The sequence below is a fragment of the Neochlamydia sp. AcF84 genome, from assembly GCF_011087585.1.
In the GTDB taxonomy this organism is placed as follows: Bacteria; Chlamydiota; Chlamydiia; order Chlamydiales; family Parachlamydiaceae; genus Neochlamydia.
Window position 1 is genome coordinate 57,672 of record NZ_VJOT01000044.1, and the last position, 57,671, is coordinate 115,342.

Annotated in this window: 49 protein-coding genes, 2 tRNA genes and 1 pseudogene; 24 read left to right on the forward strand and 28 right to left on the reverse strand. The window is 38.0% G+C overall.

The window, feature by feature from the left end; translation table 11 throughout:
* The first annotated feature begins 36 nt into the window (after positions 1–36).
* Together NEOC84_RS04770 and gcvH are read left to right on the forward strand one after the other, a co-directional pair.
* Positions 37–666, forward strand: a complete 630-nt coding sequence (locus NEOC84_RS04770) for a sugar-binding protein (protein WP_166155971.1) — start codon at positions 37–39, stop codon at positions 664–666.
* Positions 667–932: 266 nt separating this feature from the next.
* Positions 933–1,316, forward strand: a complete 384-nt coding sequence (gene gcvH / locus NEOC84_RS04775) for a glycine cleavage system protein GcvH (protein ID WP_347566649.1) — start codon at positions 933–935, stop codon at positions 1,314–1,316.
* A gap of 115 nt (positions 1,317–1,431) precedes the next feature.
* On the opposite strand, the gene NEOC84_RS04780 is transcribed toward gcvH, so the two are convergent.
* The 5 genes and pseudogenes from NEOC84_RS04780 to NEOC84_RS04805 all read right to left on the reverse strand — a co-directional run bounded on the left by NEOC84_RS04780 (position 1,432) and on the right by NEOC84_RS04805 (position 5,196).
* Entirely contained in the window at positions 1,432–1,755 is a 324-nt protein-coding gene (locus NEOC84_RS04780) for a hypothetical protein (RefSeq protein ID WP_166155976.1), read from the reverse strand.
* A 68-nt stretch (positions 1,756–1,823) separates the two neighbouring features.
* Complete coding sequence (locus NEOC84_RS04785; protein WP_166155978.1) at positions 1,824–3,446, reverse strand: hypothetical protein; 1,623 nt, start codon at positions 3,444–3,446, stop codon at positions 1,824–1,826.
* Positions 3,447–3,714: 268 nt separating this feature from the next.
* Complete coding sequence (locus tag NEOC84_RS10150) at positions 3,715–4,068, reverse strand: transposase (protein WP_347566646.1); 354 nt, start codon at positions 4,066–4,068, stop codon at positions 3,715–3,717.
* Positions 3,983–4,204, reverse strand: a pseudogene (locus NEOC84_RS10155) (DUF6444 domain-containing protein); the annotation flags it as partial. The gene NEOC84_RS10150 and the pseudogene NEOC84_RS10155, both read right to left, overlap by 86 nt.
* Before the next feature lie 464 nt (positions 4,205–4,668).
* Complete coding sequence (locus NEOC84_RS04805; RefSeq protein ID WP_166155984.1) at positions 4,669–5,196, reverse strand: hypothetical protein; 528 nt, start codon at positions 5,194–5,196, stop codon at positions 4,669–4,671.
* A gap of 189 nt (positions 5,197–5,385) precedes the next feature.
* Here NEOC84_RS04805 and NEOC84_RS04810 point away from each other — a divergent pair, with 189 nt between their 5' ends.
* Positions 5,386–5,682, forward strand: a complete 297-nt coding sequence (locus NEOC84_RS04810) for a transposase (RefSeq protein WP_347566650.1) — start codon at positions 5,386–5,388, stop codon at positions 5,680–5,682.
* Positions 5,683–5,891: 209 nt separating this feature from the next.
* The gene (locus tag NEOC84_RS10080) at positions 5,892–6,026 is read left to right on the forward strand and encodes a hypothetical protein (RefSeq protein ID WP_278248309.1); all 135 of its coding nucleotides are present in this window, start codon (positions 5,892–5,894) and stop codon (positions 6,024–6,026) included.
* A gap of 215 nt (positions 6,027–6,241) precedes the next feature.
* On the opposite strand, the gene nqrE is transcribed toward NEOC84_RS10080, so the two are convergent.
* The 4 genes from nqrE to NEOC84_RS04835 all read right to left on the reverse strand — a co-directional run bounded on the left by nqrE (position 6,242) and on the right by NEOC84_RS04835 (position 10,210).
* Complete coding sequence (gene nqrE, locus NEOC84_RS04820; RefSeq protein WP_242678199.1) at positions 6,242–6,979, reverse strand: NADH:ubiquinone reductase (Na(+)-transporting) subunit E; 738 nt, start codon at positions 6,977–6,979, stop codon at positions 6,242–6,244.
* Positions 6,980–6,986: 7 nt separating this feature from the next.
* Complete coding sequence (gene nqrD / locus NEOC84_RS04825) at positions 6,987–7,625, reverse strand: NADH:ubiquinone reductase (Na(+)-transporting) subunit D (protein WP_166155986.1); 639 nt, start codon at positions 7,623–7,625, stop codon at positions 6,987–6,989.
* A gap of 136 nt (positions 7,626–7,761) precedes the next feature.
* A complete protein-coding gene (nqrC, locus tag NEOC84_RS04830) occupies positions 7,762–8,694 on the reverse strand; it encodes an NADH:ubiquinone reductase (Na(+)-transporting) subunit C (protein WP_347566647.1) in 933 nt (310 codons plus the stop codon).
* A complete protein-coding gene (locus NEOC84_RS04835; RefSeq protein WP_166155988.1) occupies positions 8,675–10,210 on the reverse strand; it encodes a Na(+)-transporting NADH-quinone reductase subunit B in 1,536 nt (511 codons plus the stop codon). The genes nqrC and NEOC84_RS04835 overlap by 20 nt, the downstream gene beginning before the upstream one ends.
* 749 nt (positions 10,211–10,959) lie before the next feature.
* Here NEOC84_RS04835 and NEOC84_RS04840 point away from each other — a divergent pair.
* The gene (locus NEOC84_RS04840) at positions 10,960–11,910 is read left to right on the forward strand and encodes a hypothetical protein (RefSeq protein ID WP_207391802.1); all 951 of its coding nucleotides are present in this window, start codon (positions 10,960–10,962) and stop codon (positions 11,908–11,910) included.
* The gene (locus tag NEOC84_RS04845; protein WP_166155990.1) at positions 11,910–12,623 is read left to right on the forward strand and encodes a ComF family protein; all 714 of its coding nucleotides are present in this window, start codon (positions 11,910–11,912) and stop codon (positions 12,621–12,623) included. Before NEOC84_RS04840 ends, NEOC84_RS04845 begins: the two co-directional genes overlap by 1 nt.
* Before the next feature lie 1,129 nt (positions 12,624–13,752).
* Here the strand turns inward: NEOC84_RS04845 and NEOC84_RS04855 are convergent.
* Complete coding sequence (locus tag NEOC84_RS04855; protein ID WP_166155992.1) at positions 13,753–15,606, reverse strand: leucine-rich repeat domain-containing protein; 1,854 nt, start codon at positions 15,604–15,606, stop codon at positions 13,753–13,755.
* Between the two features lie 704 nt (positions 15,607–16,310).
* Entirely contained in the window at positions 16,311–17,519 is a 1,209-nt protein-coding gene (locus NEOC84_RS04860) for a leucine-rich repeat domain-containing protein (protein WP_166155994.1), read from the reverse strand.
* A 337-nt stretch (positions 17,520–17,856) separates the two neighbouring features.
* Here NEOC84_RS04860 and NEOC84_RS04865 point away from each other — a divergent pair, with 337 nt between their 5' ends.
* On the forward strand, positions 17,857–20,934 hold the full coding sequence (locus NEOC84_RS04865; RefSeq protein ID WP_166155996.1) for a hypothetical protein: 3,078 nt from the start codon (positions 17,857–17,859) through the stop codon (positions 20,932–20,934).
* Between the two features lie 486 nt (positions 20,935–21,420).
* Here the strand turns inward: NEOC84_RS04865 and dnaA are convergent, their stop codons facing one another.
* Positions 21,421–22,767, reverse strand: coding sequence for a chromosomal replication initiator protein DnaA (dnaA, locus tag NEOC84_RS04870; RefSeq protein WP_166155998.1), 1,347 nt, complete (start codon positions 22,765–22,767; stop codon positions 21,421–21,423).
* Between the two features lie 972 nt (positions 22,768–23,739).
* Here dnaA and pseC point away from each other — a divergent pair.
* Positions 23,740–24,918 (forward strand): UDP-4-amino-4,6-dideoxy-N-acetyl-beta-L-altrosamine transaminase, encoded by a 1,179-nt coding sequence (gene pseC / locus NEOC84_RS04875; RefSeq protein ID WP_166156000.1) that lies wholly within the window; start codon positions 23,740–23,742, stop codon positions 24,916–24,918.
* 16 nt (positions 24,919–24,934) lie between these two features.
* On the opposite strand, the gene NEOC84_RS04880 is transcribed toward pseC, so the two are convergent.
* Both NEOC84_RS04880 and NEOC84_RS04885 read right to left on the reverse strand, forming a co-directional pair.
* Positions 24,935–25,330 (reverse strand): tetratricopeptide repeat protein, encoded by a 396-nt coding sequence (locus tag NEOC84_RS04880; protein WP_039383251.1) that lies wholly within the window; start codon positions 25,328–25,330, stop codon positions 24,935–24,937.
* Between the two features lie 2 nt (positions 25,331–25,332).
* Complete coding sequence (locus tag NEOC84_RS04885) at positions 25,333–25,779, reverse strand: DUF5399 domain-containing protein (RefSeq protein WP_166156002.1); 447 nt, start codon at positions 25,777–25,779, stop codon at positions 25,333–25,335.
* A 274-nt stretch (positions 25,780–26,053) separates the two neighbouring features.
* On the opposite strand from NEOC84_RS04885, the gene rsmH reads away from it, so the two are divergent.
* The 7 genes from rsmH (at position 26,054) to gnd (ending at position 33,418) form a co-directional block, all read left to right on the forward strand.
* Complete coding sequence (gene rsmH, locus NEOC84_RS04890) at positions 26,054–26,986, forward strand: 16S rRNA (cytosine(1402)-N(4))-methyltransferase RsmH (RefSeq protein ID WP_166156004.1); 933 nt, start codon at positions 26,054–26,056, stop codon at positions 26,984–26,986.
* Positions 26,983–27,333: a hypothetical protein gene (locus NEOC84_RS04895; RefSeq protein ID WP_166156006.1), complete on the forward strand. Its 351-nt coding sequence runs from the start codon at positions 26,983–26,985 to the stop codon at positions 27,331–27,333. The genes rsmH and NEOC84_RS04895 overlap by 4 nt, the downstream gene beginning before the upstream one ends.
* Entirely contained in the window at positions 27,333–29,375 is a 2,043-nt protein-coding gene (locus NEOC84_RS04900; protein WP_166156008.1) for a penicillin-binding protein 2, read from the forward strand. Before NEOC84_RS04895 ends, NEOC84_RS04900 begins: the two co-directional genes overlap by 1 nt.
* Positions 29,376–29,413: 38 nt before the next feature.
* Positions 29,414–30,922, forward strand: a complete 1,509-nt coding sequence (locus NEOC84_RS04905; protein WP_166156010.1) for a UDP-N-acetylmuramoyl-L-alanyl-D-glutamate--2,6-diaminopimelate ligase — start codon at positions 29,414–29,416, stop codon at positions 30,920–30,922.
* 32 nt (positions 30,923–30,954) lie between these two features.
* Positions 30,955–31,686 carry an N-acetylmuramoyl-L-alanine amidase gene (locus tag NEOC84_RS04910; RefSeq protein ID WP_242678200.1) on the forward strand — a complete coding sequence of 244 codons (732 nt, stop codon included), beginning with the start codon at positions 30,955–30,957 and terminating at the stop codon, positions 31,684–31,686.
* A gap of 119 nt (positions 31,687–31,805) precedes the next feature.
* Positions 31,806–31,879: transfer RNA gene (locus tag NEOC84_RS04915), tRNA-Arg, on the forward strand.
* Between the two features lie 87 nt (positions 31,880–31,966).
* Positions 31,967–33,418: a decarboxylating NADP(+)-dependent phosphogluconate dehydrogenase gene (gene gnd, locus NEOC84_RS04920; protein ID WP_166156014.1), complete on the forward strand. Its 1,452-nt coding sequence runs from the start codon at positions 31,967–31,969 to the stop codon at positions 33,416–33,418.
* Positions 33,419–33,976: 558 nt separating this feature from the next.
* Here the strand turns inward: gnd and NEOC84_RS04925 are convergent.
* The 10 genes from NEOC84_RS04925 to NEOC84_RS04970 form a co-directional block, all read right to left on the reverse strand.
* Positions 33,977–34,891: a hypothetical protein gene (locus NEOC84_RS04925; protein WP_166156016.1), complete on the reverse strand. Its 915-nt coding sequence runs from the start codon at positions 34,889–34,891 to the stop codon at positions 33,977–33,979.
* A 119-nt stretch (positions 34,892–35,010) separates the two neighbouring features.
* Positions 35,011–35,652 carry a lysophospholipid acyltransferase family protein gene (locus NEOC84_RS04930; protein ID WP_166156018.1) on the reverse strand — a complete coding sequence of 214 codons (642 nt, stop codon included), beginning with the start codon at positions 35,650–35,652 and terminating at the stop codon, positions 35,011–35,013.
* 677 nt (positions 35,653–36,329) lie between these two features.
* Positions 36,330–37,007, reverse strand: coding sequence for a (d)CMP kinase (gene cmk, locus NEOC84_RS04935; protein ID WP_166156020.1), 678 nt, complete (start codon positions 37,005–37,007; stop codon positions 36,330–36,332).
* A gap of 24 nt (positions 37,008–37,031) precedes the next feature.
* Complete coding sequence (locus NEOC84_RS04940) at positions 37,032–37,886, reverse strand: phosphatidate cytidylyltransferase (RefSeq protein ID WP_166156022.1); 855 nt, start codon at positions 37,884–37,886, stop codon at positions 37,032–37,034.
* A complete protein-coding gene (gene uppS / locus NEOC84_RS04945; protein WP_166156024.1) occupies positions 37,883–38,641 on the reverse strand; it encodes a polyprenyl diphosphate synthase in 759 nt (252 codons plus the stop codon). Before uppS ends, NEOC84_RS04940 begins: the two co-directional genes overlap by 4 nt.
* 9 nt (positions 38,642–38,650) lie before the next feature.
* Positions 38,651–39,970 carry an adenylosuccinate synthase gene (locus NEOC84_RS04950; protein WP_166156027.1) on the reverse strand — a complete coding sequence of 440 codons (1,320 nt, stop codon included), beginning with the start codon at positions 39,968–39,970 and terminating at the stop codon, positions 38,651–38,653.
* A 23-nt stretch (positions 39,971–39,993) separates the two neighbouring features.
* The gene (gene lepA, locus NEOC84_RS04955; protein WP_166156030.1) at positions 39,994–41,802 is read right to left on the reverse strand and encodes a translation elongation factor 4; all 1,809 of its coding nucleotides are present in this window, start codon (positions 41,800–41,802) and stop codon (positions 39,994–39,996) included.
* Positions 41,803–41,995: 193 nt separating this feature from the next.
* The gene (locus tag NEOC84_RS04960; protein ID WP_166156033.1) at positions 41,996–42,631 is read right to left on the reverse strand and encodes a thiamine diphosphokinase; all 636 of its coding nucleotides are present in this window, start codon (positions 42,629–42,631) and stop codon (positions 41,996–41,998) included.
* Positions 42,632–42,665: 34 nt separating this feature from the next.
* Positions 42,666–42,749: transfer RNA gene (locus tag NEOC84_RS04965), tRNA-Leu, on the reverse strand.
* 69 nt (positions 42,750–42,818) lie between these two features.
* Positions 42,819–43,415 (reverse strand): hypothetical protein, encoded by a 597-nt coding sequence (locus tag NEOC84_RS04970; RefSeq protein WP_166156036.1) that lies wholly within the window; start codon positions 43,413–43,415, stop codon positions 42,819–42,821.
* A gap of 168 nt (positions 43,416–43,583) precedes the next feature.
* Here NEOC84_RS04970 and NEOC84_RS04975 point away from each other — a divergent pair, with 168 nt between their 5' ends.
* Positions 43,584–44,735: a sulfite reductase gene (locus tag NEOC84_RS04975; RefSeq protein WP_166156039.1), complete on the forward strand. Its 1,152-nt coding sequence runs from the start codon at positions 43,584–43,586 to the stop codon at positions 44,733–44,735.
* Positions 44,736–44,825: 90 nt separating this feature from the next.
* On the opposite strand, the gene ispF is transcribed toward NEOC84_RS04975, so the two are convergent.
* Complete coding sequence (ispF, locus tag NEOC84_RS04980; RefSeq protein WP_166156042.1) at positions 44,826–45,323, reverse strand: 2-C-methyl-D-erythritol 2,4-cyclodiphosphate synthase; 498 nt, start codon at positions 45,321–45,323, stop codon at positions 44,826–44,828.
* 337 nt (positions 45,324–45,660) lie between these two features.
* Here ispF and NEOC84_RS04985 point away from each other — a divergent pair, with 337 nt between their 5' ends.
* From NEOC84_RS04985 to NEOC84_RS10160, 6 genes are all read left to right on the forward strand, one after another.
* The gene (locus tag NEOC84_RS04985; protein ID WP_166156045.1) at positions 45,661–46,677 is read left to right on the forward strand and encodes an alpha/beta hydrolase; all 1,017 of its coding nucleotides are present in this window, start codon (positions 45,661–45,663) and stop codon (positions 46,675–46,677) included.
* Between the two features lie 171 nt (positions 46,678–46,848).
* Positions 46,849–48,282, forward strand: coding sequence for a UDP-N-acetylglucosamine 1-carboxyvinyltransferase (gene murA, locus NEOC84_RS04990; RefSeq protein ID WP_166156048.1), 1,434 nt, complete (start codon positions 46,849–46,851; stop codon positions 48,280–48,282).
* A 192-nt stretch (positions 48,283–48,474) separates the two neighbouring features.
* Positions 48,475–48,837: an F-box protein gene (locus NEOC84_RS04995; protein ID WP_166156051.1), complete on the forward strand. Its 363-nt coding sequence runs from the start codon at positions 48,475–48,477 to the stop codon at positions 48,835–48,837.
* A 451-nt stretch (positions 48,838–49,288) separates the two neighbouring features.
* Positions 49,289–50,266 (forward strand): KamA family radical SAM protein, encoded by a 978-nt coding sequence (locus NEOC84_RS05000; RefSeq protein WP_166156054.1) that lies wholly within the window; start codon positions 49,289–49,291, stop codon positions 50,264–50,266.
* A gap of 536 nt (positions 50,267–50,802) precedes the next feature.
* Entirely contained in the window at positions 50,803–51,237 is a 435-nt protein-coding gene (locus NEOC84_RS05005; protein WP_166156057.1) for a hypothetical protein, read from the forward strand.
* A gap of 41 nt (positions 51,238–51,278) precedes the next feature.
* Entirely contained in the window at positions 51,279–51,422 is a 144-nt protein-coding gene (locus tag NEOC84_RS10160; RefSeq protein ID WP_347566651.1) for a transposase, read from the forward strand.
* Between the two features lie 165 nt (positions 51,423–51,587).
* Here NEOC84_RS10160 and NEOC84_RS05015 read toward each other — a convergent pair whose 3' ends face one another.
* Positions 51,588–53,156: a leucine-rich repeat domain-containing protein gene (locus tag NEOC84_RS05015; RefSeq protein WP_166156062.1), complete on the reverse strand. Its 1,569-nt coding sequence runs from the start codon at positions 53,154–53,156 to the stop codon at positions 51,588–51,590.
* A 417-nt stretch (positions 53,157–53,573) separates the two neighbouring features.
* Between NEOC84_RS05015 and NEOC84_RS05020 the strand changes: the two genes are divergently transcribed.
* Positions 53,574–53,819 (forward strand): hypothetical protein, encoded by a 246-nt coding sequence (locus NEOC84_RS05020; RefSeq protein ID WP_166156065.1) that lies wholly within the window; start codon positions 53,574–53,576, stop codon positions 53,817–53,819.
* Positions 53,820–53,889: 70 nt separating this feature from the next.
* Positions 53,890–54,384, forward strand: a complete 495-nt coding sequence (locus NEOC84_RS05025) for a hypothetical protein (protein WP_166156068.1) — start codon at positions 53,890–53,892, stop codon at positions 54,382–54,384.
* Between the two features lie 394 nt (positions 54,385–54,778).
* Here the strand turns inward: NEOC84_RS05025 and argS are convergent, their stop codons facing one another.
* On the reverse strand, positions 54,779–56,545 hold the full coding sequence (gene argS / locus NEOC84_RS05030) for an arginine--tRNA ligase (RefSeq protein WP_242678202.1): 1,767 nt from the start codon (positions 56,543–56,545) through the stop codon (positions 54,779–54,781).
* Between the two features lie 20 nt (positions 56,546–56,565).
* Positions 56,566–57,645, reverse strand: coding sequence for a Glu/Leu/Phe/Val dehydrogenase (locus NEOC84_RS05035; RefSeq protein ID WP_166156071.1), 1,080 nt, complete (start codon positions 57,643–57,645; stop codon positions 56,566–56,568).
* Positions 57,646–57,671: the final 26 nt, after the last annotated feature.

Sequence of the window (57,671 nt, forward strand, 5' to 3'; positions counted from 1 at the left end):
AAAGTTTTTCTTTAAAGCGGCTTAAATTAAAGATATATGTTTGAAGAAGAATCATTCTCATTATCACCAGTTAATTTTTTTCAATTGAAAGGTGATTGTCATTATGCTCCTAAAGGTATTAGCGGCCAGAAGTATTTGCTAGCAGATACTAGCCACCTTTGTGGGGAAGAGCATTTTGCTAAAGTTTCTTTAGGATGGAATGAGCAAGGTCTGGAGTGCTTAGTGGCAGTCTTACAGCCGTTTAAGCAAGCTTATCATCCTGATATAAGCCGAGGCGATAGTGTCGAATTGATGATTGATACTCGGGATGTGAAAACATCCGGATTTAACACACGCTTTTGCCATCATTTTTTCTTTTTACCAGAAGCTGTTGATGGCATCCAAGCGGGTGAAATGACACGCTTTAGAACCGAAGATAAGCATGAACTTTGCGATTCTAACGAGTTGAAAGTCAGCAGCCAGCTTTCTTCTCAAAGTTATACACTGAAAATTTCTATTCCTAGCCATTGCTTGGTCGGCTACGATCCCGAGCAATTTGATCGCTTAGGGTTTACTTATAGAGTTAATCGTAAAAATGATTCTCCCCAACATTTTTCGGTGATCACTCGTGACTTTCAAATTGAACAACAACCTTCCTTGTGGAGCAGTTTAAGCTTGGTTAAGTAGAGACAAAACCATTTTTTCTAAACTATCCATGGCGACATAGGATTCTTTAAATAAATGCTAAAAAGGAACCCATTTCGCCATAAGCATAAATCCGAGCTAGCTAGGAGGGACCCCTGGGGGATTAGGAAAGTAGAGATTGTTCAATGATCTAACATTTTTATTATAGGGATGCCGCTTAAAAGATCGTGCAAGTTATAAAGATTTAAAGTTGGGAAATGCGGTAAAAAGGTAACCTCCTTAACTTAGTGCAAATTAAAATTATAAAAATGGCTTTTTTTCTAGGAGAAAAAATGAAATTTGCTGATACGCATGAATGGATTAAAGTTACAGATCGCGTGGGAACTGTAGGCATTTCTAAGCATGCACAGAAAGAATTGGGCGAGATCGTCTATGTAGAATTGCCGAGAATTGGCAAAAAAGCAAAGGCTGGCGAAGAAGCTGCTGTTCTTGAATCTACTAAAGCTGCTACGGATATCTATTCCCCTGTTTCAGGCACCATTGCAGAGGTTAACACTGCTCTGTCTTCGGCACCAGACCTAGTAAATACCTCACCTGAAAAGGAGGGCTGGCTTTATAAGATAGAAATGGATAATTTAGAAGAGCTTGATAGGCTTATGAATTCCTCTGAATACTATGCCAAATTTTCTTGAGCAATGGATGATGTATCCAATAAAACAGATTTTTCGAAATCCTACATGGTAAAAAAAAATTTAGAAAAAGTGGTCTATTATTTGTCTAGCGACTACTCTTTTCAGTAAAGTTTGCCTAGCCTAAACTAATAATCTTTGCTAGCTTTTCCTCCGGGGAAAGCTGATCATACTCATCTTTTTCTCTCCAGTAATAACCCTGTTGCTGCAATCCATGGATAAAGTAAAATTGCTCAAAAACTTTAGCAAAAATGGCTTTATCTTCATTGGGATAAATATACCAGCCAGTATGATATTGCTCTTTAAACTCTTTGGAAACAGTAATTCCCGAAGCAGTAATAGCATCAAGCATCCATTTCTCATGAATCTTTACTTCTACATCCGGGATTAACTCCGCTGCTATAGCTTGATTGCGCGGATTAATTAAAAGCTTTATTTGCATATTTTTTCTCTCAATTACTTTATTTAAAGTTAGCATTTATTATTTTTTTATAAAAGCGGAGAGTTTGATTAATAATCATCAAAACCCTCCTCCTGCCCCTCAAGCTTCTGATTCCACTTTTCCATAAGTTGCTTGACTATCCCTAAAGAGTTTTTATTTTCTTTAATGGCTTTTTCTAAGGTGTGGCAAGCTTCATTCATCCATTCAAGCGCTTCTTTTGGCATCTCGCGGCTTTGCATATATTTTGCATAGCCTTCTCTTGCTTTATTATCCACTAATTTTATTAAATTCTGATCGAATGGTCTCTTAAATGCAGGGTGAGACAAATACTCCATTTTCAAGGGTTCTCCTATGCCTTTAAAGCAGCGATCGTGGTCAATACCATAAGCTTTATATTGAACGGGAGAGGTGTTTTCTATGGCTTTGTATAAGATATTGCCTGAATGTCTATCGCCATTGCCAAAGATAAGGTCAAAAATAGCCAGAGCGTGTATTTCTCGATTGGAGACAGTTGCTTGCATTTGCTCTATTTCGGAGGTGCTTTTGGCGTCTTGAAGAAAAAGCTGAGCTGAGCCTTGCCAGTTGTTAAAATTGATTTGTACTGTCTTTGGAATAGGAAACAAGCCATTTGAGTTAACACCCGAAGCTGCTTGTTCTCTGCTACCCATCGTAGGATCTTGGCTAAAATTGTCTTGTATACAGGGCTTGAATATAAAAAGTTGCTGGCCCTTAGCCTGTAAAATGTATGTCTCGTTAACATTTGTGCTTCCGAGAGCGTGAGTACTTAGAAGAGGAAATTGTTTTAGCCCCTCTTGGTAATCGATGCTTTCTTTTTGGTACTTTTCATAAGCTTGCTCAAAGATATTACCAATCTCTTCGTTCATTTGTTTTATCTTTCTAAGTTGTTCTGGTATTTTGCTTGGAGGGCAGTCCCTTAAAAATCCTGGCAACCCTGGATGATAGCTGGCCGGGTTAGGTTTTTTGGCAAGATAGTCCCTTGCTGCTTGCGAAGCGTCCTCACATGTCTTATATGCAGAAAGAGCTTGAAAGCAGTCAGATAGACTTTTCACAAGATAGGCTACATGAGGTTTTTCTGGGATTTGTTTTAATGAAGAAAAATGCTCGCTAAATTCTTTTAAAGGTTCTTCAAACAAAGCGGCATGCATGTTCTTAATTTCTTCTCCCGTCACTGGCTTATCCAATCCAAATTTATTAGAAACCATATTAAAGATAACATTGGCAAGTTCTCTTTCTGTCTTCACCTTTTGTTGAGTAATTAATTGGTTAATCTTAGGGATGTTTTTCTTAGCTGTTGCTTGGCCAAAACACTTTTCTATTGCTTCATAGAAGGGCTGAGGATTCAAAGGTTTGTTTGAGATATCTTCTGTTTTATCTAAGGCACTACTTTGAGTAGCCTCTGCTTTGACTTTTTTGGTTGGACGCTCACCGGTAGTTTCATTCCTTGGTAAAGCTTGTTGGACTTCCAAATGCCGCTTTTTTGCCTCAAGCTCTAAGGTGTTTTTTTTATCTATCGTAGAGGTTGTTGCTTCTAATTCTTTTTCTTCAACTTCCGCGGGCGCTTCCTGGTTTTGGATACCTTTTTCTTTTTCATTCGAGGCTGTCTGCTCTGTTGAGTTAAGGAAATATTGATGATTGCCGTCCAAGCGCATGCCTAATTTTTCTGGATTCATGCATTTCCTCCATCCTACTAGACTTACTTTCTTAATAAGAATTGATCTTATTAATTTAATTATAATAATTAATTTTTTAATTATGTATACATTTTATAAAAAAAAATTTGTATTTTTAATTTTTTAGTTAAAATAGATGACGAGGAAAGAAGGGTATCACTGGAGATAAACCCGTAAGGTAGTAAGTGGGCTCCTATTCGTAAACGGTCACGAGATGTAAAAGTTTTTTTTAGACAACAGAAGGTGTAGGTTGCTTGGTACGACCTACTTAGATAGCATCTTTTAGAAAATCTTGAACAGATTTTCTTTGTCGATGAAGAGTTTCTATACAGCTATGCAACATCTCCCTCCACCTTTTGCCATAGATAGACTGGCTACCGAGAAATAACTTACGTGCAATGGCTAGATTTCTTAAAGATTCTTCGGTGGCATTATTGATCATAGGAATAGCAGGAGCTTCCAAGTAAGCACGGAAATATTTGATCTGCTTTAAAAGCTTATGGCAAAACTTCCGCTTTTGGAGTAATTGAACGATTAGCTTTTTGATCAGTGGATGGTGGCTTGGAGCTATTCTTGGAATTTTGATTAAGTTCTTCTTCCAACTGGGCAATACGTGCTTCAAGCTTGGTGATTATCTTTTTTAGTCTATTCGCTAAGGCTTCTAGCTGGGCATTTTCAGCTCTTAGCTGTATAATCTCAGCCCTTAGCTCTGCATTCTCTTTAAATAGTTGCTCGTATGAAGGTTGTATACTACTCAATATATGATTAAGTAAGTATAAATTCTAAAAATTATTTTATTTATCACAAATTAATTGATAACCCCTGTGACCGCTTCCCGACTTATTAAGATCGTTTAAAATAGAGGCTATTTAACCAGGGTCTTATATGATGAGAAAACCTTATCCTAGCGATTTAAATAATCAAGAATGGCAAGGGCATGAATCTATCATATGCAAGAAATAAGCTGGTAAACCACCTAAGCATTCTAGACAAGAGATGCTTAATGCCATCTTTTATGCTTTAAGAACAGGTTGTCAATGGGCAGATCTTCTCCATGATCTTCCTCCTTGGAAGCCGATTTATTCTTTAATTTAAGATGGAAACCAAGTAATTTATTCGAACAGGTTAATACTTAAGAGGAAAGAGAAGCTCAAAACACGAATACCGATTAAATAAATATTTTGCAAAATGCATTTCAAGAATCTCTTGATATAGATTTCCATTAGAATGCATTTCTTTCTTGAGGATTTCCTCCTAAAGCATGATATCTCGGATCTGGTTGAAAACAAGGAGCTAAAATAAAGTTTTCATACTGGGCTCTTTCAATGCTAGCATACAGCTTTCTACCGTTATAAGGAGTGAACACTCCATATATGGCTGCTAATTCAAGACCTACCAAAGCGATTGGCGTCGTGACAATTCTTAACACATGCTTTCCAGCATCTTTTAATCTTTCTTTGAAAGAATAAGGTTTTTCACCTTCTTTATCCATCCAGAAGTGGGCAAAAGAAACTAATTTCGCAATTCTATAAGCAACATTTACTAATGATGCAATTGAATGAGCAATAGGCGTTCCCAGGGTTAGCAAAAAGCACTTAAAACCCACGCAACCCTTAGACTCATTCCAATATCTTCTTCCTGTGGTCATATCAATTAAATGTTCAGGATCTCCATCTCTCCATTGTGGGCCCTCTAAATCTGGTTTCCATGTATTAACTGGCTGATAATCTCTTAAAGTTACACTAGACATTTAATATCCTATAAAATGATTAAGTTTTTAATTAATTGATGCGATTATAGACTAATTAAAATTAATAATCAAAAATACTTTAATTTACTAAAAAAATTAATTAAAAATCAATTTTACTAGCGTTCGGGGCATTCTCTGAATTATTAAAATCGCTTAAAATATAGGCTGTTTAACCAGGAGTCTAATAGGATAAAAAAACCTTATCCTAGCGATTTAAATAATCAAGAATGGCAAGGGCTTGAACCTATCATATGCAAGAAAAAAGCTGGCAAGCTACCTAAGCGCTCTAGACAAGAGATGCTTAATGCCATCATGGATGTCTTAAAGACAGGCTGTCAATGGACAGATCTTCCGCATGATCTATCTCCTTGGAAATCGGTCTGTTCTCAATTTATAAGATGGAAACAGAGTCATTTATTCGAACAGATTAATACTTATTTAAGGCGATCGCTTTACCAAAGCTTAAGGCAAGTTAGCAGAGCTTAAGTACAGGCTATAGTCGATAGCCAAAGTATCAAAACAGCTGAAAAAAAAGGGCTCTACGGATACGACGGCGGCAAGAAAATTAAAGGCAGGAAAAGGCACATAGTGGTGGATCACTTGGGACTGTTAATAGCAGTTGTAGTAAGTAGCGCAGCTTGTAGCGAACGAGATGGGCTAAAAGCGCTATTTTGCTATTGTCAGGGAAAAGTTTTATGGCCAAAAAAATGTTTGCCGATACAGGGTATAGCAGGGAAGAGATGAAATTAGAAGCAGCTTTGCATGGTATTGATTTAACAGCCATTAAAAGATCTAAGCTAAAAGGATTTCATCTACAAGCAAAAAGATGAATAGTAGAAAGAACATTTGCCTGGTTTGTTAAATGCCGCAGCTGAGATTGTGAGACCTTACCCAACACCAGCCAAGCATTCCTCTACTTAGCTATGATACTTCTGATGGTAATGAGAATAGCTCAATGAGTTAATTCAGAGAATGTCTCTTAAATAGCGGGGAGAGGGCAAGTAAGCTAAAAGGTATGTTTTTTAATTGCTATAGGCGTGGCTTATCAGCTTTTTAAAGGATTCTCGCTATATATCTTTTCTACCTGGGAAAATGGCATCATCTGCGTTTCTGCCTTTGATGGTTTACCTGTAGGTATGGCTAGCTTAATCCCGGTAAATCCCTGAAAAGCCATTGCCATTAATCCACTCATCATGAAAGTGATACCCATTCCTCTAAGAGCAGGGATTACCTTCGAAGTGGCTAGCTTTTCACGGATAGCGGCAATAAGCGCAATAGCTAACCACCACCCAAGTCCTGAGCCAAAAACATAGACGAGATTGGCCCAAAAAGGATAATCGCGTGTAACGGCAAAAAGGCAGGCTCCTAGAATGGCACAATTAACAGCAATTAGAGGTAAATAAAGTCCTAAAGACATATATAAAGCAGGGGCAACCTTTTCTATGATGATCTCAAGGATTTGCACAAAGCCCGCAATAACAGAAATAAAAAGTAAAAATTCTAAAAAGCCTAGGTTAATTTGAGAAGCCTCAAGGCCAAAAACAGAAAGCCAGCTGAGCGCTCCTGCGCCTGTAATAAAACGATGGACAAACCAATTGAGGATACCGGAAATAGTGAGAACAAACACAACCGCTAGGCCTAGCCCATTGGCTGTTTTTAATTTGGTCGAGCAGGCCAAGTAGGTGCACATGCCTAAAAAGTTAGCCAAAAGGAAATTTTCAATAAATATCGCTTGAAGAAGAAGGCCTAATAAATTTAAAGGCTCATAATTTCCCATCCACATAAACTTTTTATCCCTCGTTCTTATTAGGGGTGTTAAATACCCAGATCATGCCGCCTATAATAAAAAACGCCGCTGGAGGGCTAACCATCAGGGCAAAATTATCATACCCATTGGGATGAGTAGCTGTCGCATACCAACTATAGGGAATAACTTGGTAGCCGAACAGCTGTCCAAAGCCGAACAATTCTCGAATACCACCTACTACCATTAGTACCCATGCATAGCCTAAGCCAGCACCTAGTCCATCCATGAATGCATAGAGAGGTCCTACATTCTTTGCCATCCCCTCGGTACGTCCCATGACTATGCAGTTAGTAATAATCAATCCAACAAAAACGCTTAAAACTTTAGATATGTTAAAAAAATAGGCTTGTAAGAATTGATCAATGATAATTACAAAAACAGAAATGATGGCTAGCTGGGTAATCATGCGTACGCTATCAGGAGTAACTTTTCTAAGAAGTGAAACAAACAAAGAAGAAAAGGCCGTTACAAATGCTACCGAAAGGCCCATAGTGAGCGAAACAGAAAGTCTATTCGTAACCCCTAAAGCTGAGCAAATACCTAGTACCGCTACTAGGATTTGATTGCCTCCCCAAAGCTGAGCAGTCAAGTATGAACGAGCGGCTACATTTGTCGATACCATCTGGTCTCTCTCCTTAAGCAAAAGACAGTGCTATGTTATTTATCCACAGTTGAATTTTCTTATAATCTTTAATACTATTTGTTTCAAGGCTTGCTTTGTTTATCGTTTAATTTTTAAGGCAGCGAGAGTCTCTTTATCAGCCATGTATTTTTTCTTGTGAAAGAGAATAAGTGTGATGGAGCTTAATGAGAAAGGGGCGATACGGTGCAAGGACATTACGATAGGCATCTGTAACTCCATTACCTGTAAGAGTAGCTCCTGCCATCCCATCAACGGCACTGTTGGCTTTAGGGGTAGTGCCTAAGCTTTCGGCCACTTTGCCTTTGATAACAGTAAGACCGAGCGGCGCTGACTTAAAATCAGTTTTGCCATCAGCGTTCTGCTGAAAGATTTGCTTATTTGGGAAAAGGCTCTGCCAGTAGGCCTCCGAAATGTTGGCCCCCAGGCCAGGCGTTTCTTTCTGATCATACCAAGAAATGCCTATTACCGTGTTGCCATCAGGTTTAATAGCTAGGTAGCCATAAATAGCATCCCATAAGCCAAGGCCATTGATAGGTATAACATATCCTTCCGCTGCAGAGTTTATGCTGCTCTCTTTATCAATCAAATTGGGAAGAATCTTGTAAATCAGCATGAGAGGTAGTTGATAGTAACCCGTTTTGCGGTAAGCTACAAGGTAATCATTGTAATTAATTTTTTCTTCCTCAAAAGTTTTGATATTACCCTCTTTGTCTACCAGTAAAGGGATTATGCGTTTGCTATAAATATCAAGCAGCTGCTGGTTGGTAGCCATCTGGGGAGAATTGCTAGGAACTAACTTTCCTTCTTCATAGTTAGCAGAAAGGTAATTCCCTTGAGAATCCTGGACAAGGAAATAATCCTGGTGATCCAAAAGCTTAGCAGCAATCATCATTTGCTTGCTTCTATCTAGCTCTTTGGCCACTTCTTTAGGCTTTTCTAAGACACTTGCCAAAATCGATAAAATAAGAGCGCAGGCAAAACTTAAAACAATCATAAAAAAGATAGTGTAAGTATTGCTCATAGCTTTTTTAGGAATGGATGCGGACACGGCTAATGCTCCTTTTTCTAAAGTGCTTGGCGGCATAGTAGTCAAATAAAGGGGCAAAGACATTGCCCATTAAAATAGCTAGCATTACACCTTCAGGATAAGCCGGATTGATGACCCGGATGACTAAAGTTACCATGCCACAAAAAACTCCATATATCCATTTAGCAAGAGGAATAGACGGAGAAGAAACAGGATCAGTGGCCATAAAAACCAATCCAAAAGCAAGCCCTCCCAATAAAAGATGTTTATAAGCGGGAAAACCAAACTGGGCGGCTGTCCAAGCTCCTTGGCTAGGGAATAAATAGCTTGAACTGAGTTGAAATAAAAGAGCAGTCCCCAATGCGCCCAGCAACATTCCTAACATGGTTCGCCATGAACCAATGCCAGTCCATATAAGAAATAGAGCGCCTAAAAGGCAAGCTAAAGTGGAGGTCTCACCTAGGCAACCTAGTTTATTGCCTAGAAAAAAGCTCCAGTCGTGATTATTCCCCAGGCCATAATTTAAGGAAGAGAAGTGATAGGCATCTTCATAATATCCACTGGAAAGACCCAACCCTCCTTCAGCAAGAGGGCTGGTTACAAAGCTTTTTATCTGATCCATAGTAAGCTCGCCTAGCGTGGCATTTTGATGAGTAAGGGAATTCCATTGATCAAAGTGTGTACGGATGGTTTGGATAGTGCTTACATCTGTGCCTATAGCATGAGTAGCAATCGTATCGACATGAATACGTTTAATATCCTGAGGGACATTAAAAATAGCTAATTTCGTCGCTTGTGAATATCCATCAAAGGCTGTAGCCTGCCCTTCCTGATTCATTTTGAGCAGGCTTTCGCGTATGATAGTAGGATTAGAGCCTACCCATACGTCGCCACTCATTTTTCCAGGAAAGGTAAAAAAAAGAAACGCTCGGCATGCGAGTGCTGGATTAACAATATTCATGCCCGAGCCTCCAAAAATCTCTTTACCTAAGACTACACCGGCAGAAACGCCTACCGCTGCCATCCAATAAGGGATAGTGGGAGGAAGGATAAGCACATATAAAATACCTGTAACGAGAAACCCTTCTGAAATTTCATGTTTCCTTACGCAGGCAAAGAAAGCTTCCCAAAAGCCTCCCACTGCATAGGAAAGAAGTGTTAGAGGAAGAAAGATTTTAAGCCCCTCCATAATAATAGGGATATAGCGGCTATTGTATGTAGCAAAAGCCCAATATGCATGGAAATTTTTACTTGCCTCTAAATATTCATTCATTAATTTATAATCGCCGCTACTATAGACATATTTAAGTAAACCGGTGTTCCATATGGCCATCATAATACAGGGTAGCAGAGCAATAACTACAAGGATCATCCAGCGCTTCACGTCAATAGCATCTCGGATATGGGGAGCTCGCCTTGTATTCACAGCCGCTTCGTAAAGAAAAGTATCATTCGCATTAATTAAAGGATGCAGTTTATGAAGAGGCCTGCCTGGTTCAGCAAGCTTTTGGAGGGAACTGAGTAATCGTCTGAGCATATCTATTCCTTGTAAAAATTGGAGGGTACCAAAACTGCAAGAAAAAATTAAATGAAAAAATTTAAATTAACGAAAAGATGAGAAGAGAATGGCCTCGTTAAATTTTTTTGAATTTCAGTGGTAGAGTTTTTATCCATTATTTTTCTATTAAACAATAAAAAGCTAATTGCTCTTAAAGCCTTTGCTGGCATGTTATATTTTTAAAGATTATAATTTTTAGTTCATCTAAACCATGTAGGGTAAACAGCTAATAGATTTTTGATTGCCAAGCTTTTGATAAAATTGGTGGGCAGTTATGGATGATCTAACTTGTCGGATGCGATTGTGCGGTCGTCTGCAAAATCAATGATACGCGCAGATAGCTACCTTTTATGTGCTGCGTTTTTTAATTTGCATTTTTTATTCAGCGTCAAAAGGTTGAGTAACACTGCCCGCTGCGATCGCTTACTAAAATACTCTTCATCCAAGAGGTGAAAGCAATTCATCTAATGAAAGCCTGGTTGATTAGTTTGATTTAAAGAACATTTGTATTTTTGATGGATAGGGATAGTTAAAGCCTAACTACTGGCTCTAAAAGTAGCTAAAACGTTAACTTAAAAAAGTTTGAAAGGGATTGGGATTTTTTCATGTAAAAAGCGTGTTAAGAAGGATTGATTAACATGGCATCTAGGGACTTATGCTTTACACATACTTGCTGATAATTTATAATTTAACTTTTTTACTTTAATCCAGAGGCTAGGAAGAATAGCATGTGCAAGACGCTCTTTAAAAATACAAGAAATAAATTCTCCAATAAATGGGTAGGGGTGGTATTAATAAGTTTAGCGCTCTTTGGTTTAACACGCTTATATTTTAGAATGACCGATGATTTTCGATTATCTAATATTAATTATAATATGCCTTATCGCCAAGAATGGGAGGTTCCCTCTCTGCCTAAAGAAGAGCAACAGCAACTTAATAATATTTTGGATCAAAAATTTTACTATGTTGGAAAAGGGGCTCAGTCCTATGCCTTTAAGAGTGCAGACGATAAATATATCCTCAAGTTTTTTAAATTTAAGCATCTTAAACCTTCTGTTTTTATTTCTCTTATCCCTCCCATAGGTCCGCTGAAAGCTTACAAAGATAAGCAAAGAGAGCGCAAGCATAGACTGTTAAATAGCGTTTTTGATGGTTATCGCTTAGCGTATAACGTTCATGCTCATGAGGCTGGTCTGATTTATATCCATTTAAATAAGAGTATTAACTTACATAAAATTGTGACGATTAAAGATAAAATAGGAATAGAAAGACAGATTGACTTAGATCAGGTACCTTTTATTCTTCAAGAGAAGGCTAATACTACTCGCGCAGAAATGATAACCCTCCTGGGTGCTCACGATATGCCTGGGGTAAAAAAACGCATTCAACAGATCTTTGATCTTTATCTCTTAGAATATCACAAAGGCATTTACGATAGAGATCATGGTGTCATGCATAATACCGGCTTTGTACAAGATAGAGCTATACATTTAGATGTGGGTAAGCTTACAAAAGATGAACGCATGAAAAATTTTGCTTATAGTAAGCCAGATTTTTTGCAAGTGGTCCATAAGTTGAACGCATGGTTTAAATTAAACTATCCTGAATATCATTCTACTATAAATGTTTATATGGAGCAGCAAATGCAAAAAATGTTTGAGGAGCTTCCTGTAAGATAATGGCCAAGCTTGGCAATATTTTAGCTGCTTTTGTCGATTTTATTTATCCTTTAAAGTGCATGCATTGTGCGGATCCTATTTGCCATGGTAAAGGGGGCCTTTGCTTTAAGTGTGCTCTTCAACTGACTCTTATCGATATAGAAGAACGTTGTCCCTGCTGCTTTAGTATAGAGTATGAACCTGAACATCGTATTTGCTATCTTTGCTTTATGCAAACCCCTATTTTAAAAAAATATGCAGCAGCCTTTGATGATCAAAGTGTGGCAGCTTCTTTGATGAATAAGCTTCAGAATCAACCCTATCTTGCTCAAGGAGCAGCAGCTTACATGGTTTTACAGCTCTTAAACCTAAAATGGCCGTTACCCGATTTAATTGTACCTGTACCTTTAACCTTTACGCAGCGTATCTCACGAGGTTATAATGCCAGTCTTTTATTAGCAGAATCTCTAGGGGAGATAGTGAAACGCCCCGTGCAATCCCTTTTGCATAAAAGTTTATGGAATGAGGATGAGGAAGGAAAAACAAAGCAGCGAGAAAATTATTCAAATACCCATCCTTTCTTATTAAAAAAAGAGATTAATGTGCAAGATAAGGTGATTTTATTAGTTAAAGATAAGGTGAGGACGGGCCACACCATGAATTGCTGTGCAGAGGTTCTCGGTGAAGGTTTTCCTAAAGCTATTTATGGACTTTCTTTTTGTAAATCCATTTAATGCCTGATCAGTATAGTACCTTTATCTCCACCTTAGAGCTCTTTTTTATCTTCCAAAAAGCCCATCTTCTAGCTTATAGATCCTATCTAAAATAAGAACCTGCTTGTTCATATCTCCTTTAAGGAAAGTACATTTTACCTATTTGCTTATAAAGAGAGGGCATTAATGCTGTGTTCAGTGCTGTTGTGTTGTTTAAAAAACTATGTTTAGAGTTTCTCTAACAAAGAAATCACTTTTCCACCAAGGACGCCTTTAAGTGTCATACATATTTTTAGTTGCTTTTTGAGCAATATAGGTGAAGGAGACAAAATCCCCCAGAAAATATCAGAAATAAACTCCTTAGCCGTTAAGCTTGGAAATAGCGGAATATAGAACGCTGTTGGAAGATTTTTCCTTAGCTTTAGCAGAGAAATAGGCCTTTAGATCCTACGCATCTATAGTAAACCAAAAGCTCTCTATATTTTTAAAACTTTTTAAGCCTATCAATTTATCCTTTTAACGTTATAGGCGAGGAAGGCAGGTACCTTTTCAGCTACAGCCTAAAACGTTGCTTTAATTCCTCTGGTATGTTTTCCAGCGGATTTCCGTCTAACTTAAGATCTAAATACTCAGGGAGCAGTGCTGTTTCTGCAGGAAGGGAGGTAAGCTGGTTGCTGTTTAAGTCAAGCTCTTGCAGCTGGGATAGCTGTCCTATCCACGCAGGAAAGCTTGCTAGCTGGTTTTTGCTTAAGCAAAGCCATTCCAGGCAAGAAAGCCGCCTAATTTCAGTAGGAAGAGAGGTAAGCTGGTTATTGTTTAAGTCAAGCTCTTGCAGTTGAGAAAGATAGCCTATCTTTGCATGAAGAGAGGTAAGCTGGTTGCTTTTTAAGTAGAGCTTTTGCAGGCGAGATAATTGCCCAATTTCTTCAGGAAGAGAGGTAAGCTGGTTGCTGCTTAAGTCAAGTTTTTCCAGATCCGATAGCTGTCCTATCTCTGCAGGGAGGAGGGTAAGCCGGTTGCTTCCTAATGTAAGCCTTTGCAGCTGGGATAACTGCCCTATTTCTGCAGGAAGGGAGGTAAGCTGGTTGTGGTGTAAGGGAATCTTTAGGAGCCAAGATAATTGACCTATTTCTGCAGGAAGAGAGGTAAGCTAATTATTGTTTAAGTGAAGCTCTCGTAGCTGGGATAATTGCCCTATCTCAGAAGGAAGGGAGGTAAGCTGGTTGTTGCTTAAATCAAACTTTCGCAGCTGAGAAAGTTGCCTTATTTCTTTAGGAAGGGAAGTAAGCCGATTATTGTTTAAGTGAATCTGTTGTAGCTGGGATAACTGCCCTATTTCTGCAAGAAGGGAGGTAAGCTGGTTCCTGTCTAAGTCAAGCACTTGCAGCTGGGATAGCTGCCCTATCTCAAAAGGAAGGGAAGTAAGCTGATTATTGCTTAATTGAATCTCTTGTAGCTGGGATAACTGCCCTATTTCTGCAGGAAGGGAGGTAAGCTGGTTGCTGTCTAAGTCAAGCACTTGCAGCTGGGATAGCTGCCCTATCTCAAAAGGAAGGGAAGTAAGCTGATTATTGTTTAAGCCAAGCTCTAGCATTGGAGACAGCTGCCCCATCTCTGCCGGAAGGAAAGTAAGCTGATTATTGTTTAAGTAAAGCCTTTGCAGCTGAAATAACTGCCCTATCTCTGCGGGAAGGGATGTAAGCTGATTATTGTTTAAGTAAAGCCTTTGCAGCTGGGATAACTGCCCTATTTCTGCAGGAAGGGATGTAAGCTGATCATTGTTTAAGTGGAGTTCTTGTAGCTGGGATAACTGCCCTATCTCTGCGGGAAGGGAGGTAAGCTGGTTGTGGTGTAAGTGAATCTTTAGGAGCCTAGATAATTGGCCTATTTCTGCAGGAAGGGAGGTAAGCTGGTTGTGGTGTAAGTGAATCTTTAGGAGCCTAGATAATTGGCCTATTTCTGCAGGAAGGGATGTAAGCTGATTATCGTTTAAGTGAAGCTCTTGTAGCTGGGATAACTCCCCTATTTCTGCGGGAAGGGAGGTAAGCTGGTTATTGTCTAAGTCAAGCACTTGCAGCCGGGATAATTGCCCTATCTCAAAAGGAAGAGATGTAAGCTGATTATCGTTTAAGTAAAGCCTTTGCAGCTGGGATAACTGCCCTATTTCTGCAGGAAGGGAGGTAAGCTGGTTGTGGTGTAAGGGAATCTTTAGGAGCCGAGATAATTGACCTATTTCTGCAGGAAGAGAGGTAAGCTGATTATTGTTTAAGTGAAGCTCTCGTAGCTGGGATAATTGCCCTATCTCAGAAGGAAGGGATGTAAGCTGATTATTGTTTAAGTAAAGCCTTTGCAGCTGGGATAACTGCCCTATTTCTGCAGGAAGGAATGTGAGTTGGTTGCTGTTTAAGTTAAGCTCTTGCAGCTGGGCAAGTCGCCCTATTTCTGGAGGTAAAAAGGTCAACCCAATGCTTCTTAAGCTTAAATTCGTAATATTTTGGTCATATCTTTCAATCCACCCTCTGAGAAGTTCTCCTTTTTTTTGTAAAGGCAAATATTTAATTTTCTCTCGATCCAAGTATTCTCTTCCATTAGGTAATGCTTTCCACATTAACAGGCGATTGATGTTCAGCAAATAAGAGGAGTAATTAGGCAGAGTAAAATATTTTTCTTCCTCAGTTACCCATTTAAATTCTAACTCTGCAGGAGAAATCGAGCTAGCTAAAGCGAAGATTTGCCTAAAAATTGCATTTACCTTTGCTGTTTCAGAAAGTCTATCTCCTAGCTTATAAATCCTATCTAAGATAAGAGCCTGCTTGTTAACATCTCCTTGTGGAACATGTACTTTACCTATTTGCTTATAAAGCCAGGGCATGACTTCATTAGCTAGGAGGTGGTGCCATCTTACACATACACTAAATAAGGAAAGGTTAGCACAATCTTTTAAAATAGGGACTAGTATTTCATTAGGTAAATGTTCAATGGTAGTAGAAGAGCTAGGATTCATTGAATGGCGCCTTTAAGTGTTATACATGTTTTTTAAGCAAAATAGGGGAAAGACTCAAAATGTACAAGAAAATATTAGAGAGAAACTCCTTAAGCCGTTAAGCTTGGAAATAGGGGAATATGGCTCACATTCCGCAGGTTGCAGCAATTCCCGAATATTATTTTTATTTATACTGAAAATTGCCTTAAATTTTTTTAGAAAAGGCTAATCTTGTTCTTTTTAAAGCAAAGAAAGTGAGAACATAAACGAGGGAAAAGTAGCCCGGGTCTTGCTTACCTTAAAATTGGTTTTGCAATGAGTGGCAAAATTACCCAAGGGATGATGATAGTCAGGTAGTCTCTTCAGACCCCAGGGTGATTATGATCACAGGAAAAGTGTTAAGTTAATAAAAATTAATGAGTTGGATTTTACCTTAGGCCCTATACACGAAAGCATAAAAGAATTAATCCTTAATTTAAACCCTAACATAAGAGGTGTTTTACTGGTTTTAGGCCTCCTTGGCAGAGATTAGATTACGAGAAAAATTAACTTGTAGAATGCAGGATATAAAAACGCTGTTAGAAAATTTTTTCTCCTTTAGCAAATAAAAACTTTAGAAGATGATGTCTATTGATAGGTCGGAAAATTTTCTATATCTTTACAGCTCTCTGCCCATAGTAATCATTTTTTTAGCTCATTAGGTAATTATGATGCAAAATTTTTGATTAAAGATTAAAGCGCTGCTTTATTTCATTTGAAATGGATTTTAGGGGATTTTTTTTTAAATTGAAATTTACTCCTTCAGGTAACTGTCCTAGCTCGGTAGGAAGGGTATTAATTTGGTTGCTGATTGCGCTAAGATCTTCTAGATAAGAAAGCTGCTTTAGCTCTGCAGGAAGAGAGGAAAGCTGGTTGTGGTCTACGTTAATTATTTCCAGCTGAGAGAGTTGCCCTATCTCAGTAGGAAGGGAGACAAGCTGGTTGTGGTCTAAGCTAATTATTTCTAGCTGAGAAAGTTGCTTTATTTCTGCAGGAAGGGAGGTAAGTTGGTTACTTTGCAAAAAAAGCCACTTAAGCTGAACTAGATGAATTATCTCTAAGGGAAAAACAGTAAACTGGTTGCTGCTTAAGTCCAAGTCTTGCAGATAAGCTATCTGTTTTATCTCCGAAGGAAGGGAGGTTAAATAGTTATCGTTTATGTTAAGCTCAATCAGCTTGAATAGCTGGCCTATCTCAGCGGGAAGGGTTGTTAGCTGGTTGCTGTTTAAGGTAAGTTGTTGCAGTTGGGATAGCTGTCCTATTTCTTTTGGAAGAAATGTTAGCTTATTATTTTCTAGGTTAAGATGTTTTAGCTTGGATAAGTGCTGTATTTCTGGAGGTAAAAATGTCAGGCCACTTCTTGTTATCCCTAGGCTAGTAATATTTTTGCCAAACCTTTCTATCCACTTTTTAAAAAGCTCCCCTTTTTTTTCTAAAGGCAAATATTTGATTTTCTCTTGATCTAAGTACTCCCTTCCACCAGGTAGAGCTTTCCACATTAACAGGCGATTGATATTCAGCAGATAAGAGGAGTAATTAGCCAGAGTAAAATATCTTTTTTCCTCAGTTACCCATTTAAATTCTAATTCTAAAGGTGAAAGAGAGCTAGCTAGAGCAAAGGTTTGCTTAAAGATTGCATTTACTTTAGCAATTATAGAAAGCCCCATTTTTAGCCTATAAATTTTGTCTAAAATGAGAGCCTGCTTGCTAGCATCTCCTTGAGGGACATGTACTTTACCTATTTGCTTATAAAGAGAAGGCATAACTTCGGTAGCCAGCAGATGATGCCATCTTGTACAAACGATAGACAGGGCTGGTGAGGTACAATACTTTAAAATAGGGACTAGTATCTCATTAGGTAGGCATTCAATCGTGGTAGAAGAGCTAGGATTCAATTTTACGACCTCTTTAAGATTTATCCATATTTTTAGCCCTGTTAGTGCTAAGTTCTAAAAGGAGTAAATAAAAGATATAAGATATAAGAAAATGCTACAACTATACTTTTAACCTTTAATCTTGCAAAGAAAGAAGTAGGCTTCTTTAAAATCAAAGCACAATATAACTTTTACTATCAGGGTGGATTAATATCTAAAGAAATGCCATGTAATCTGATAGGATAGAGAGATTAGATCATTCTCTTGCTTCAAAAGAGTTCATAAGAATTGTTCTTAAATAATTGATTATAATATACTAAAAGGCGCCTATTTAATCTTAATATTTAGGAGTGCTAGCATGACGCCTTACCCGGGGATAGAAAAATCCATTCTTAATGGTAATCCCAATCAGCAACTGTACTTGAAAGAAAAGGTAGTTAATAAAAAAAATTCTCAAGACTTAAAAGTAACTTTTGAGCAGCTAAAGAATTCCCCCACCGAAAAAGCGCGTAGCGCTAGTTTTTCTCGAGTCCTATCTGGTAAAGCTAGTGTATCGGAAGCTTTTAAGTCTGTACAAAATACTATTTTAAGAAAAGAAGGAGAGCATGAAGATTTTTTACCTTCTACATCCTCTATTAAGACAGATACTAACTGCTATTTAATGGATTTAGAAAAAAAAATTCGGTTGGTCGTTAGCAACTTTGGCAATGAAAGTAGAGAAGAATTAAGATCCTTTTTAGCAGAAATAAAATCTCTTTCTCAAATGCTTTATAATGAATTATGTTCGGATGGTAATCTATTTTATTCTCCAAGGAAAGTAGTATCGATTGGAGTGACCCTAGGTGATTTTAGCCAATTTTTGTTCAACCTAAAAGTTCAACCCTCAAAGGGCCATGATGCCATTGCTAGGACGCTTAGAGAGTGCCTTCTTATCCTGAAAAAAAATCATCAAGTTCCTGTACAAGAAGGATATGATTATAAAAATTCTACCAATGAGGCCAATTTAGTTAAATGGATAGCTTTAAAAGAAATAAGTCCTTCTGTAGTAAAAAACCTTATTGCTTATCAAAATGCTATGGGAGCATTAATAGAATTATTAGAAGATGAAAAAGCTTTTATTGCCACTCACCGTACCATTCGGACAGATTTTAGGATAGATGGTGTGAAAAGCCAGGCAGTCATTCAAATGATAAAGACGTTGCATACAACGCCGCAACTTGCCACGATATTATATGATCTTAGCCGTGGTGTAAATCGCACCTTTGAAGATGAAGCTGACAGAGGCACAGATGGGGAGCTAAACAGCTTAGATAAAGCAGCATATAGAATAAAAGAAGAAGAGCGCAATAATTATTTTATCATGCGTTATCATGAAATTATCTATTCTTTAAAAGCCATTCAGGCAAATATAACTGAGCGCATCCAATTTGAATATCCTCTAGACAAGTATTATGTTAATGAAGAAGCTCGGATTAAGCTAACAAGCCTCCCTGCAAAAAATCGATCAGAGCTGGCAGACTCAGAAAAAGCTGCTTGCCTTGCTATATCTTCAACCTCTTTGCCTGGAAAGTATAAAATTTTAAATTCTTCTTTAGAAGAAGGTGAACCTTTTTTCAATAGCCGTTCAATCCGTAAAAGTCTTCCCTCTCCTTCCTCTAGCGATAGCTTAATGAGGCATCCTCGCATTGATAATAAGGCTAGCAAGGAAACAAAACGCCAAAGCCTTCCTACCCTCGAAATAGCAGGGATTGAAAGAATAAAAAGCCTAGAAGAAAATCTTCAATTTATTAAAGAAAATTATAGGGATATGTCTAAAAATGAGCTTATTAAAGAAGCTCTTAGCGAAATGATACTTCTTGCTGAGGCAATGATAGAAAGAAATTTAAAGGATTTTTCCTTTACATCTGCTCGTAAGCGAGGCTCCATTGGGCTTACTCCCTTAGATTTCAGAGAAGTTTTATTCAATGCTGAAGTAAAGCCTTCTGAAGAGCATAACATCATCGTCGATCTTTTAGCAGGCTTTCTTATGGATTTAGGAAAAAATCGAAAGATTCCGGTAGAGGGCAAAAAATCCTCTACCAATGCGAAAAATCTATTAAAATGGATCGATGCTGCTCAAGTGAGTCGATCTCCTATCCTTAACCTCTATTTGTATCAACAAGCGATGCAAAAATTAGTGGCTTTAATTGAAAATGAGAAGAGAGACTTTGCTTTTTCAGGCAAGCTTCGCAATATTATTTTTAAATGGGAGGATCGTAAAGCAGATTCTCTTAAAAAAATGGCAAAAGATTTGGACACTTCTATCCAAATCGCTTCTCTCTTGAATGAAATTAATCTAGGACTCAGACGGGCTTTTGGGGATACTGTGGCTGCTTGGGGTGAAAAGGGGACGGATGAAGGAATCATTAATTATGTTAGATTAAGGTATGAGCAGATCATCAACTCTTTAAAAAATATTGCCACTAATATTGATGAACGTATTAGGTATGAACTGTGGATCAGCAAAAAGTTTCCTGTCTATTTTCTAGAAGAAAGAGAAAGTAAATGTCTTAAAGAAAAAGATGAATATTTGCAAGCGGATAAAAATGCTTTAGCGGCTTTTAGCTTCAATGAAAATTTAGGCAGCGTGGGAAAATATATTACCTCCGCAAGAATGACTCAGGCTGGTAAAGCTACCGAATGGCTCTATGTACTAGAATCTAAGACATTAAAACTTATTGCAGGTCGTCAAGATCTTTTGATTTACGGTAGCTTGAAAACCTTAGCGGAAGTAAAAAACTTTTTTGCCGATTTTATTAAAAAACTTACGCAACAGCTAGGATATGAGCCGCATGAGATAGAAGCCCTTCTCGAATATTTCGCTATCGATGGAAATGATTCAGGAATCATGCAAGGCGCTATTATAAAAGGATGTGAACAATTTTCTAAGATGTGCCAAGAGGTCGTCTATCCTCGAGAAGAATTTGCTAGCTTGTTAGCTGTCCTAAAATTTGTGCATCAGGCTAGTGCTTACGCTTATGGGCCCTCTACTTTAAATTATCTGCACGAAAGGTTAATGGGTCAAAAGCTGCTAAGTTCTTTTAGAAGCTCCTCGCCTACCAAGCCTACAAAAAAATATGAAATTCGTTTTGAGGAGGAAAAAATCATTTTGCGTGCTAAAGGAATCTATAATGTAAAATTGTTAGACGCTAAAAAAGCTATTCTTTCGGATAACCAGGTTATGATCAAAGAGTATCTCGAATTTAAAGTAACGCGTGATCAGCTATTAATTGCAGAGAGTTGGAATGAAGCAAGCTTTATAGAGATCGTACATAAAGAACACCTTTCTAAAGAAGTGCAACACCATTTAGATGTTTTGCAAATTAATCTTTTTAAAAATAAAATACCTTTTAAAGTGGAGAAAACCTATGGGTCTTTAAAAACAAAAAAAGGGTAAAAAATCATAAATTTTTACGATAAGTCTTTTAAAGTTAAAGGGTTAATTGCTAAACAAAATTTTTTCCCTTTATGATTGCCTATCTAAAAAGCAGCCTTTTTAAGGTTCTTTAAGGAGTGAAAAAATGGGATTTAAGGAATAAAGTTTTTAAAAGATTAAATATATCAACTGGCAATCCACGCGAGCTGGAGCCATTTTTTGATCGATTTACTATTAGATGAACTTTAGCTGGGTGTCGGTAAAACCTGTCCTAACCCAGCTGCTTTAAATTTTTAGAGGAAAGTAGCTAATCTTAAAAGTTGTAAGTCTTTAAAAACTTGTTAAGATTTTAAGGCAATGAAATGGGCACTATGAAAACCTTTCTATATAGGTTAAAGCTGTTTGATGATCCATCATTTACAAAATTTTATTTGTAAAAGAGCTTAACTACGCTTTTTTGTTAGGTAATTCCTTGGATCCAAGGTTTATTCATAGCGAGCTTTTATTCTAAGCATGAATGTTGCGCTCAACCATGCTAATTTGCCGCCTTAGAGTTTCATCAGCGGTGAGCTTTTTTTCAATGTTTTTGCAAGCATGGAGAAGAGTAGAGTGAGTTTTATTAAAAGCAGCCCCTAACATTTGCAGAGATTCATTAATCATTTTACAGGCCAGATACATGGCTACTTGACGAGGGAGCGCGACTTCTTTGGTACGCATAGAACCTTTAAGGTCGCTCACCCGTACTTGAAAGATAGCGGCTACACTTTTTAAAATCTGATCGACAGTAATTTTGTGACGAGGCGCATGCTGAAGCATTTCGCGTAAAGTTTTTTCCACAAATTCTTCTGTAATATGAAGATTCAACAGTCGGCTATGAGCGCTTAAACGATTAAGGGCTCCCTCTAGTTGCCGGACATTATTATAAATATGTTCAGCAATAAAGAAGGCAACTGCATTAGGAATTTCTAAACCTTTTTGCTGGGCTTTATGTTGGAGAATGGCTACCCGCGTTTCAAGTTCCGGTACGCCAATATGGGCGACTAACCCCCATTCCATACGAGCGATCATACGCTCAGAGAGTTTTAGTTGGGAAGGAGGCTTATCACTAGTAATGACAATCTGTTTATTTTGATTAATGAGGGTTTCAAAAGTATTACAAAATTCTTCCTCGAAATTCAGACGGTTTTGTAGAAACTGGATATCATCCACTAATAAAACATCGACATCCGAGCGATAAAACCTTTTCATACGATCGACAGATTTGTTGCGTAAGTTATCGACGAGGTCGTTAATAAAGGCTTCCGTAGTAATGCATTGAACCCGTAATTTCTTATTATTTTGGCGAATGTAGTGCCCAATACTATGAAGAATATGCGTTTTACCTAGGCCCACACCTCCATGAATGAAGAGAGGATTGTAAGATTGGCCTGGGCGAGCAGCAATCCCTATGGCAGCAGATTTAACAAACTGGTTAGCAGGCCCTTCAATAAATGTTTCAAAGCGGTAGTTAGGGTTTAGCTTCACTTCATAAGTTTGCTCTTCTACTGGCGGGGCATAGCTTGCGGGCACGCTAGGAAGGTTAGAAGAGGTTCTCTTAGCTGGCGTTGCCAATTTAAATTGAATAGAAGGCTCGCCGTTGGCATTCACAGGCAAAAAAGCACAAAGTTCGCTATGGAAATTGGAAAAAAGGTATTCTTTTACAAAAATGTTAGGGATCTCAAGAATTATTTTGTCATTGGCATTTTCTATTACGCGAATAGGAGAGAGCCAATTGCCAAAAGCTGTGGCGGAACATTTTGTTTTTACACATTCTAGAAATTGAGTCCAAATATCTTCTGTCTCAAGAACTAACATAGTTTGGATCCTTAATCAAAAATTACAGTTCAAAGGGGCAAGCGTTGGGAATAAATAAAAATCCCTTAACGGGAGCCAAGCAGCTATTTTAAAGCTCTTATTCTACAAAAGGACAATAATATAAGTCCTGTAAAAACTGCATTTAAGTTATAAACAACGTTTCCACAGGATGTTCTGGAGGTATTTCGTTGGAAAAAGCTACCATGTGGCTGCATTGCCTGCAAGAAAATTATCATCTGCTTTTGGGGTATTTAGCATTAAATCGCTGAAAATCAGATACCGCGGCAATAAAAAATATTTCCTTCCCAAGTTGCAAAAAATTTGTTTTTATAACCTTCTCTTAATTAGCAATTTGTGAAAAAAAGCTGAAAGGATCTATGTTCTTAAGCGATGGTTTCTAGCAGCTTGCAACAATAAATCTTTTGCGGATAGGGTATTGAGCTGGTTTTATTAGGGGTAACCTAGACATTCGATAGAAATAAAGGATAAATAATATCATTAAAATAGTAAATGGTTTGTAATTATTTTTTTAAATAATTTGAAATACTTTCATATTCTAATAATTAAACTTTAATAAATTTTATTTTAAAATATAAATTTTTAAAGTGTGGATTTTTGCTATCACATTTAAGAAGGATTGTTTATCTAGCGGCATTACTTGTGTAACATTCAAAAAAAGTCTAAATCCATGAGCCTTTTGAGGAAAAGAGATAAGCTGACTCCTGCTCGTTTATAATCCGTAGAGCCCTACATTTCGAGAATAGATCTTTCTCGTTTCTTAAACAAGAGGTTAACATGCTTATTTTGTTTATGATTTCAAGAAATTAAATTATATGGTTGTCTGGCAGTAAAGAAAAAAAGAAGGAGCTAAAATGTTAAAAAGGTTTAATTGTAGCTTGACACCTCTAAAAATATCCTTCATTGTCTGATGACAATTTGTCAAACACTGTTTAGTAGGTTTTGTTAAAAGTTATGACTAAAGAAAATTTTTTGCCCTATACCAAACCATCCATCAATCAGATTGATATTCATGAAGTAACTAAAGCTTTAAATAGCGATCATCTAACACGCGGCCCTCTGGTGGAAGCTTTTGAAAGTGCCGTGGCTCATTATTGCCAGGTCAAATACGCCGTTGCTTTCAATAGCGGAACCTCCGCTTTAATGGGTGCTTATTTTGCAGCAAACTTGCGTCAGCAAGACTCTCTACTCACCACACCTAATTCGTTCGTAGCCACCGCCGGAGCAGCAGTACAACGAGGAACTACCCCTGTCTTTTTAGATATTGATTGCTCTAGCGGAAATTTAGATTTACAGCAGCTAGAATATAATCTTGCCCGTCCTTCTTCACGCGGTCGCATTTGTGTTGCGCCTGTCCATTTTGCTGGCATACCTGTGGATATGCAAAAAATAGATCAAGCTATTCAAAATCCTGAGACTGTAGTGATTGAAGATGCCGCCCATGCTTTAGGATCTACTTATTTTACGGGAGAAAAAGTAGGCTCTTGCCGATGGAGCGATATGACTATCTTTAGTTTTCATGCGGCCAAAACAATTACGACAGGGGAAGGAGGGATGGTTACGACAAATAGCGAAGATTTTTATCGTCGTCTTAAGTTATTTAGGAATAATGGAATTGAACGCGAGGCGCCTTATTTACAAGGAGAGGCAGCACCCTGGTATTACGAAGTGCAACATCTTAGCGGTAACTATAACTTTACAGAATTGCAGGCTGCCCTAGGATTGAGCCAAATGGCACGCTTGGATAGCTTTGTGGAAAAGCGGCGACAATTGATGAAAGCTTACCGTGCCTTACTAAAAGAAATTCCTTATCTTCATTTATTTGCAGAAAATTTCGATGCCTACAGCGCTTATCATTTATGCGTGGTTCAAATTAATTTTAATGCTTATAAAACTACCCGCACACAGGTGATGAATAGATTGCGTGAAAGAATGATTGGAACGCAAGTTCATTATATTCCTATCTATAAGCATCCTTACTTTATAAATCTTTGCGGAGATATTTCGGACTATTTTCCTAAAATGGAGGCTTATTATTCTCAAGCTCTTTCTTTGCCTTTTTACTATGATCTTCAAGTAGAAGAAGTTGAAAGAGTGGTCAATACGCTTAAAAAAGTCTTACAAGGCGAGTAGTAAATAGCATTTTTAATTAGCTATGTGCTAAGATAAGTGCTTTTGCCACATTAGAAATCGCGGCATTAGCTTCATTCTTAAGGATATTAGCAACTTTTAAGCCTTCTTCCTTTTTACCAAGCATAAACAAAGCCTTAGCCAGATTTAATAAAGTAGGTGAATGGTCACCTTCAATTTTTAAAGCTTTATCAAAGCATTTAAGTGCTTTAGCTGCGTTATTGCTTTGCAAATACAAAGCTCCTAACGTCTGAGCATCGTAAGCACTTTCCGGGTCTAATACACATAAAGCTTCAAAAAAAGGCAGGGCAATCTCATACTTGCCTTGGCGAATATAGGCATATCCGGCAGAACGCATTTCTTCTAAAATTTCTTCCGACCAGCCTAAAGATTCTCGCCAATTAAGTTTGTGCATAATTATCCTTGTAAAAACTGGCCTACTCTACCTACAATAAAGTTTAGCCAATTGTTTAATTTTTCAATTTCGCGAAAACAGTTTTTTAAGGTCTCTTTTTCTTGCTTCTCTTCAGGAGTACGACACAAAATTTCTTCTAGCTTTTGCTCTTGCAGGGCTTGTTCATCAAATGAACCAAAACTGGGAATCACACGATACGAGAAGGGAGAGCGGCGCATAAAGCGAAAACGGGGAGGAGGAAAGAAATAAGCCCAGGGCGTGTAAAGGGGAGCAATGCCTAGCAGCACATCCAGTTCAGTAGGTTTAGGATAAATATCTAAAACTTGCAATTGTGCAGGTATACTGGCTGCTTGATCTAGCTGAAATTGTTGGTTAATCTGCTCGATCATTCGCGTGCGAATCGCATAGAGATTATAGACACTAATGTCTAACTTATCAATCGTTGCCATAGAAACTCACTCTTTTTTTATATGATAGCCTTGCAGCGTAAGAGCCTACAAGCAGATAATTCATCCTATTTTAAGCCCCAAATACTATTCTAGCATGTTTAAAATTATTTAGCAAAACTTGACAATTGGATGAATAGCTAATGGAGTATAAATGCTTTATATAAATGCTTTTTAATCGTATGCTAATTGTTTAAAAATATTGCCCTGTGTAGATTAATATTTTCCCCTAATCTTTTGCCTGCATTCTATAAAAAAACTTTAAGGATGTTTTTTCATGTCGTCTTCTCCTCATTTTTCCGTTCTGTTACCTGAATTCTTAAGTTTTTTTGCAGATAAAACAATTCACGGTTTTATTGATGCCACCTTGGGTGCTGGCGGCCATTCGGCTGCTCTTTTGCAAGCTCATCCAGAAATTAAGCGGCTGATTGGGCTCGATCAAGATCCGGTAGCTTTAGCTATAGCCCAAAGCCGATTGATAACTTGGGAATCGAAAATTGATTTTATTAAGCTTAACTTTGTTCACATGAGATCTAGCCTCTCTGCTTATTCTGTCCCCATAGATGGCATTCTTTTAGATTTGGGTGTCTCCTCCATGCAGCTTGATACCGCCTCTAAAGGTTTTAGCTTTTCTAAGGAAGGGCCTTTAGATATGCGAATGGATCCTTCACATAATTTGACTGCTGAAGAGATTGTAAATACTTGGTCCGAACAAGAATTAGGAAAAATATTTCGCGAGTGGGGGGAAGAAAAGCAGTGGCATACAGCCGCACGCATTCTGGTAAAAGTGCGCCAGGAAAAACCTTTAAAAACTACCCAAGATTTAGTGAAGGCTCTTCTACCAGCTTTACGTTATCGGGCTAAAAAAGGTATCCACCCGCTTACTCTTATTTTCCAAGCTTTACGTATTGCCGTTAATCGAGAGTTAGAGGTCTTGGAAAAAATTTTACCCGATGCACTTTCACTTTTAACTCCTGGCGGAAGGCTAGCGGTGATAACTTTTCATAGTCTAGAAGATCGCTTAGTAAAAAATTTCTTTAGATTTGCAGCAAGCGATAAATATGAAACATCAGGGGTGGGCGGTATGTTTTTGGATAAGGCTCCTGAAGCACATATTCTTACCCGAAGGCCTTTAGTAGCTAGCGAAGAAGAGATAAACCTGAATCCTCGAAGCCGTAGTGCAAAATTAAGAGTGATTGAAAAAATATGAAAAGATGCGAAAGTAATTTTCAAGGGTTGATTATAAAGCTTTTTATATGTGTAGTGCTTGCCGGTCTAGTTCTTTATACTTATATTTTTAAGCAAAATGAATTAACAGAATTGCGTATGGCAATTCCTTCATTAGCTAAAGAAGTGCGCACAATTCATGAAGAAAATAACCGTTTAAAATATGAGATTGATCAATTTGAAAGTCCCATTCATCTTATGGAGCTGATGCGGATGCCCGAATTTAGTGCTTTAAAATTTGCTTATAATTCGCAAGTCATTGTTTTACCTTTAACCTCGCCAGTTCCAGGCAAAGACTTCGCTGATTTGCAAGAGGAGAATTGGCCTTAATGCCTGTACGACCTCCACTTCCTCCTCAGGCCAGTGATCGAAGAAGGCTATTGTTTGTTGCCTTTTTTATCATTTTTTTATTTTCTTTACTTGTGGCTAAGTTTTATATGCTGCAAATCGCCGAAGGAGAAAAATGGACGCACCTAGCTAATCGGCAGCATTATTTTGTTGTTAATGAACCTTTCTTGCGTGGAAGATTTATCTCTAATACAAGTATACAGAGAGCCCATCCTGAAATTGAACAAGCTTTTGTCGTCGATATTCTTAAATTTCATTTGCATGTAGACGTTGAATCTATTCCTTCTCAGCATCATGCTGAAATTGCACAAAAGCTTATCCAAATCCTTGATCTTCCTGCTGAAGAACATTCTCATCTATGTGAACAATTTGGATATAGAAGCCGCAATAGAAAGTTAAAGATGTGGCTAGAAAAAGAAACCCGTGATGCAATTTTAGACTGGTGGATGCCCTATGCTAAACGAAATAAAATTGCCCGCAATGCTCTTTTTTTTGCCAGTGATTATCAACGGTCGTATCCTTTTGGAAAATTACTTGGCCAACTTTTACATACAGTGCAAAATCAAAGAGATGAGGTTACAAAGCAAGCAATCCCTACAGGTGGCTTAGAGCTGTGTTTTGATCATTTTCTTAAAGGAAGGATGGGAAAACGGCGATTAATGCGTTCTCCTAGAAATGCGTTTGAAATGGGCGAAGTTATTGCCAAGCCTCAGAATGGAGCCGATGTTTATTTAACCATTAACCATTGTTTACAAGCTATAGCAGAAGAAGAGCTTGAAAAAGGAGTAAAAAATGCTAAAGCTAAAGGGGGGTGGGCAGTGATGATGAATCCTTTTAGTGGCGAAATATTGGCGTTGGCCCAGTATCCTTATTTTTATCCTCCCCATTATCAAGATTATTTCAATGATCCCCAAATGATTGAGCATACTAAAGTAAAAGCTTTGACCGATACACTTGAACCTGGCTCTACTTTTAAGCCTATCATTCTAGCAATTGCTTTGAAAGCAAATATAGAATTGCGTAAAAAAGGGGAAAGTGAGCTGTTCGATCCTCACGCGATGATGCCTACTTCCAATACTTTTTTTAAAGGACGTGGTAAGCCTTTGATAGATACTCATATGCACCCTTATCTAAATATGTATATGGCTATTCAGAAATCCTCTAATATTTATCCAGCAAGATTAATGGAAAAAGTGGTTGAACGGCTAGGGGCTTCCTTTATCCGCAATCATTTAACCGAAACATTTGGCTTTGGTGCTAAAACTCAAATTGAGCTTCCTGCTGAGAGTGCAGGAGTGGTTCCTTTACCGGGCAAAAAACATCCTAATGGCAAAGATGAATGGTCTATTTCTACCCCCTATTCCTTAGCGTTTGGCCATAACATTCAAGTAAATAGCATTCAGCTGCTTAGAGCTTTCGCTGTTTTTGTTAATGGAGGATATCTTGTACAACCTACCCTTATCCGCAAAATTGCTAGTAATCCTGAAGAAGGCACTCAAACCATTTTTGTAGATCATACTGATATAGGCAGGATTCAGCAATTTCCTCAGGTATTAGAGAAAGAATGCTGTAGTGAAATAGTAAAAAGCTTAAAATACACGACTAAGGTGGGAGGTACGGCTAGACGTGCAGATGTGCCAGGATATTCTGAAGCAGGCAAGACTAGCACCGCAAAAAAAATAGTCAACGGTGCTTATTCCGATGAACTTTATTGTCCAAGTTTCATCGGTTTTACTCCTGCTGATAAGCCGGCTTTTATTCTCCTTGTTACCCTAGATGAGCCTCAATATGGTTACACACCAGGAGTAGGGTCATGGCACCATGGGGGAACTTGTGCTGCCCCAGTGTTTTGCGAAATAGCTAAGAGGTCTTTAGCCTATTTAGGTATAGCTCCGGATGATCCCTACGGTTATCCAATAGGGGATCCTAGACGTTGCCAAGAAAAAGCAAACTGGGCGCATGAAATTAGAGAGTTGAAAGAAATGTATGAAAAGTGGAATAACAAAGAGCCTGGAAAAACTTAGGTGATTTAAATGGCTGCGAGGAGAAGTGCGAGTTGAGAATGAAACTAAAAAAACTATTAAAAAATATTTCCGTGCAAGCAGTTAAAGGCTCTAAAGAAGTTTTTATAACCGGAATTTGTGCCAATTCTAAGGTTGTAGCTCCTGGCAATTTATTTGTTGCTAAAAAAGGCCGTATGAATGATGGCGCTCACTACATTCATGAAGCTATTGAGGCAGGAGCTAGTGCTATCTTGACCGACATCTTCGATCCCTCCTTGCGCTTTATCACTCAAGTTATTCATCCTCAGGTGCCTGTAGTAGAGCCTCTTTTAGCAGCTCATTATTATCAGTTTCCTAGTCAAGAGCTATTCATGGTAGGTATCACCGGTACTAATGGAAAAACTACCACTTCTTTTCTTGTTAAGCATTTACTAGAACATTTAAAGGTACCCTGTGGGCTTATAGGGACGATTGAGTATATTATAGGTAAGCATCGTTACCAAGCCACTCGCACAACGCCCGATGTTATTAGTAACCATAAGTTGCTAAGAGAGATGGTTTTGCAAAATTGTAAAGCTGCGGTCATGGAAGTAACTTCACATGCTTTAGATCAAGGCCGGGCAGTAAATATTGAATATGATGTGGCCATTTTTACTAATTTGACACTTGATCACTTAGATTATCATCAATCGATGGATAACTATTGCCAAGCTAAGCAAAAACTATTTCAAACTTTAAACCCTGAGAAAAATAAGACAGGGAATAACTTTCCTTGCACGGCAGTGATTAATATCGATAGCCCTTGGCATCAAATGATGGTAAAAGGCTGTAGAGCTAAAATTCTGACTTACGGGCTAAGCGCTGCTGCAGATGTACAAGCTAAAAACATAGTCCTAACCTCTTTTGGTACAGACTTTACTATCGGCTATGCTGGGGAGGAAGTCGCCTGCCACTGTCCTTTAGTAGGGCGTTTCAATATCTATAATTGCTTGGCCGCTATCTGCGTAGGCCTCGTAAGAAAAGAGCCTTTGAAAAAATTGGTAGAGATTATAGCCTCTTTTCCAGCCGTTCCAGGTCGCATGCAAGCGGTCTTTAATGAATTAGGGTTAAATATATTTGTTGATTTTGCTCATACGGATGATGCTCTTACAAACGTTTTAGAATGTTTGCAAGAATTTAAGCAGGGCCGAATTATTACTGTATTTGGATGCGGAGGAAATAGGGATGCTTCTAAACGCCCAAAAATGGCACAAGTGGCTGAGAAATTTTCCGATTATTGTATTGTGACTTCCGATAATCCACGCTTTGAGAATCCTCAAACTATTTGCCAGGAGATTGCTCGAGGGTTTAATCAAAAGAATTGGGAAGTAGAAGTGGATCGATACGAGGCTATTAAAAAAGCAATCTACATGGCTAAGCCAGCGGATGTGATTCTTATTGCCGGTAAAGGCCATGAAGCCTATCAAATTTTTTCCTACAAAACCATTGAATTTGACGATAGAAAAATTGCTGCTCAAATATGTTTGGAAAAACATAAAGATGAAAATGATAAAAAAATAAATTTATGATAAAAAATTTTCGAAATTGTCTATGGATTTTTTTGTTGCTAAGCCTTGGAGGGTGTAGATGCCCTTCCAAAGAGCTTTCTAGCCAACCTGCTGTGCATTCCGCCCCTGTAGCTCAGTTTCCCTTTGAGAATAAAAGGGGCATAAACCCACCTCTAAAGAATATTAAAAGGCCTAGGCTTTCTAAAGCTGCATTGATTGTAATAGATGCCGGTCATGGCGGAGATGACTTTGGTACTCGTTCTTTATCCCAACCCAAATACCATGAAAAATTTCTTAACCTCACTACCTCTTTAGCTTTAAATGAGTTTCTGCAAAAGATGGGTTATCAAACTAGGCTGACACGTTCAAATGATGAATTTATCTCTTTGCAGAAGCGAGCAAATTTTGCAAATGATCAAGGCGCTGATCTGTTTGTAAGCGTGCATTATAACTCCGCGCCGGCCAAGCAAGCCGATGGCATTGAAATTTTTTACTATAAATCAGATATAAATAAAAAGCGTTCAACGCAATCTAGTCAATTAGCTTCTTCTATTCTAACGCAGGTAATACAAGCCACGAAAGCTAAATCCCGTGGAGTAAAAGAGGGAAATTTTGCAGTCATTCGAGAGACAAAGATGCCTGCTGTACTGATTGAAGGAGGCTTTTTGACGAATGAAAAGGAAATGAATAAGATTAAAGAGCCAGCCTATATTAAGAAGATTGCTTGGGGTATTGCCAAAGGGGTGGAAGCTTATCTAAACGAGCGCGCTGTTTCTTTGCCTTAAGAAGGGCTTTTTTTAAAGAAGATAACTATGCATCATTTTTCCTTAAATAAAGTAACAAAGTGCCCTCTTTCCAATGCTTACTTTACAAAATTTCTTACATTCTCTATGCTGAAGAATATGTTCTCGTAGCTCAGTAGGATAGAGCGGTTGCCTCCTAAGCAACAGGTCGTGCGTTCGAATCGCGCCGAGGACAACTCTTTTGCTTTTTCTTGCACTTGCTCTTTACATTCATTTCTTCTCGCACTAAACTACGAAAAAATCACTTAAGGGAGGAAAATCTATGGGGCAAGCGGATATTGGTTTAATTGGATTAGCAGTCATGGGTCAAAACTTGGCTCTTAATATGAATGATCATGGCTTCATTGTTACCGTTTATAATCGTACGCGCGCCACCATTGACAGCTTCTTAAATGGCTCTGCCCAAGGATCAAAAATTATAGGTGCTCCTACTATCCAGGAATTTTGCCAATCTTTAAAGCGTCCGAGAAAAGTCATTTTGATGGTAAAAGCAGGTGAGCCTGTGGATGCGTGCATTCAGCAGCTCATTCCTTATTTAGAGCCAGGTGATGTCATTATTGATGGGGGAAATAGCCTTTTTAGCGATACCAATCGACGCACCCAATCTTTAAAAGAGAAAGGTCTTCTCTTTATAGGCAGTGGAATCTCTGGGGGGGAAGAAGGCGCGCGGCATGGCCCTTCAATCATGCCAGGGGGAAATCCTGAGGCTTGGCCCTTAGTAAAGAATATTTTTCAATCTATTAGTGCCAAAGCTGACAATGGTGAACCTTGTTGCGACTGGGTAGGAGATGAAGGTGCAGGTCATTATGTTAAAATGGTCCACAATGGAATTGAATATGGTGATATGCAACTGATTTGCGAAGCATATAGCCTTTTAAAGCATGCTCTAAGGTTGAATCCTCAGCAGATAGCGCAAGTCTTTGCTCAGTGGAATAAAACAGAATTAGACAGTTATTTAATTGAAATTACAAGTGCTATTTTCAAACAGGTCGATGAAGATGGCCAGCCTTTGATAGATAAAATTTTAGATGTAGCAGGGCAAAAAGGTACGGGTAAGTGGACTGTCATAAATGCTTTAGAATTGGGGATGCCACTAACTTTAATCGGAGAAGCTGTTTTTGCGCGTTGTTTATCGGCTATTAAAGAAGAGCGCCTTGAAGCTAGTAAAATTTTGACGGGACCTTCCCCTTTATATGAGGGAGATCAAGAAGCATTTATTGAGAGTATTAGACAAGCTTTATATGCTTCTAAAATCATTAGCTATGCCCAAGGGTTCATGCTTATTCAGCAGGCAGCTAGAGATTATCATTGGAGGATTAACTTTGGAGGGGTGGCTCTCATGTGGCGAGGAGGGTGCATCATTCGCAGTAAGTTTCTTAACAATATTAAGGATGCCTATGAGAAAAAACCTACCTTAAAAAACCTTCTATTAGATGATTTCTTCAAAAATGCATTAGCTAAAGCACAAAGCGATTGGAGACGGGTAGTAGCTAAAGCTGTAGAGCTCGGCATTCCCACTCCTTGCTTTAGCACTGCCCTTGCTTTTTATGATGGTTATCGCAGTTCTAACTTACCAGCCAATCTATTACAGGCCCAACGTGATTACTTTGGGGCCCATACGTATGAGCGCCTAGATCATCCGCGCGGCCAGGTTTTTCACACGAATTGGACAGGTACGGGCGGTAAAGTAAGCTCTACTTCCTATAACGCTTAAAATATATAATCATACGTAGATCTTAAAAAAAATAGGAGACTATTTGGATGATCGCCTATAATTCTCTTTAACCTATTTTATAGCCTATCCCTTAATTTTCCTATGCATTGATTCTAAGAAAAGCAAGCGCTATTTAAAAAGAGAAAATTAAGATATAGAGTCGAGAAGCAGAAAGCTTATAGATTAAGAGATCTTTTTTTTAGTTGACCTTTAGTATTATTGGATAACTAGAGGGGTATTCATCCTGCCTTTATAGATTTGCTTAGGACGAGAAGGGTAGCTCAAAGCTGCTTTCAAGGAAAATTTTAGAGAATGGGAAGCTTCTTTGACTCTTACTTAAACAAAATCTTGCGTTCCAGGTTATTGAAGATCCAAGCTTAGGTAATCTTTAGGAATGGGGTGATTAAAAGACCTATTATAGAAAAACTTTTTTTGATAAACAAAGAGTGAAGAAAAGATATTTGCAAGCAAAATAATAGGGGTTTAGAAAGGTTACCCTTTTTAAACCCCTTTAATATGTGCTATCTCAGCAATAAATCTAAATTAAATTCAAAGGTTTTAGCTTTCAATTTTGTCGGCTGTTGGTGCTTGAGGGGCTTCTGGAATACCTGCCTCTGCAGTTACCACAGCATTTTCTTCTGCTACAGCTTCTTCTTTTCCATTTTTTTCTTCTAATTCAGCTACTGCCTCTACTGCTGCAGCATGCTTGGCTTTAGCTTTAGCTATGAGCTCTTCATTAAAGCCAACTTTCGGTTGAGTAGCTAGCTCTGCTTCCTCTTTAGCTTTTTCTGAGTTTTCAACAGCTGTCTTATGAGTTACCTGTTGCACTTTTGTTGATAATTCTTGCGTATCAATAAACTTAGCTGCAATCACACCTTCCTCTGGCTTTAGATTTGCTGGTGTTTCACGATCTTCTATCGCATTTACATTGTGTTCATGCTTGTCATAAGCTCTAGCAGCTATCTCTTCTTTCATAGAAATTGGCTGTTTTTCTTCCTCGCTACCTTCAACATGGCCTTCTTCTTGGCTACCTGCAGTCTCTTCAGTGTTTTTTGAAGGGGCAGCTTTTTTCTTAGGAAGGATTTTTAGCGTTTCATGAATTCGTGTAGCCTCTATAGGTTTGATGAAAGACATAACCAAGGTGGCCAAAGTTGCAAAAGCAGTTGCTAGTACACGAAGGGCTAATTTGGCTACATTCTTAGGGCTAGCAAGCTTAGTTTTATTAAGAAGCTGAATAGCCCAAGGTTTCTTTGAAAACATTACTTTCACAGGTACTCTAAACACATTAGCAATTGCAAATAAGGGCACGGCAATAGCATGGACAGCTGTGTCAGCAGCTAACACGCCAGCTGCTATTAAAGTTTGCTTGCTATTTTTGGATTCTCTAGCCTTTTCTAAATGCTCTGTAGTCCATTTGATAACTTTATTAGGATATTCACCTGATATAAAAGGTGTGACCAAATATGTAGACATAAAAATTACCCCTTTGAAATTAAAAAAAAATTAAATTACGGTTAGTTTAAAAACCATCTGTTAGTTTATATGCAATAGGCATTTATTTTCCAAAAGAAAACAATGCTAGGCGTACTACATTAAGGCGGTTCTCCTAGTGCACCATTCAAATACCAAAAGTTTAACATTTTCAGAGATTTTTGGATAGCATTTGAAATTTCTTCTTGTGCTTTTTTCTTGGGCAGATCTTTATACACTTCCCAATAGATAGGCTTACCGAAAACACAAGCTGTTTGTCCTTTCAACCTAGGTATCCACTTTTTCTTTGGCCAGGCTTCATAGGTACCATGAATATAGACAGGTACAATTGGGCACTGGCTCTTGCCGGCAAGCATTCCTATGCCAGGCTTTATGGGAAGTAAGTGTCCGTTAGAAGTTCTCTTGCCTTCAGGAAAAATCACTACTTTTTTACTATCTTTTAATAATTGAAGAATTAATTTAAGCGAGCTTATATCTTGCGAGATGCCACCTACAGGATAAGAATTTAGGTGAGAAATCAACTTTTTAAAAATTGCATTGTTGAAAAGAGTTCCTCTTGCAAGAAAGTTGACTTCCTCATCGCATGAAATAGCTACAAGAGGAGGATCTAAAAAAGAAGCATGGTTAGGAGCAAGAATGCAGGGCCCGGCAGGGAGGTGGTGTTTTCCATACACTTGATGGCGAAATAACAATAAAAAAAATTTTTTAGTACAGAGATAAACTGAGCGATAAAAAAATTTCATGCCAACAAATAGTGAAGGTATATATATGTTTGCATCCTAAATAAATCCCTCCTATTTATCAAGAGGATTTAAACATTAAAGGATTATAGAAAATTTAACTTTTGCTTGTAGCTCAAATTAAAATGTTAACAGCTTAAGGCAATAAAGACTTTAATGCTTAGCGACATGATAGATACCGGCTTTTTAAAAAGGAAGATAAAGTATCCACGCTGTTTAACTTAAAAAAAATTGAAGACAATCTATTGTTTTGTTTGCCTATTTAGAAAGAAAAAGTAAGAAAATAAGCTGAAATTATTAATATAAAAATAGGCTTTTTTGCTTAAAGCCTATGAGGACCCTTTTTAACTTCTCTAAATTTTGCGGCAAAAAAATCTTAACCATCGGTGGGAGAAAAAAGGTGGAAAAAATAGAAAATGATCCGTTTTCTATAAAAATTAATAGGCTGTCCTTAAGAAGATGAGCTATATAGCAAAAGAAAATCCCTCGAAGGAAATACTCTTCTCAGCTTTAATCTCCTTTATCCAAAAAAATCTTAATTTTTCTTACTCCTCTTATTCTCTGCTACTTGGACGTTAAGCTTGGCCTTTATTTTATTAAGCTATCTTAAATCAGGAATAAAAGTAAGGTGTTTAATTTAAGAACTGTATTTAAATTTTGCTTGCTCATTATTTAGATCATCAAACTTGTATGTTTAAATCTTTAAATTCTAGGATTTTGAAAATAATTTCTTGGATGCTTAAATCAGAAGTATCAATCACGAGAGCCTCAGGAGCTTGTTTAAGAGGGGATATTTCGCGAGTTAAATCGAGATGATCTCGTCGATTAAGATCTTCAAGGGATTTTTCAATCGTAAGGTCCTTTGTTTCTTCAGGATACTTTCTTTTAAGTTCGTCATATCTTCTTTTAGCACGTACTTCAGGACGTCCTGTTAAATATATTTTTATTTCGGCTTTAGGAAAAACTATCGTACCCATATCTCTTCCCTCAAAGACCGCATTTACTCCTATAGCAAGTTCCCTTTGCATAGCCACTAACTTATCGCGTACCATAGGGATAGCCGAGATGCTAGATACATGAGAAGTAACTTTATCGAGGCGAATAGCATCGGTAACGTCCTCATTTCCTACATAGTAATGTTTTTTTCCATGTCTACTTTTGATATCAAATTTAAAGGCATGGAGAAAGTCATTAAGTTGCTCACGATCATCGATGTGGATATCTTTCTTTAAAACACCATAAGTTAGACAACGATACATGGCTCCTGTATCGAAATAAATGTAGCCAATCTCGCGTGCTAATGTCTTAGCAATTGTACTTTTGCCTGTAGCAATAGGACCATCAATGGTAATAATCATACAAAACCTCCTGTACTCCTGCATTTAGCTAGATGCAGATTGAATTTCAAGAAAAATATAAACAATAGGAGAAGTAAAGACTAGCGAATCGAGCATATCTAGTATACCACCCAGTCCAGGGATTTGATTGCTATTTTTAATATCAGCATCACGCTTTAGCAAAGATTCAGCAAGATCTCCTATCTGCCCCATCGTGCTTAATAAAATTCCTAATGCCAGGGATTGAAAAAGAGTAATCTGAAAAGGAATGTGAGCACTTATCCAATAAAAAGTAAAGCTTGCCCCTAGCCCGCAGCAAAGTCCTCCCACTGCTCCTTCGTTACTTTTTTTGGGACTTAAGTAGGGAGCCATTTTATGCTTGCCCAGAAGGCTACCCACAAAATAAGCCCCTATATCAGTTGTTTTTGTAACAGCTAATAAGTAGATTAGCCACCACCGTCCTTCTTGAGGAGAGTGTTCTGGAAAAAAGTAGGCAATGTTGAGCCAAGATGCTAAAGGAATGGCTACATACATTAATGCAAGCAGGGTAATGGAGATATTAAGCAAGGGCTTATCGCCCGTTTTAAAAAAATAAAAAAAGCAAATCCATACAATCAATATAAGAACAATGTAGGGGAGAATTTGAGCTTGACCATATTGGGTACTCACATATACGGAAAGGGTGTACAAAAAGCAGCCTACCAAGCCTATTTTCGTAAGGGGCTGGTAGTTTTTACTTTTAGCTAAGTGAAAAAGTTCAGCGGCAGCAAGGGTAACGAAAGTAGCTAAGATTAAAGCAAAAATAGGGCGAAAAAATAGGTAGGGGGAAAACCAAAGCAGCAAAATAGCAAAAAGAGTGGTCATACTGCCCAAAAGAAGACGGTGTTGAAGGTTACTCATGCGCCCCCTAAGCGCCTTTCACGCTTTTGATAGTTTAATAATGCTTCTAAAAGATGATAAGGAGTAAAATCTGGCCATAATACGTTTGAGGAGAATATTTCAGTATAAGAGAGCTGCCATAGTAAATAATTACTTAATCTTAATTCACCACTCGTGCGGATAAGTAAGTCTGGATCACTCCAGGGCGCCGTATCTAAATATTGGGAAATAATTTCTTCAGAGATTTGCTCAGGAGTAATTTTTTTATGGATTATATCTTGCGCGATAGACTGTACAGCACGTTTGATTTCATCGCGACTTCCATAATTTAGGGCAAAAATTAGGTCCGCTTCTTGGCAGTGGGCCGTAACTTGTCGGGTTTCCTCTATAGTTTTTTGTACATACTCTGGCAAAGCAGCAGTATTTCCAATGGTACATAAACGTGTCCCTTCTTCCACAAAGAAAGATTGCTGCTCGATTAAATAAGTATGCAAAAGCCACATCAAGGCATCGATCTCCTCTTGAGGACGGCTCCAGTTTTCTGTAGAGAAAAGGTAAAAAGTAAAATTTTTTATTCCTAGTTCTTTTCCTGCTTTTACAATTTCAATCAGATTATCAGAGCCTTCTTGATGACCTTCTATGGATCTCATTTGCTGTCGCTTGGCCCAGCGTCGATTACCGTCTGGAATAAAAGCTACATGCTGAGGAATACGCTTAGGATCTAAGCTTGCCTTTTGTTCAAGAGTATAATAGTTGTTTTTCACGAAAATATTCATAAGTTCTATTTAAGCATGCTTGCAAGCTGCCTTTTCCTTGGTTGAAAATAAGTCTTTTAAAATAAGGGTTTTTTCTCGTTGAGGCCCTAAAGAAATGATATTAATCGGTGCTCTACAAAGCTGCTCAATTTTTGACAGGTATTTTTGAGCATTTTGAGGTAATTCTTTATAAGTGGTAATTTGGCTGGTGGAGGCGTTCCAGCCTGGCATAGTTTCATAAATAGGGATAATCTTATCTAGATCCTCGCTAAGGTAAGGAATATGATTGATGCGCACTCCATGAATTTGATAGCCTACGCAAACTTTAATAGAATCTAAATAATCTAGCCTATTGAGCTGAGTCACTGCTAGTGAGTCAATGCCATTTATGTGTACAGCCGTTCGCGTTAGCACTGCATCAAACCATCCAATCCGTCTTCTACGCCCTACTGCATTGCTGTATTCACTCGTGATAGGATGATTTAAAAAACTTTCGTTTTCTTGAAACTCTGTAGGAAAAGGTCCGTTGCCCACACGTGTAGTGTAGGCTTTAACAACGCCCAAGGTATGATCGATGCAGGTGGGGCCTACTCCGGCGCCGGCACAGATGCCTCCAGCGATGGTAGAGGAAGATGTGACATAAGGGTAAGTTCCTAAAGAAGTATCTAGGAAAGTTCCTTGAGCTCCCTCGAACAAAATATTTTCCTTATTATCTATAGCTTGGTGAATAAGCCCTTCCACTTCTGCCACAAAAGGTTTTAAAAGCTCCGCATAACGACTATATTTTTTATAAATTTCCTCCTCATTTAATTTTTCGACGCCGAAAAGCTTAGTAAGCTCTTCATTTTTTACTTGAAGAATGCTTTTTAGCAATTTGCCGAAAATATCAGGACGCACAAGTTCTCCCATGCGAATGCCTAAACGTTGGGCTTTATCAGCATAACAAGGCCCAATTCCTCGACCGGTGGTACCAATAGCACGTTCGCCTTTCTTTTGCTCAAGAAGAAAATCTAGCATTTGATGATAAGGAAAAATAATATGGGCAGAAGGCGAGATTAATAGGCGTCCTTTAATTTGGACACCCTTACTTTCTAAATCCTCCATTTCTTGCAGGAGTACTTCAGGATCGATGACGGTGCCAGCACCTATATAGCAATGCGTATGTGAATGGAGAATAGCTGAGGAGATTAAATGAAATTTGTATTCTTGCTGATCAAGGACAACTGTATGGCCTGCGTTATTGCCACCTTGAGAGCGGATAACATGCTTAACCTGGGCTGTAAGCATATCAATAATTTTACTTTTATCTTCATCCCCCCATTGTGCACCAATCAAAATCACCTGTGGCATATTAACTCTTTTTTAATGATCGATTAATCTCCTGCTTTTAAAACTTCCATAAAAGCACTTTGGGGGATATTGACTTTACCTATTTCTTTCATACGTTTTTTACCCTTTTTTTGCTTCTCCCACAGCTTGCGCTTGCGGGTGATATCGCCTCCGTAGCACTTAGCTGTCACGTTTTTGGTGAGGGCGCGGATAGTTTCTCGCGAAACAATTTTCCCACCAATAGCTGCTTGAATAGGTACTTTGAAAAGCTGCATGGGGATAACTTCAACGAGTTTAGAGCAAATAGCTTTTCCTTTCGATTCTGCTTTAGAGCGATGCACTAAGCATGAAAATGCATCTACAGGCTCTTCGTTGACCCGAATTTCTAATTTAATGATATCACTTTTTTCATAACCATCAAATTCATAGTCAAAAGATCCATATCCTTTAGTGATGGATTTAAGCTTATCATTGAAATCGGTAATAATTTCATTAAGAGGAAAACGATAGGTAATTAGAAGCCGGCGTGCATCCATAGTTTCTGTTTTAAGACAATTGCCTCTTTTATCCATTCCCAAATTCATGATTGCGCCTAGGTATTCCCCAGGAATCATAATATGGCATTTTACCCACGGTTCTTCTACATAATCGATGTGAGTAGGGTCTGGATAGTGAGCAGGATTATCGATTTCTTTAATGGAGGTGTCATTTAAATGGAACTTGTAAATAACACTAGGCGCTGTAGAAATAACATCTAAATCAAATTCACGTTGAATGCGTTCAAATATAATTTCCAAATGCAAAAGTCCTAGAAAACCACAGCGGAAGCCAAAGCCTAAAGCCATACTGCTTTCTTGTTCAATATGCAAAGAGGAATCGTTAAGTTGAAGTTTTTCCAAAGCATCGCGTAAAGCTTCAAAATCTGTAGAGTCAATAGGATATATGCCTGCGAATACTACAGGGCTGATATTCTTAAAGCCTGGCAAAGCATCGGGAGCTGGATGTTTTTGCAAAGTAATGGTGTCCCCAATTTTAACATCGGAAGTTTTTTTTATGTTGGCGATCATGTATCCCACCTCTCCTGGCATTAAAGCTTCCACAGGTTTTTCAGAGGGAGTAAATTTTCCTACTTCTAAAACTTCACAAGCTTTATGAGTAGCCATCATGCGTATTGCAGAGCCTTTACGAATTTCTCCGCTAATCACACGAATGTAAACCATAACCCCTCGATAATTGTCGTAATGAGAGTCAAAAACCAAGGCACGGAGTAGATCATCGACAGGTTCTTTAGGAGCAGGAACATCGCTAATGATACGTTCTAAGATGGTCTCAATCCCTATTCCTGATTTGGCTGAGCAGCAGATAGCATGGGAAGCATCTAGGCCAATCACATCTTCAATCTGTTGTTTTACACTTTCTATATCTGCACTGGGAAGATCAATTTTATTAAGGACAGGTACGATCTCCAAGTCACGTTCAATCGCTAAATGAACATTTGCAAGAGTTTGAGCTTGGACGCCTTGGGCTGCATCTACCACTAGTAGAGCTCCTTCGCAAGCCGCTAAAGATCGTGAAACCTCGTAGGTAAAGTCGACATGTCCCGGTGTATCAATTAAGTTGATTTGATAAATTTGGCCATTTTCAGTTTGGTAATTCATGGTCACAGGGTGAGCTTTAATAGTAATGCCTCGTTCTCTTTCAAGATCCATATCATCGAGTAGCTGCTCTTGCATCTCTCGCTTTGAGACTGTATGGGTAAGTTCTATTAATCTATCAGCAATCGTTGACTTTCCATGGTCAATATGAGCAATAATAGAAAAGTTGCGAATATTTTTTCTGTTGTATGAAACCATGCAAAAATCCTAATCACTGGCATTTATTACATCTAAATTTATCAAGATGGGGGTTGTAAGAGAAATCAATCAACTAAATTAATCGATGACATGAATGTTTTCAAGCAACATTTGATTTAAAGCTACCTTGGTGCATAAACTTTTTTGAAACCGATTAGATGCAGAAAGAAAAAATCTAATCTATTTAAAGAAATTAGAAGGTTTTATGAAGAAAGCATACTAAATCACCAGAGAGTATATTAATCTCTACGGAGTGGCTATTACATACATTCGATAAGCTCATAAATTCTTTATCAAAATCAGCATTTTGCAGCTCCCATTTAAGGCCCTGAGTTTGGATGCCATAGGCAGGGGATAAAGGCATTAAAGAGATCGTTTGTCCCGCAAACGTCTTAATCCGGTTGCGTCCTTGTAAACAAAAAATGGTCTCCTTTTCCGATTCTATCATAAGCTGAGAAGGATGGCGAGACAGGAGATGCAAGGTATAAAGGAGATGATCACTGCGCTTTCCTAATACACCAAATAAAGCGATAGATTCTACTTTTTCCCTTAAAAGCTTATGGATTGCTAGTTCTAAATCACTTTCATTTTTATCTTCAGGATATTTTAAAAGGGGAAGATCTGCATATTGTTCAAGCATTTCTTTTTCTATAGAATCTAAATCTCCGATCAGAAAACAAGGAGTGATTCCCATTTTCTGGCAATGTTTTAAGCCCCCATCTACGGCTATAATCTTTGAAAAAGAAGAAAGAAGGTGCTTGGTCTGAGAATAAGAAGAAATTTCGCCATTAGCGACAATAGCTACTTGGGGAGATAAAGGGTAATACATCCTCACTCAATCGATAAAAATTTAGCTTAAGGATTGCGGCCAAGATGATTCGAACATCCACAGGGTTGCCCCTACTAGAACCTGAATCTAGCGCGTCTACCAATTCCGCCATGGCCGCTTGATGCACAGATATCGTATTAAAATAAGCTTATTTCCGTAAATGGAAAATATCTTATTTATGAGAGAATCAGCTTTTAGTTAAATCCAGCGGTTCTATTATCAAATAACTGTGATTAGGATTTTGAAGGATAGAAAATGCTTTTCCATCTCGTCTGACCAGCTTCCCTATTCCTACTAATGAGTTATGTTGAAAATTTCCTGTTAGCTTATCTCCATTCCCGTAAACAATCAATCCTTGACCGTTTAATCTTCCCTCATGAAATTCGCCGGAGTAAGTGGTAGAAAATATAGCGTGGGTTTTTTCGTTGATCATTTCGTAGGTAAGTTTACCGATTCCTTCAGGGAGGCCTGCTTTTAAAGGTCCTATATATTTGATGCTATTAGAGAGTAGTTTCCTCCTTTTTATTTCTTCTCCTTGCCTTGGAGTGTCTTCAGATGGTTCCAACGGTAATAATGAAGGCAAGAGAGTAGGTTCGTTCTTTACATGTTGGCTTGAACGGGAAGAAGCCTGAGGCAAAAGTTGAGCAGCAGGTGGGCAAAGAGGCTCAGCAACACCCCAAAAAAAAGTAGTCGCGTCTCTTGTTCTTGTGGGTAAAAAAGTACTGTGCTTATCCACTGATTGATTGTTTGTAGTGATTTTGTAATCGCAGTTAATTAAACTCATAAAAACCTAGTATGTTTGCTTAATATATCGAGAATAATAGTGTAAAAATTGTTAATTTTCAATCAGATTAGGAGAGGTTAACCTGCTTTTAAATAAGATAAAATTTTGCTGAAAGTGAAAAAGAATTATGTTATACTTTTTTATTTTTAACTTCTAAACACTGTTTTTATGGAACCCTCAATCTACAATAGGCATTATCCTTTTTTTGCCACAATCAAAGAGCGTTATAATTTAACTCGAGAAGAGTCTACAAAAAATACTCAACATCTGGTTTTGGATATTAAAGGGTCGGGCCTGACCTATAAAGTGGGCGATAGCCTAGGCATTTTTCCTATCAATCCTCAGGATATTGTTAATAAAACACTGGGTGCTATGCGTGCACAAGGTTTGGAATTGATAATTAGCAAGCATACAGGAAAGAGTATGTCACTGCGCGAATTTTTAACTACAAAAGCTAATGTGACAGACTTAAGCAAAAAGCTTTTGTCGATGCTTGCTCAAAGGCAAACTAACCAGAAAAAAAAAGAAGCGTTAGAAGCTGTTCTGGCAGAAGGTGCGCAAGAAAAGTTTAAAGCTTATTTACAATCCCATGAGCTTTGGGATATTTTAGAAGAAAACCACGAAGTGGTTTTTGCTTTGCAAGAGCTCTGCAACATGCTTATGCCCTTGCTACCTCGTCTATATTCTATTTCTTCCTCAATGTCGGCAGTAGGAGAAGAAGTGCATCTTACCGTAGGGGTATTAAAATATCATACCAATGGATATCAGCGGGTAGGTGTGTGCACTCATTATTTATGCGAAACAGTCCCTCTTCATCAACCTGTCGTACCCATCTATATTCAACCTCATCATGGCTTTACACTCCCTTCTCACTCTGATACGCCTATTATTATGATTGGCCCTGGCACTGGCGTAGCCCCCTTCCGGGCATTCATGCAAGAAAGGATGGCGAAGGAAGCTCAAGGTAAAAATTGGCTTTTCTTTGGGGAGTGCAATCGCGCAACTGATTTTTTTTATGCAGATTATTGGACAAGCTTAGAGCGGCAAGGTAAGCTCCGCTTAGATGTTGCTTTTTCACGTGATCAGCAAGAAAAAATTTATGTTCAACACCGTATGCTAATGCAAGGTGCTGACCTTTATCGTTGGATTAATGAAGGCGCTTACATTTATGTTTGTGGGGATGCTGCGCGTATGGCAAAAGATGTAGAATCTGCCTTGCATGAAATTATCCAAGTCCATGGTAAGAAAAGTGAAGCGGAGGCAAAAGCACTCGTTAAGCATTTGCGTAACGAGAAACGTTATCTGCGGGATATTTATTAACATTCCTATAAATTGCCGACTCCAGATCTTTAAAAAGGCTTAATAATGTAGATTTAAGCGATAGTTTACTTAAAAGTAGAATGAAGGCAATCATGGAGATAAAGGTGTAGGCTGGCAAGTGGTCACTATGGCAAAGCATTGGACCCCTTCGCCACAACCAAAGTCTGTCAAGCCTTCGCCTGAAGTTGCTGTTATTCCTACTTGAGACAAATCAATTTGCATGACGCGTGCAATGTTTTCCCTCATCGCTTGAATGCGATCTTTAAATTTAGGCTTCTTACCTTCTAAGGTGATAGACACATGCGTAACTTTCTGGGCCTCTAATGTTTTTATAGCTTCAAGAAGATAAACTTCGCTATCAGTAATTCCATCTTTTAAGCAAAGCTCATCGGCAATATTTCCTAAAATTAAGACTCCAGAGAGCGAGCTTATCGCATTACAAATGGCATGAAAAACAATATCACCATCAGAATTAGCATTAAATCCAGGCGTATGTTCAAAGATTAATCCTGCAATAATGCAAGGTTTTGAGGTTTCAACCGGTAAAAAACGATGGCTATCTTGACCTATACCTGTTCTTACTATCATTTCTACCTCTTAGTCGTTAATGGATGTGGCGTTATTTTAGAAATCTGAGAATTTGAATGAAACATTTTTTTGCTTTTTCTTAAATTAGAAAGGTAAGCTGAGCTTTTGGCCGATTGCTATTTATAAAAGATTAAATAAGAAAAGGTAGAGGAATGTTTATAAATAGAAAAAGCAGTAAACAAGGCTAGTTAGCATTCTTTAACCTTTTTACTCCTACTTATTAGTTAAGGGGATTAAAGGTATATGTTCAAAAGCTACCTTAAATTTGTTGGAAATAAAAAATTCAAAATAAAAATATTTTTCAGTAGAATGACTACTCTTAAAGAAGGATCAGGAAATGGCATCCCTAAATATTCACCGTCCTCCTCGATTACCCTGTAATCATTCCTTTATAAATGAAGGGAAGCAAAAAAATGAAAAAGCAGCGTTTTATTGGAAAATTAAGCATTTAGCTCTTTTAGCTTTAGCTACTTTATGTAGCCTGGCTACTTTGGCAGGAGTAATCAATTTATTTTCTAGCATCTCATTCTCTAGGCTTTCTAAGTATACATTTATACTTTCAGCCGGTGCTTTAGGAGTTTTTCTAAGTGGAAATATGTTAAATTTGATGGCTTCTAGGCTTCCTCAATCTTTAGTTTCTTTGGCCAATTATATTTATTCCATTGTTTGTGAATTTTTTTCTTTGATAGCTTTAAATTTTTTACGTTTTGTAGATTTAGAAAAACGTGATCCTCATAAAGGAAATGGGCAGCAACCTATTTTACTTATCCATGGACTTTATAGTAATAGTGGCTCCTGGGCTTATTATCGTTACCGCTTTTCTAAAGAAAAATTAGGGCCTGTTTTTACAGAGCATCTAGGAAAGCCCTTCGAATCTATTGAAACTCACGCGGAAAAAGTCCGAAATAAAGTGCTAGAAATTCAAAGAGTGACAGGAAGGAGTGATATTACCCTTATTGGCCATTCAATGGGGGGGATTGTAGCTTGTGTCGCTGCTTCTAAATTGGCTGAATGTAATTTGCTAGTAACAGATATTATTACTTTAGGCTCTCCTTTAAAGGGAGCTTTCTTGACTGCTTGTGGGATAGGGAAGGCTGTTAAAGAAATGCATCCTCAAAGCGCTTTTTTAGCAAGCCTTAGTAAGAGAATTTTAAATTTACCTTCTACGACTCATTTTTTCCATATAGCTAGTAAAACAGACTTATTAGTTCCGCTTTCTAGTGCTTTATATAATGAAACTATTTATGCCAAGCGACTAACACTTTCAAATGTAGGCCATCTATCCCTTTTATTTTCCGATTCGTTGATTGATGAAGTGATAGATTATTACAAAATCCGACAAAATAAAGTCTAAAAATAGAGGCTTTATTTTTATTTATCCAAAAATTTGATTTTAATTCAGATTCTCATTGTATTTAAAAGTTATTTTTGTTAATAAGATAATCAAAAAAAACTACGAATAATCGAGCTTTTTTCTCGAGAAATTAACAATAAATTAATTTTTACATATGGTTGCATTAAAAAAATGGAAATATTGAAAATTAAGGGTGGAGCCCCTTTGAAAGGTCATGTAAAAGCAGCAGGTGCTAAAAATGCGATGACCAAATTGCTTGTAGCCTCTCTTCTCTCCGATAAAAAGTGTCGCTTTTATAATGTGCCTAACATTGGAGATGTGGCTGTTACAGTAGATTTATGTAAAGAAATAGGCATGGAGGTTCAGTGGGACCGTGCGAACGGGATCATGGAAGTAATTACCAAGGAACTTAAAACTTCTTATATCCCTCAAAGGTTCTCGGGAGCTAATCGAATTCCTATTTTGATGATTGGAGCGCTTTTAGGACGTACTGAAGAAGATATTATTGTTCCAACGGTGGGGGGATGTAATATTGGAATGCGCTTGGTAGATTTTCATATTGCTGCTCTAGAGAAGTTAGGAGCTGTTATTGAATATAGAGGGATGAAGCGCGAAGGAGCTTATTTTGCTCATGCTCATAATGGTCTAAAAGGTACGCTAGTACATTTGCCTTTTCCTTCGGTAGGAGCTACGGAGAATACCATTTTAGCAGCCGTCACAGCCCGAGGCTTAACTACAATAAAAAATGCAGCCATTGAACCAGAAATTGTAGAATTAATTCTTTTTTTGCAAAAACTTGGCGCTATTATTACATTAGATGTCGATCGTACGATACATATCCAAGGCACCCGGCGGTTTTATGAGGTAGAACATACTGTGATCCCCGATCGTATTGAAGCAGCTTCTTGGGGGATAGCAGCTATAAGTTCCAAAGGACGTGTTTTTGTGGAAGGTGCCCAGCATCAAAATATGATTACTCTTTTAAATAAGCTTAGAGAGGTAGGCGGAGGATTTGAAATTAAGAGCAATGGAATTGAATTTTACTATGACGGGCCTCTTCAAGGTGGGCTCCATCTAGAGACAGACGTTCATCCTGGCTTTATGACCGATTGGCAGCAGCCTTTCGTGGTTCTTCTTACACAGGCGACAGGGTCATCAGTGGTGCATGAAACTGTGTATGAAAATCGTTTCGGCTATACCGAGGTGTTGAAGGAGATGGGAGCTGATATTACCCTTTTTAGGCAATGTTTGGGCGGTAAAGAATGCCGCTTTGCTTCCCAAAGTTTTTGCCATAGTATTATAGTTAAAGGTAATACTCCTCTTGTTGCAAGAGATATTTCTGTTCCTGATTTAAGAGCAGGTTTTGCTTATGTAATGGCTGCAATCTTAGCTACAGGAACGAGTGTAATTTCGGGATTACATTTTTTAGATAGGGGCTATGGAGAGCTTTTTCAAAAACTTGGTTCTTTAGGGGTAGATGTGACGCGTACGACGGAAAAAGAAAAAACTTTAGAACCTGTCTCCAAAGGGGAGGGTGTAGCTGTTTTAGCCAAACCTATCAAAGAATTAAAAAAGAAAAAATTACCAGTTTTGCAAACTATCTAATTTTTTAAAGGCTTTTAAAGAAAGATAGCTGAGTCTATGGATATAAGCTAATTTAATGTATATTTTTCCTTAATAAGGTGTGGTGCAAGGCATGTTTGGCAGAGAAAGAATGAAAGCTTGTGTGTTGTATCGAAAGTGTAATTAATCCAGCTTTCTAATTAATTTTAGCAAGAGGGTGCCTGTATGTTTTGTATGAAGTCATTATTTAAGCCATTCACTTGCATAAATCCAAACTCTTCACATTACAATATAATTAATTCTACGCCCATAGCCATGTTGCCCGAGGAATTGATCGTTCACATTTTCTCTTTTCTTTCAGCCACTAATCTTGCTACGGCCCAGCGCGTATGTAGGCGCTGGAGAAAAATAGCAGAAGAAGACACAGCCTGTGGAAAAGACACCATCAGAGACGTCTTGGTTGCAAGCCCCTTATGCGTATCTTTTCTAAGAAAGTACCTTACTCTTTTAAACAAAGCTATCTTATTTATTGCAAGAATGAAGCTGAATGCATACGATTTAAAGAAATGCTTGCTTTCAGCCATGATGAGAATCTAGCTTTCGAGCATCAACTACTAGAACATTATAGCTCTAAAAAGTGAGAGGTCGATTGAGTAAATGATAAATTCTTTATCGAGGAGTCCTTCGTGAATGCAAGCTAACTTTTAGATAATTCTTCGCATGCCGCTACAAAATACCACTCCCTCTCCTTGCAATATAATTGGCTAGGGATAAGATGGCGAAGTTTACAATGTCCCCAGGAACAATGGGTACTGACACAGGGGATAAGCTCCAATATGAGGCTATGTCTTAAACAGGCGAGCTATTAGATCATTTACGCAACAACGCTCACAGGAAAGATAAGAACCTTTCTTTTCTTGTTTTATATAAAAAAACTTGTCAATATGTTACTGATTTTGTAAGAAAATAAACCCTTTGTTAGCGTGGCTTTCAAAAAATATTTACAAACTGTTAGTTTTAAGGTAACTAATCTTTTTCATTAGGTAAAATGCAGACTTCTCCAGCTTTATGGCGTCAAATACAACGCAGCAATTTCACAAATTGGAATCAATTAGCAGACTTTTTAAAGCTTTCCCCTGAACAAGGTGAGCGAATATTGAAAAATCCTTCCTTTAAATTAAATTTACCCCTTCGCCTTGCTCAAAAAATCACTAAAGGGGTGTTAGATGATCCTATTCTTAAGCAGTTTCTTCCTGCTTTAGATGAAAAGCTGGAAGCTACAGGTTTTCAAATAGACCCCGTTCAGGATCAATTATTTCGAAAGGAAACTAAACTTTTGCAAAAATATAAAGGCCGGGCTCTTTTAGTCTGCACAAGTGCTTGTGCGATGCATTGCAGATATTGCTTCCGTCAAAATTTTGAGTACGATAGCAAAAAAACTAGCTTTGCTAACGAATTGGAGCTTATTCGAGCAGACTTATCTCTTAAGGAAATTATCTTAAGTGGAGGGGATCCTTTATCGCTGGAAAATAGAACATTAAGCAATCTTTTAGATCAACTGGATTTGATTTCTCATCTGCGCCGCGTTCGCTTTCATACTCGTTTTCCTATCGGAATTCCGGAAAGGATTGATCAAGAGTTTTTAGATATCTTAAGAGTCCGTCGTGTACAAATTTGGTTTGTGGTGCATGTCAATCATCCCCGCGAGCTAGATGAGGAAGTTCTTTTAAGGCTTAAAAATGTGCAATGTTTAGGCATTCCTGTGCTTAATCAGTGCGTGCTTTTAAAAGGCGTTAACGATAATAAGGAAACTCAACAACTACTCTGTGAAAAATTGGTAGATCACGGGATTTTACCTTATTATATGCATCAGCTAGACCGGGTAAAAGGGACTGCCCATTTTGAGGTAGAGCGAGAGCAAGGTTGTGAATTTATCCGTTATCTGGCTGCTAATTTATCGGGTTATGCGGTCCCTAAATATGTGCAAGAAGTACCAGGAGAGTCCAGTAAGACTTCTCTTTTCTAGCCCTTAAACTAATAACTATCTTATTTAGATAAGGAAGAGCTAGAAAAAAGGCGAAGGGGAAGGAATTTATAATTATTTATAGACCTTAAGTTTTGGATATTAAAAACTTGCCTTTTTTCCTTAGGCAGAATGGCATAATAGAACTCTCTAGGGATGCCAGCCGATACAGTTTTTTACATCATGGTTAAAGCTATGCCCCTTAGTCAATAGGTTAACCTATTGATAAATTTCTTAAGTTGAGCCTCCTTACCAGAGGCAGTTAAGCTAAAGAGTAGCTCTGAAAGATAAGAAAGAAAAAATGGAAGATAAAAAAAAACTTTAAAAATCCTCCCATTCCATTTTCTTTCGCAGGGCTGCCAGCTTATTTCTTTTATTCTTTATGAATAGTGAACCTTCTCTGCAAATTTTTAAGCTTATATTCCTCAGCAAAAAAAATAATTAAAGCGAGTTATCGGATAAGGAAATAGTTGAAAAAAGACCTCCACATTGTTTAAAAATATTTTTCACCAAAAAAACTTTAAACCTGGAAGGTTAAAATGCTTGAAAAAGATATCGATCTATTAATCTCTATTTTTTGTGATGTAGAGGATTTTTATAAACAATTTGAGCCTGAATGGCGCAAAATATTGGTTGAAAGCCGCCCAAAACCTTTAATTGAAAAGAGCAATAAAAGAAATCGATGGTCAAAATTATCATTAAGCAAAGCGATGACAATTATCATTATGTTTCATAAAACTGGTTATAGAACTTTTAAAGGCTATTATACGCGACAAGTCATTCCTTCAATGAGAAAATATTTTCCTAGCATCCTTTCCTATAATAAGTTCATTACTTTAATGAAAACATGCTTGTTTCCTCTTTTTTTTTATTCACAAGCTTGTTTAGGAGAGTGTACAGGCATTTCTTTCATTGATTCCCCTTTATTAGCAGTATGCCACACCCGTCGCATTTACTCCCATCCTAGTTTCTAAAAAAATAGCCAAAAGGGGTAAAACTTCTACAGGGTACTTCTATTCGACTCGTAGTAGAAGAGATGCTACCTAGGGCCCAAGCTATGGCTGATCGTTTTCATGTTATGCAGAACCTAAATCAAGCGTTAGATAGATTTAGGAAGAGGATAAAACAGAAAAGTGCCGATCAAGAAATAAAGAGCTAAAATGATTGGGCAAAAGTTTATAAGCCTTGCTAGATTCCAATGTAAAGATTGACTTAAAACTTCTCTTAACTTGTCTCTTTCTTTTATCTGTTTTCTGCTCGTAAAAGACAGCTGTATAAATTTTTAGACGGGATTTTTCACTTTTTGTCCTGTACAGAGATGCATCTAAAGTAATTTCCTTAAGATTTTTAAGATTAGAAAGCAGTATGAATAGAGGAAGCTTAGTTGTGGGTTATTGCTTAAGTAAAAATCTTGCAGATTAGAAAGCTGCCAGATTGTTGCAGGAAGGGCTGTTAATTGGTTATTGTTTAAACTAAGCTGTGCTAGATTAGAAAGCTGTCCAATTGTTGTAGGAAGAGCGGTTAGCTGGTTGTTGTCTAACCAAAGCACTTTTAGCTGAGAAAGCTTTCTGATAGCTGCAGGAAGGGCTGTTAGCCGGTTATTGTTTAAACTAAGCTGTGCTAGATTAGAAAGCCCCCCAATTGTTGCAGGAAGAGCGGTTAACTGGTTGTTGTCTAACCAAAGTACTTTTAGCTGAGGCAGTTGCCCAATTGTTACGGGAAGAGCGGTTAACTGGTTGTTGTCTAACCAAAGTACTTTTAGCTGAGAAAGTTGCCCGATAGTTGCAGGAAGAGCGGTTAGCTGGTTGCTACCCAGCCAAAGCTGACGCAGTTGAGAAAGTTGTCCGATGGCTGCAGGCAAGGCTGTTAACTGGTTGTCTCTTAAGTCGAGAAAGCTTAACATAGAAAGTTGCTTGATTTCTGGAGGTAAAGCAGTTAATCTTAAGAGATTTAACTCTAGGCAAGACAAATCTGCACTATGCTTATCCAGCCATTTCGCTAGCAGATCGCTTTTTTTCTTTAAAGGTAAAGCCTTAACCTGGGGTTGGCTTAAATATTTTTTTCCACCTGGTAGCTTTTGCCAAAGTAGGAGGCGATTAATATTTAGTAGATAGGAAGAATAATTATTGAGAGTAAAATTTTTGCTTTCTTTTGAATCTTCTTCAAATTCTAAAGGGGAAAGAGAGGTGGCTAAGTTAAAGATTTGCTGAAAGATGTGAGCCACTTTTTCTTCAGCAGAAAGGTTAGATTCAATTTTATAAATTTTATCCAACATATGAGCTTGTTCTATAAAATCCCTGTACTCATCAGGAAAATGAACATGGACGATCGCTTTGTAAAGAGAGGTGGCGGAAATAGAAGGTTGAGGAGCGACTGAGAGAAGGGGTGCAGAACTTTGGTGGATTTGCCGCAGCTTTTCGACGACAAATTGCCTAACCTTTTCATTTTCTCCTAATAATTTTTCCATCCATTTATAACTTATCTTTTCTTTGTTAGTCAGCTCTTCATTATTCTGACCCATCAATTCTTCTACTTGATTCTCTAAAATTTCCTTTAAAGTTAAAACTTCTTGAATTTGAGGTTTTTCTAGAAGGTGGAGCAAGAGGTCAATATAACTTTCTTTGAGAGATTTTAAAGGATAGGACTCAGCCGTTTCGGCTAGTTGCCTCACTATGTAGTTAGGTGCATGCCTTTCAATAAGCCTTCTATCTAGGGGACAAAGTTTATTGCGCGCTAAGCATTGGATGACGGTATCTTCGTTAAAGGTATGGCCACAAGGGAACAAAGTAACCGCTCGAGCCAGCAACTCTCCTGATACAGGGTCTTCTATATTTGCTAAGATTGTGGGATGAAATTTTGCCTGGATGCTAGATGTAGAGGTTGGTGCCATCATATAAGCTCCTTAAAGTTATAGGGTAAATTATCTCTTCAAGAGTAAACTTAGCCTGCTTTTTTAAGGGCTAGCCTGAGTTTTTTATGGGATGGTAGTCTTTCTTAATTTTTTAATCAATTTTTATTTTGAAAGTTAGAAAAGGAGCTATATCTCTTTTATAAAAGCAGCAAAAGTCTCTCTTATTAATTCATCAACTTCTCTCCTAATATCTTGTGATATGCTTCTCAGCTTGTTTTATTCTTGGATTTTTTGTCCTATAGTATTCCAATGAGGAAATCTAAAAAAGCTTCTCCTGTAACGGAAGTTCCATTTTTGTATAAGGTTTGACATAGTTAACTCAGTATGTTTTGATGAGAAAAATTTGACAAATGCTACATAAATCTAAAATTATCTTCTTTCTAAAAGAAGGAGGTAACAATGCCCAAAAGGAAAACTGCTGATAAAAACTTTGCTGATTTGCAAGAAGAGATTGATTTAGAGAGATTTAGAGAAAGCGTAAGATCTAATTTTGCAGATTTTCCAGATCCCCGCCTAAGCAAGCGTTGTGCTTATCTTATATGGTATTGGTTTTTGATTTCTCTTTCTGGATATCTAGCAGGATGTAATACCGTATATAGTAGGAGACAGTGCTCTTTATACGCCAACTACCTTGCAAGTTTTTAAAGAAGAACAAAGCTTATTTACCACGCGTGTGCCCGTGTAAATCAAAGAGGCTAAAGAGTTCATATTTGAAGTGCCTTACGAAAAGATGGTAGAAATGACAGAAGGCTATCGAGCTTTTGAGAGCACTTCTTGCTATGCAGGCGTTGAACAAAGATGGATAGTTATTTTTAGCCAAGCGGCCTATCAAAGAGAATGCCCCACTTTAGCCAAGCATTATCTTAAGGGTAGTGAAAAAGAAACCAAAGTCTTTATTAAGCTGATGCAGCAAGAATTTTTATGCCCAAACGATTCTAAGCGCCAATTAGATAAGTTTGCAAAAAAACTTAAATATATACAGATTATAGAACCTCAAGTTATAGCCACTCAAAAGCATGCTAGATCTGGGCGGCCAAAAGCTGGGCAAGAATCTTCTATACTTAGCTATTCTTTAAAAGGCACAGTAGCTTACTCTTTGCTTAACAAGGCAGATTTAGAGAGGAGCAAAGGGTTTTTCATCTTAGCGACTAATGACATGGATGTAACCGCTTTTCCTGCTCAGGAAGTGCTAAAAAAATATAAAGCTTGAGCAAAGTGTGGAAAGAGGATTTAGATTCTTGAAAAGCCCCGATTTCCTACTCTCTTCTTTACTTTCTAAAAAAGCCAGAAAGAATTGAAGCGCTTTTAATGGTAATGATTCTAGGCCTTCTGGTCTATTCTGCCCTCGAATATAAAATTCGAGAAAAATTTGCGAGAAAATGGTGAGAACTTCTTAAATCAACTTAAGAAACCTACGCAAAAGCCAACCATCCGCTGGGTGTTTTTCTGTTTCCTTAAGCCTGCATATGGTCTTTATTGACCATACAAGATTGCAAATTACCAATCTGAAAGAACGCCATAGAATTATCCTTAGATGCTCAGGGCCTCCTTACCAAAAATTCTATTATTCTGAAAGGTGGTGAGAAATCACGCTTTCAAGAAGATCACATCTTTTCTACTGTTTGAACACCTAATAAATTTAAGCCTTTTTTCAAAATACGTGCAGTCGTTTCACATAAAAGCAATCGTGAATTTTGTTCAGGTGCTCCTTCCACACGGCAATCACGGAAAAAGGCATTAAACCTTTCTGCAAGGGTATAAAGGTAATCTGTTAAGCGGTGGGGTAAAAGATCGCGCGAAACTGCATGAAGCGTTTCTCCAAACCGTTTCAAATGCAAGGCTAAAGCTATTTCTGAAGGATGCTCCAAAAGAATGGTCGTAACGTTTTTAATTAATTCTAGCTCAAATTTAACTTTACGTTTGATGCTAGCTATTCTGACATAAGAATACATTAAGTAGGCGGCAGTATTGCCCTCAAATTTTAACATACGTTCGTAACTAAATGTATAATCGCTGGTGCGATGGCAAGCTAAATCGGCATATTTAATGGCGCCGATTCCTAGAATGCGGGCCATATGATCAGCCTCTTGTGTTTCTAAGGTGGGATCGCGCTTAATTAAAATCTCTTTAGCATATTTAATGCCTGCCTGGAGCAGATCAATCAATTTTTCTGTGTCTCCAGAACGGGTACGAAATTTTTTTCCATCATTTCCTAAAACTAGCCCAAATGGAACATGATCAAGCTGCACTTTTCTCTTCTTTAAAAATCCAGCTTTTTCGGCTACTTTAAAAATCATTTGAAAGTGTAGACTTTGGCCTGCATCAGTCACAATAATAATCCGGTCTGCCTTTTCCTCGAAAATCCTTTGTTTGATTGCTGCCATATCGGTAGTATCGTAATTATAGCCTCCATCAGATTTTTGAATCATAAGAGGCATAGCATTGCCTTCACGATTGCGAAATTCCTCCAAAAAAATGCATTTTGCGCCTTGAGAAATTTCAACTAGCCCCTGATCTTCTAACTCTTTGACTATTTGTGGTAAAAGAGGGTTATAAAAAGATTCCCCGCGCGTTTGAATTTTTACTTCGAGAAGATCATAAATCTCTTGATAAGCTTTCTCAGAAATAAAGCAAATCATCTCCCAAGCTTTTCTGGAAAGAGCATCTCCACTTTGTAGGGCTACAACCTCTTTTTGAGCTCTTTGTTTAAACTCTAAATCGCTATCAAATTTTTGCTTAGAAGCCTTATACCAGCTGACTAGTTGAGATAAATCGGTAGGGTTATTGCCTTGTAATACATGAGGAGCGGTCTCTTTAATGTAAGCTATCAGCATACCAAAAGCAGTGCCCCAATCTCCAATATGATTAAGCCGTATAACTTCATGTCCTAAAAATTCCAAAACACGAGCGATACAATCGCCGATAATGGTGGAACGCAGATGCCCTACATGCATCTCCTTAGCAGTATTAGGACTCGAAAAATCAATAACAATGCGCTGCTGAACGGGTAGGGGAACCCCTAACATAGGATCTTCAAGGATTTCTTGAATACTTTCAGATAGGTAAAGAGGATGAATAAATATATTGATAAAGCCAGGTCCCGCAATCTCAACATGCTGGATAACTGGAATTTTTTCTTTAGGCAAAAGAGCTAAACTTTGCACAATAGCTTGAGCCACTTCGTGTGGGCTTTTTTGAAGGATTTTACAGAGCTTCATAGCGGAGTTGAATTGGTAGTGCCCAAATCTATCTTGGGTACTTTGAGTAATTTCTAGAGGAAAATCTGGGGTGTTAGCTAAATGTGGGAAAGCTGAAATGGTCGCTTTTTTAAATTCTTCGTTTAGAGAGTCGAGGAGCATTTGTTTTGACATGAAATTACTTATTATTATTGTTAATGTTTAAAGTCGATAGGTTTTTTTCTTTGACCGATTAGATTTGTTAGGTTGTAGTGGGCAATTTCGTCCGCAACAAGTGCTGTAGGCTTATCTTCTTTTTCAGCTTTATCAAAAAGTTTAAGTAGAAGGTAGTAAATATGATTAACCTTATCGCGTGCTGCAGTAGCATTGTAGCCTCCCGCATTAAATTCTGCTGTAGCATTAATTAAGCCTCCTGCATTAATCACATAATCAGGGGCATATAAAATTCTTTTCTTCAAAAGCATTTCCCCTACTAGCGGCGAGGCTAATTGATTGTTTGCTGCGCCGGCGATAGCTTTACATTGTAGATGAGGGACGATTTCTTCAGTAATTATTCCTCCCATAGCACAAGGTGCGAAAATATCACATTCAGTATGAATATAGTCATAGAGTCCTACGGTCTTTGCTCCCATAGGAGCCGCATACTCTTCAAGGCGGGCTTCATTGGTTTCGCAAAGAATCAACTGAGCACCTTCCCAAAATAAAATATTGGCAAGCTTGCTACCGACTTGTCCTAATCCTTGAACAAGAATTTTTTTATTAGCTACAGAAGGAGTTCCCCAGAGTTTTTGAGCTACAGCTTGGATACCACGATAGACTCCCCAGGCAGTGAAGGGGCTGGGATCGCCGCTGCTAGTATGAGTAGGTAAGGCGGCAACATAAGGGGTTTTTTGGCGGATAATGGCCATGTCTTTTGTATCTGAGCCTACATCTTCTGCAGCTATATAATCTCCTTGAAGAGAATGCACGACTTCCGCAAAAGCCAAGAGAAGTTTTTCTGTTTTTTGCTGATAGGGATCTGCCAGGATGACACTTTTACCCCCGCCAGTACCCAATTCAGCTACAGCAGATTTCCTTGTCATGGCTTTAGCAAGTAATAAAACATCTTTTAAAGCCTCTTGCGAAGAAGTGTAAGGATGAATACGCGTACCTCCTAATGAAGGACCAAGAGAAGTGTCATGGATAGCAATCATACAATGTAAGTGAGAGCCAGGATCAGTAGCCTCAATTACTTTTTTATATCCATCAATTTTTACTTCCTTTATTTGCACCATCTAGTCCTCCCGGGGTTTTTCAAAAT

Coding starts and splice junctions, on each gene's coding strand:
- argS (WP_242678202.1), bottom strand. CDS start 56,545: ATGTCAAAACAAATGCTCCTCGACTCTCTAAACGAAGAATTTAAAAAA.
- NEOC84_RS05000 (WP_166156054.1), top strand. CDS start 49,289: ATGCAGACTTCTCCAGCTTTATGGCGTCAAATACAACGCAGCAATTTC.
- NEOC84_RS10080 (WP_278248309.1), top strand. CDS start 5,892: ATGGCCAAAAAAATGTTTGCCGATACAGGGTATAGCAGGGAAGAGATG.
- NEOC84_RS05015 (WP_166156062.1), bottom strand. CDS start 53,156: ATGATGGCACCAACCTCTACATCTAGCATCCAGGCAAAATTTCATCCC.
- NEOC84_RS04970 (WP_166156036.1), bottom strand. CDS start 43,415: ATGAGTTTAATTAACTGCGATTACAAAATCACTACAAACAATCAATCA.
- uppS (WP_166156024.1), bottom strand. CDS start 38,641: ATGAATATTTTCGTGAAAAACAACTATTATACTCTTGAACAAAAGGCA.
- NEOC84_RS04950 (WP_166156027.1), bottom strand. CDS start 39,970: ATGCCACAGGTGATTTTGATTGGTGCACAATGGGGGGATGAAGATAAA.
- pseC (WP_166156000.1), top strand. CDS start 23,740: ATGACTAAAGAAAATTTTTTGCCCTATACCAAACCATCCATCAATCAG.
- nqrE (WP_242678199.1), bottom strand. CDS start 6,979: ATGTGGATGGGAAATTATGAGCCTTTAAATTTATTAGGCCTTCTTCTT.
- NEOC84_RS04985 (WP_166156045.1), top strand. CDS start 45,661: ATGGCATCCCTAAATATTCACCGTCCTCCTCGATTACCCTGTAATCAT.
- NEOC84_RS04805 (WP_166155984.1), bottom strand. CDS start 5,196: ATGTCTAGTGTAACTTTAAGAGATTATCAGCCAGTTAATACATGGAAA.
- rsmH (WP_166156004.1), top strand. CDS start 26,054: ATGTCGTCTTCTCCTCATTTTTCCGTTCTGTTACCTGAATTCTTAAGT.
- NEOC84_RS04840 (WP_207391802.1), top strand. CDS start 10,960: ATGTGCAAGACGCTCTTTAAAAATACAAGAAATAAATTCTCCAATAAA.
- NEOC84_RS04940 (WP_166156022.1), bottom strand. CDS start 37,886: ATGAGTAACCTTCAACACCGTCTTCTTTTGGGCAGTATGACCACTCTT.
- dnaA (WP_166155998.1), bottom strand. CDS start 22,767: ATGTTAGTTCTTGAGACAGAAGATATTTGGACTCAATTTCTAGAATGT.
- NEOC84_RS05020 (WP_166156065.1), top strand. CDS start 53,574: ATGCCCAAAAGGAAAACTGCTGATAAAAACTTTGCTGATTTGCAAGAA.
- nqrD (WP_166155986.1), bottom strand. CDS start 7,625: ATGGTATCGACAAATGTAGCCGCTCGTTCATACTTGACTGCTCAGCTT.
- NEOC84_RS04845 (WP_166155990.1), top strand. CDS start 11,910: ATGGCCAAGCTTGGCAATATTTTAGCTGCTTTTGTCGATTTTATTTAT.
- NEOC84_RS04880 (WP_039383251.1), bottom strand. CDS start 25,330: ATGCACAAACTTAATTGGCGAGAATCTTTAGGCTGGTCGGAAGAAATT.
- NEOC84_RS04960 (WP_166156033.1), bottom strand. CDS start 42,631: ATGTATTACCCTTTATCTCCCCAAGTAGCTATTGTCGCTAATGGCGAA.
- cmk (WP_166156020.1), bottom strand. CDS start 37,007: ATGATTATTACCATTGATGGTCCTATTGCTACAGGCAAAAGTACAATT.
- NEOC84_RS04975 (WP_166156039.1), top strand. CDS start 43,584: ATGGAACCCTCAATCTACAATAGGCATTATCCTTTTTTTGCCACAATC.
- NEOC84_RS04785 (WP_166155978.1), bottom strand. CDS start 3,446: ATGAATCCAGAAAAATTAGGCATGCGCTTGGACGGCAATCATCAATAT.
- NEOC84_RS04885 (WP_166156002.1), bottom strand. CDS start 25,779: ATGGCAACGATTGATAAGTTAGACATTAGTGTCTATAATCTCTATGCG.
- NEOC84_RS04925 (WP_166156016.1), bottom strand. CDS start 34,891: ATGTCTACATATTTGGTCACACCTTTTATATCAGGTGAATATCCTAAT.
- NEOC84_RS05035 (WP_166156071.1), bottom strand. CDS start 57,645: ATGGTGCAAATAAAGGAAGTAAAAATTGATGGATATAAAAAAGTAATT.
- NEOC84_RS04900 (WP_166156008.1), top strand. CDS start 27,333: ATGCCTGTACGACCTCCACTTCCTCCTCAGGCCAGTGATCGAAGAAGG.
- NEOC84_RS04780 (WP_166155976.1), bottom strand. CDS start 1,755: ATGCAAATAAAGCTTTTAATTAATCCGCGCAATCAAGCTATAGCAGCG.
- NEOC84_RS04855 (WP_166155992.1), bottom strand. CDS start 15,606: ATGAATCCTAGCTCTTCTACTACCATTGAACATTTACCTAATGAAATA.
- gcvH (WP_347566649.1), top strand. CDS start 933: ATGGCTTTTTTTCTAGGAGAAAAAATGAAATTTGCTGATACGCATGAA.
- NEOC84_RS04930 (WP_166156018.1), bottom strand. CDS start 35,652: ATGAAATTTTTTTATCGCTCAGTTTATCTCTGTACTAAAAAATTTTTT.
- lepA (WP_166156030.1), bottom strand. CDS start 41,802: ATGGTTTCATACAACAGAAAAAATATTCGCAACTTTTCTATTATTGCT.
- NEOC84_RS04770 (WP_166155971.1), top strand. CDS start 37: ATGTTTGAAGAAGAATCATTCTCATTATCACCAGTTAATTTTTTTCAA.
- ispF (WP_166156042.1), bottom strand. CDS start 45,323: ATGATAGTAAGAACAGGTATAGGTCAAGATAGCCATCGTTTTTTACCG.
- NEOC84_RS04865 (WP_166155996.1), top strand. CDS start 17,857: ATGACGCCTTACCCGGGGATAGAAAAATCCATTCTTAATGGTAATCCC.
- NEOC84_RS04835 (WP_166155988.1), bottom strand. CDS start 10,210: ATGCTCAGACGATTACTCAGTTCCCTCCAAAAGCTTGCTGAACCAGGC.
- NEOC84_RS04995 (WP_166156051.1), top strand. CDS start 48,475: ATGAAGTCATTATTTAAGCCATTCACTTGCATAAATCCAAACTCTTCA.
- gnd (WP_166156014.1), top strand. CDS start 31,967: ATGGGGCAAGCGGATATTGGTTTAATTGGATTAGCAGTCATGGGTCAA.
- NEOC84_RS04905 (WP_166156010.1), top strand. CDS start 29,414: ATGAAACTAAAAAAACTATTAAAAAATATTTCCGTGCAAGCAGTTAAA.
- murA (WP_166156048.1), top strand. CDS start 46,849: ATGGAAATATTGAAAATTAAGGGTGGAGCCCCTTTGAAAGGTCATGTA.
- NEOC84_RS04895 (WP_166156006.1), top strand. CDS start 26,983: ATGAAAAGATGCGAAAGTAATTTTCAAGGGTTGATTATAAAGCTTTTT.
- NEOC84_RS05005 (WP_166156057.1), top strand. CDS start 50,803: ATGCTTGAAAAAGATATCGATCTATTAATCTCTATTTTTTGTGATGTA.